This window comes from Verrucomicrobia bacterium S94 (assembly GCA_004299845.1).
GTDB lineage: Bacteria > Verrucomicrobiota > Kiritimatiellia > Kiritimatiellales > Pontiellaceae > Pontiella.
On the sequence record CP036201.1, the window covers coordinates 4033984 to 4091654 of the forward strand.

General features: G+C 52.1%; 53 protein-coding genes (1 of these 53 running past the window's edge). 32 read left to right on the forward strand and 21 right to left on the reverse strand.

The features are described from left to right. Nucleotides 1–83: 83 nt before the first annotated feature. The 15 genes from EGM51_17745 (at nt 84) to EGM51_17815 (ending at nt 16106) form a co-directional block, all read left to right on the forward strand. A complete protein-coding gene (locus EGM51_17745) occupies nt 84–362 on the forward strand; it encodes a hypothetical protein (protein QBG49147.1) in 279 nt (92 codons plus the stop codon). Between the two features lie 147 nt (nt 363–509). Beyond that, a complete protein-coding gene (locus EGM51_17750; protein QBG49148.1) occupies nt 510–2375 on the forward strand; it encodes a hypothetical protein in 1866 nt (621 codons plus the stop codon). A gap of 109 nt (nt 2376–2484) precedes the next feature. Then, complete coding sequence (locus EGM51_17755) at nt 2485–3072, forward strand: hypothetical protein (protein ID QBG49149.1); 588 nt, start codon at nt 2485–2487, stop codon at nt 3070–3072. Continuing rightward, complete coding sequence (locus EGM51_17760) at nt 3069–3788, forward strand: hypothetical protein (GenBank protein ID QBG49150.1); 720 nt, start codon at nt 3069–3071, stop codon at nt 3786–3788. The genes EGM51_17755 and EGM51_17760 overlap by 4 nt, the downstream gene beginning before the upstream one ends. Beyond that, nucleotides 3748–5712: a hypothetical protein gene (locus EGM51_17765; protein ID QBG49151.1), complete on the forward strand. Its 1965-nt coding sequence runs from the start codon at nt 3748–3750 to the stop codon at nt 5710–5712. The genes EGM51_17760 and EGM51_17765 overlap by 41 nt, the downstream gene beginning before the upstream one ends. Nucleotide 5713: 1 nt before the next feature. Beyond that, a complete protein-coding gene (locus EGM51_17770; protein ID QBG49152.1) occupies nt 5714–6787 on the forward strand; it encodes a hypothetical protein in 1074 nt (357 codons plus the stop codon). Next, on the forward strand, nt 6777–7169 hold the full coding sequence (locus EGM51_17775) for a VOC family protein (protein ID QBG49153.1): 393 nt from the start codon (nt 6777–6779) through the stop codon (nt 7167–7169). The genes EGM51_17770 and EGM51_17775 overlap by 11 nt, the downstream gene beginning before the upstream one ends. A gap of 244 nt (nt 7170–7413) precedes the next feature. After that, nucleotides 7414–8547, forward strand: a complete 1134-nt coding sequence (locus EGM51_17780) for an AraC family transcriptional regulator (GenBank protein ID QBG49154.1) — start codon at nt 7414–7416, stop codon at nt 8545–8547. A gap of 158 nt (nt 8548–8705) precedes the next feature. Continuing rightward, nucleotides 8706–9833: a hypothetical protein gene (locus tag EGM51_17785; GenBank protein QBG49155.1), complete on the forward strand. Its 1128-nt coding sequence runs from the start codon at nt 8706–8708 to the stop codon at nt 9831–9833. A gap of 89 nt (nt 9834–9922) precedes the next feature. Beyond that, nucleotides 9923–11272, forward strand: a complete 1350-nt coding sequence (locus EGM51_17790) for a hypothetical protein (GenBank protein QBG49344.1) — start codon at nt 9923–9925, stop codon at nt 11270–11272. Nucleotides 11273–11289: 17 nt separating this feature from the next. Further along, nucleotides 11290–12117 (forward strand): sugar phosphate isomerase/epimerase, encoded by an 828-nt coding sequence (locus EGM51_17795; GenBank protein ID QBG49156.1) that lies wholly within the window; start codon nt 11290–11292, stop codon nt 12115–12117. A 159-nt stretch (nt 12118–12276) separates the two neighbouring features. Beyond that, on the forward strand, nt 12277–13689 hold the full coding sequence (locus EGM51_17800) for a hypothetical protein (GenBank protein QBG49157.1): 1413 nt from the start codon (nt 12277–12279) through the stop codon (nt 13687–13689). A 25-nt stretch (nt 13690–13714) separates the two neighbouring features. Then, nucleotides 13715–14917: a hypothetical protein gene (locus tag EGM51_17805; GenBank protein QBG49158.1), complete on the forward strand. Its 1203-nt coding sequence runs from the start codon at nt 13715–13717 to the stop codon at nt 14915–14917. Next, on the forward strand, nt 14914–15333 hold the full coding sequence (locus EGM51_17810; protein ID QBG49159.1) for a hypothetical protein: 420 nt from the start codon (nt 14914–14916) through the stop codon (nt 15331–15333). The genes EGM51_17805 and EGM51_17810 overlap by 4 nt, the downstream gene beginning before the upstream one ends. Then, complete coding sequence (locus EGM51_17815) at nt 15267–16106, forward strand: hypothetical protein (GenBank protein ID QBG49160.1); 840 nt, start codon at nt 15267–15269, stop codon at nt 16104–16106. Before EGM51_17810 ends, EGM51_17815 begins: the two co-directional genes overlap by 67 nt. A 328-nt stretch (nt 16107–16434) precedes the next feature. Here EGM51_17815 and EGM51_17820 read toward each other — a convergent pair whose 3' ends face one another. Beyond that, a complete protein-coding gene (locus EGM51_17820; protein QBG49161.1) occupies nt 16435–17880 on the reverse strand; it encodes a HAMP domain-containing histidine kinase in 1446 nt (481 codons plus the stop codon). Further along, nucleotides 17881–18534: a response regulator transcription factor gene (locus EGM51_17825; GenBank protein ID QBG49162.1), complete on the reverse strand. Its 654-nt coding sequence runs from the start codon at nt 18532–18534 to the stop codon at nt 17881–17883. 307 nt (nt 18535–18841) lie between these two features. Here EGM51_17825 and EGM51_17830 point away from each other — a divergent pair, with 307 nt between their 5' ends. The 4 genes from EGM51_17830 (at nt 18842) to EGM51_17845 (ending at nt 22228) form a co-directional block, all read left to right on the forward strand. After that, nucleotides 18842–19405 carry a hypothetical protein gene (locus tag EGM51_17830; protein ID QBG49163.1) on the forward strand — a complete coding sequence of 188 codons (564 nt, stop codon included), beginning with the start codon at nt 18842–18844 and terminating at the stop codon, nt 19403–19405. Nucleotides 19406–19628: 223 nt separating this feature from the next. After that, on the forward strand, nt 19629–19844 hold the full coding sequence (locus EGM51_17835; protein ID QBG49164.1) for a 4Fe-4S dicluster domain-containing protein: 216 nt from the start codon (nt 19629–19631) through the stop codon (nt 19842–19844). Nucleotides 19845–19848: 4 nt separating this feature from the next. After that, nucleotides 19849–20493: a hypothetical protein gene (locus EGM51_17840; protein ID QBG49165.1), complete on the forward strand. Its 645-nt coding sequence runs from the start codon at nt 19849–19851 to the stop codon at nt 20491–20493. Continuing rightward, the gene (locus EGM51_17845) at nt 20480–22228 is read left to right on the forward strand and encodes an FAD-binding protein (protein QBG49166.1); all 1749 of its coding nucleotides are present in this window, start codon (nt 20480–20482) and stop codon (nt 22226–22228) included. Before EGM51_17840 ends, EGM51_17845 begins: the two co-directional genes overlap by 14 nt. Nucleotides 22229–22291: 63 nt before the next feature. Here EGM51_17845 and EGM51_17850 read toward each other — a convergent pair whose 3' ends face one another. Then, on the reverse strand, nt 22292–23368 hold the full coding sequence (locus EGM51_17850) for an alpha/beta hydrolase (protein QBG49167.1): 1077 nt from the start codon (nt 23366–23368) through the stop codon (nt 22292–22294). On the opposite strand from EGM51_17850, the gene EGM51_17855 reads away from it, so the two are divergent. Beyond that, nucleotides 23367–23750: a hypothetical protein gene (locus EGM51_17855; protein QBG49168.1), complete on the forward strand. Its 384-nt coding sequence runs from the start codon at nt 23367–23369 to the stop codon at nt 23748–23750. The two genes, EGM51_17850 and EGM51_17855, sit on opposite strands and share 2 nt — an antisense overlap. Nucleotides 23751–23930: 180 nt before the next feature. Then, nucleotides 23931–24710: an HAD family hydrolase gene (locus EGM51_17860; protein QBG49169.1), complete on the forward strand. Its 780-nt coding sequence runs from the start codon at nt 23931–23933 to the stop codon at nt 24708–24710. Between the two features lie 18 nt (nt 24711–24728). Here the strand turns inward: EGM51_17860 and EGM51_17865 are convergent, their stop codons facing one another. The 11 genes from EGM51_17865 to EGM51_17915 form a co-directional block, all read right to left on the reverse strand. Continuing rightward, nucleotides 24729–25124: a hypothetical protein gene (locus EGM51_17865; GenBank protein QBG49170.1), complete on the reverse strand. Its 396-nt coding sequence runs from the start codon at nt 25122–25124 to the stop codon at nt 24729–24731. Next, on the reverse strand, nt 25121–26011 hold the full coding sequence (locus tag EGM51_17870) for a hypothetical protein (protein QBG49171.1): 891 nt from the start codon (nt 26009–26011) through the stop codon (nt 25121–25123). The genes EGM51_17865 and EGM51_17870 overlap by 4 nt, the downstream gene beginning before the upstream one ends. A gap of 25 nt (nt 26012–26036) precedes the next feature. Continuing rightward, nucleotides 26037–26768 (reverse strand): hypothetical protein, encoded by a 732-nt coding sequence (locus EGM51_17875; protein QBG49172.1) that lies wholly within the window; start codon nt 26766–26768, stop codon nt 26037–26039. Between the two features lie 281 nt (nt 26769–27049). Next, complete coding sequence (locus EGM51_17880) at nt 27050–27568, reverse strand: GNAT family N-acetyltransferase (protein ID QBG49173.1); 519 nt, start codon at nt 27566–27568, stop codon at nt 27050–27052. Between the two features lie 94 nt (nt 27569–27662). After that, entirely contained in the window at nt 27663–28292 is a 630-nt protein-coding gene (locus EGM51_17885) for a porin family protein (protein ID QBG49174.1), read from the reverse strand. Nucleotides 28293–28738: 446 nt separating this feature from the next. Then, nucleotides 28739–30712 (reverse strand): hypothetical protein, encoded by a 1974-nt coding sequence (locus EGM51_17890; protein ID QBG49175.1) that lies wholly within the window; start codon nt 30710–30712, stop codon nt 28739–28741. Between the two features lie 215 nt (nt 30713–30927). Beyond that, nucleotides 30928–31299, reverse strand: coding sequence for a type II secretion system protein (locus tag EGM51_17895; protein QBG49176.1), 372 nt, complete (start codon nt 31297–31299; stop codon nt 30928–30930). 999 nt (nt 31300–32298) lie between these two features. Then, nucleotides 32299–33678, reverse strand: a complete 1380-nt coding sequence (locus EGM51_17900) for a sigma-54-dependent Fis family transcriptional regulator (protein QBG49177.1) — start codon at nt 33676–33678, stop codon at nt 32299–32301. 172 nt (nt 33679–33850) lie between these two features. Further along, on the reverse strand, nt 33851–34942 hold the full coding sequence (locus tag EGM51_17905; protein QBG49178.1) for a type II secretion system F family protein: 1092 nt from the start codon (nt 34940–34942) through the stop codon (nt 33851–33853). A gap of 13 nt (nt 34943–34955) precedes the next feature. Beyond that, entirely contained in the window at nt 34956–36284 is a 1329-nt protein-coding gene (locus EGM51_17910; GenBank protein ID QBG49179.1) for a type II/IV secretion system protein, read from the reverse strand. Beyond that, the gene (locus tag EGM51_17915; protein ID QBG49180.1) at nt 36275–36700 is read right to left on the reverse strand and encodes a hypothetical protein; all 426 of its coding nucleotides are present in this window, start codon (nt 36698–36700) and stop codon (nt 36275–36277) included. Before EGM51_17915 ends, EGM51_17910 begins: the two co-directional genes overlap by 10 nt. A 5-nt stretch (nt 36701–36705) precedes the next feature. On the opposite strand from EGM51_17915, the gene EGM51_17920 reads away from it, so the two are divergent. Next, a complete protein-coding gene (locus tag EGM51_17920; protein QBG49181.1) occupies nt 36706–37725 on the forward strand; it encodes a hypothetical protein in 1020 nt (339 codons plus the stop codon). Here the strand turns inward: EGM51_17920 and EGM51_17925 are convergent. Then, nucleotides 37722–38240 (reverse strand): hypothetical protein, encoded by a 519-nt coding sequence (locus EGM51_17925; protein ID QBG49182.1) that lies wholly within the window; start codon nt 38238–38240, stop codon nt 37722–37724. The genes EGM51_17920 and EGM51_17925 overlap by 4 nt on opposite strands. Nucleotides 38241–38439: 199 nt before the next feature. Between EGM51_17925 and EGM51_17930 the strand changes: the two genes are divergently transcribed. The 5 genes from EGM51_17930 to EGM51_17950 are packed head-to-tail and all read left to right on the forward strand — an operon-like array spanning nt 38440 to nt 43989. Then, a complete protein-coding gene (locus EGM51_17930; protein QBG49183.1) occupies nt 38440–39450 on the forward strand; it encodes a hypothetical protein in 1011 nt (336 codons plus the stop codon). Nucleotide 39451: 1 nt separating this feature from the next. Then, nucleotides 39452–40078: a hypothetical protein gene (locus EGM51_17935; GenBank protein QBG49184.1), complete on the forward strand. Its 627-nt coding sequence runs from the start codon at nt 39452–39454 to the stop codon at nt 40076–40078. After that, a complete protein-coding gene (locus EGM51_17940) occupies nt 40075–41796 on the forward strand; it encodes a hypothetical protein (protein ID QBG49185.1) in 1722 nt (573 codons plus the stop codon). The genes EGM51_17935 and EGM51_17940 overlap by 4 nt, the downstream gene beginning before the upstream one ends. A 58-nt stretch (nt 41797–41854) precedes the next feature. Further along, nucleotides 41855–42238, forward strand: coding sequence for a hypothetical protein (locus EGM51_17945; protein ID QBG49186.1), 384 nt, complete (start codon nt 41855–41857; stop codon nt 42236–42238). A gap of 23 nt (nt 42239–42261) precedes the next feature. After that, nucleotides 42262–43989, forward strand: a complete 1728-nt coding sequence (locus tag EGM51_17950) for a hypothetical protein (protein QBG49187.1) — start codon at nt 42262–42264, stop codon at nt 43987–43989. A 667-nt stretch (nt 43990–44656) separates the two neighbouring features. Here EGM51_17950 and EGM51_17955 read toward each other — a convergent pair. Genes EGM51_17955 through EGM51_17965 form a run of 3 tightly spaced genes read right to left on the reverse strand, consistent with a single transcriptional unit; the run spans nt 44657 to nt 46637 of the window. Continuing rightward, nucleotides 44657–45229: a hypothetical protein gene (locus EGM51_17955; protein ID QBG49188.1), complete on the reverse strand. Its 573-nt coding sequence runs from the start codon at nt 45227–45229 to the stop codon at nt 44657–44659. Between the two features lie 59 nt (nt 45230–45288). Continuing rightward, nucleotides 45289–46023: an MFS transporter gene (locus tag EGM51_17960; protein QBG49189.1), complete on the reverse strand. Its 735-nt coding sequence runs from the start codon at nt 46021–46023 to the stop codon at nt 45289–45291. Then, complete coding sequence (locus EGM51_17965; protein ID QBG49190.1) at nt 45816–46637, reverse strand: MFS transporter; 822 nt, start codon at nt 46635–46637, stop codon at nt 45816–45818. Before EGM51_17965 ends, EGM51_17960 begins: the two co-directional genes overlap by 208 nt. 281 nt (nt 46638–46918) lie before the next feature. Between EGM51_17965 and EGM51_17970 the strand changes: the two genes are divergently transcribed. Continuing rightward, nucleotides 46919–47521, forward strand: coding sequence for a 30S ribosomal protein S4 (locus EGM51_17970; protein ID QBG49191.1), 603 nt, complete (start codon nt 46919–46921; stop codon nt 47519–47521). Nucleotides 47522–47841: 320 nt separating this feature from the next. On the opposite strand, the gene EGM51_17975 is transcribed toward EGM51_17970, so the two are convergent. Together EGM51_17975 and EGM51_17980 are read right to left on the reverse strand one after the other, a co-directional pair. After that, complete coding sequence (locus EGM51_17975; protein QBG49192.1) at nt 47842–48546, reverse strand: DUF1223 domain-containing protein; 705 nt, start codon at nt 48544–48546, stop codon at nt 47842–47844. Nucleotides 48547–48702: 156 nt separating this feature from the next. Further along, nucleotides 48703–49266: a polyisoprenoid-binding protein gene (locus tag EGM51_17980; protein QBG49193.1), complete on the reverse strand. Its 564-nt coding sequence runs from the start codon at nt 49264–49266 to the stop codon at nt 48703–48705. A gap of 178 nt (nt 49267–49444) precedes the next feature. Between EGM51_17980 and EGM51_17985 the strand changes: the two genes are divergently transcribed. The 4 genes from EGM51_17985 (at nt 49445) to EGM51_18000 (ending at nt 56586) form a co-directional block, all read left to right on the forward strand. Beyond that, nucleotides 49445–51847, forward strand: a complete 2403-nt coding sequence (locus EGM51_17985; GenBank protein ID QBG49194.1) for a phenylalanine--tRNA ligase subunit beta — start codon at nt 49445–49447, stop codon at nt 51845–51847. 454 nt (nt 51848–52301) lie between these two features. After that, nucleotides 52302–53903 carry a hypothetical protein gene (locus EGM51_17990; protein QBG49195.1) on the forward strand — a complete coding sequence of 534 codons (1602 nt, stop codon included), beginning with the start codon at nt 52302–52304 and terminating at the stop codon, nt 53901–53903. Nucleotides 53904–53981: 78 nt separating this feature from the next. Beyond that, complete coding sequence (locus EGM51_17995; GenBank protein QBG49196.1) at nt 53982–54317, forward strand: hypothetical protein; 336 nt, start codon at nt 53982–53984, stop codon at nt 54315–54317. An 82-nt stretch (nt 54318–54399) separates the two neighbouring features. Beyond that, complete coding sequence (locus tag EGM51_18000; GenBank protein QBG49197.1) at nt 54400–56586, forward strand: hypothetical protein; 2187 nt, start codon at nt 54400–54402, stop codon at nt 56584–56586. On the opposite strand, the gene EGM51_18005 is transcribed toward EGM51_18000, so the two are convergent. Continuing rightward, nucleotides 56583–57671: the 3' portion of a hypothetical protein gene (locus tag EGM51_18005; protein ID QBG49198.1), read on the reverse strand. Its footprint extends 918 nt past the window's final position; 1089 of the gene's 2007 nt are visible here — the last part of the coding sequence; its start codon lies beyond the right edge, outside the window; the stop codon is at nt 56583–56585. The genes EGM51_18000 and EGM51_18005 overlap by 4 nt on opposite strands.

A 57671-nucleotide genomic window follows, 5' to 3' on the forward strand; every position in this document is an offset into this window, starting at 1 on the left:
AATTGCACTGTCTGTTCCGGATGCGCGGGCCGAGCCGCTTTTTGAATATCGCGCCACGCACCGTCTGACTCCCGTGTTTAATTATGAAGATGATTTCAGACCTGATTTTTAAGCCCGATGTCTATTCTTTTTTATTGCCTCCGGCTAAGACAATGAATCTTAAACGTATGCAGATTCCGATAGACACACCTGAGTTAATAGAAGCTGCGAAGCAGTCGTTTCGTTTCCGAGGTGATCTGGCAACGGGCTGGAGTATGGTCTGGAAAACCGCGCTATGGGCTCGTTTAAAAAATGGAGATCATGCCTGTAAAATTAGGAGCAGTTTGCTGTTTCCGCTGGACAAGGCGGAAAAAGGGCGGTGAAAAGGTTTCCCATCTGCATGATTCCCGCTGATTCGGGGGGGGCTTTGAAATTTTGTTACAGAAACGATGATGAAGCAGGTTCCATGCTAAGCCTCTGTTATGGGACCGCTTCACACATGAATCACCGAAACCGGAATAGGAAATGGAATGAATAAGTTGCTGTTAATTATGTCGTCGCTCATTTCTGCCGTGTTGGCTGATGTTACTTTTCAAGAGGTTCCCATGCCGAATCCTTCTCCTGGATTTGTCTGGGAATCTCCGAAACCGTTTCCTGAAAACTGTCCGTTCGAGCAGTCGTCAATGGCGAACCGGATCTATTTTACCGGCAGACACAGCAGTTACTGGATGGGTGATACGGTCTATCCTTCATGGGCCTCCGATGGAAACCTTTATACTCCGTGGACGGATGGGGTAACCGATGGGGTGTCGTGTAATTCGTATGCGGCTAAAGGGGCCGGGGCCCGGACGGGTCATGCCGTGTTGAAAGGTGATGATCCATTGTCGCTGGAAATTAAAAATACATCGCCGCCCAAGCCGGCCAGCGCCCTTCCTTATTGCGGACGCTATCCGGCGGGCTCACTTGTGCATGATGGTATCTGGTATTACGGCACGTACTGTCTCGGACCCCGGGCCGGATATTACCATAATAAATTTACTTATAATTGGCCCAACCTCGGTCCCATGCCCGGTTTTCAAATCTCTTATGATCTCGGGAAAACATGGGTTGACTCCCCTCATACACCAACCCGGCCTCTTTTCCCTGAACCCGGGAAAGCCTATGGAGCTGTTAAAATGGGGGCGCCGCACTTTGTTGATTTCGGGAAAAACATGGAACATTCGCCCGATGGGAAAGCGTATCTGATTGCAATGGGGGCGGAGGATAATGATCCGATGCCGCGTCCTTGCATCACGAAGGGTGAGTTGGGGAAATCGTATAAATCAGCAGCGTGTTCTGATGAACCCCTTGTTTCGGATCACGACATTGATTGGATGGAAGAGCACTATGCACATGCGAATCTGAGCTGGATCTCCGCCGACCAGATTTATCTGGCCCGCGTGACACCATCCCCGGAAACGATCAACAATGAAGCCGCTTATGAATATTTTGGCGGACATGACCAACAGGGGAATCCTGTTTGGACGGATGATTTTGAGCAGATCAGACCGCTGATCGAATGGAATAACCATATGGGCTGTGTCACGGTCACGTATGTTCCTCATCTGAAAAAATATCTGATGTGTGTGACCGACGGCTGGCCGACCGTCGCCAAAATGGATTCCTACATTCTCGAAGCAGATGTGCTTACGGGGCCGTGGCGAATCGTCACGTATATGGAAGATTTTGGTGAGCAGGCTTACTTTCTGAATTTCCCGACTAAATTTATTAAAGAGGATGGCACGTTTTGGCTCTGCTATTCCGCCAATTTCAGTCCCGATTGGAATGGGGTGAAACTGGAGTTTAAACCGTATGGCGGACGTTACGGATTATGTCTGCACGAAATGCGGTTTCTCGCTGAGGACGAAAAAGATCCGGATGAACCCGATCCATATTCAATGGATCTTGTAACAGGGAATATTGCTCGCTTTGCGACCGTTCAGGTCAGTTCGCTTCAAAAGAAAAAGGGCCGGCGAGGTCCAACGAAAGAGGGTCTGGTCGATGGCATAGTCGACGGTTATCCGAATAATATTGAAACGGAATGGGTCAGTGAAAAGGAACAGGCAGGTGCTTGGGTCCGGCTTGAATGGGAAACTGAAAAGAGGATTGACCGTATCATTCTCGCTGACCGACCGAATGAACATGATCAGGTTCTTTCGGGTACGCTCAGTTTCAGTGACGGATCTTCAATTGATGTCAGCCGGCCGCTGCCGAACGATGCGAAGAATGGCGTACAGGTCTGTTTTCCCGCCAAAACGATCCAATGGGTTCAGTTTGAAATCACCCGTATCAAAGAGCGCAGCAGATACATTGGCCTTTCTGAGATGGCTGTTTTTGAGGCTCAACCGGAGGAATAAACCGTATTTCAGAAACGGGGTGTTCATATTTGAACAATTGTTCATATTCCGATGTTCTGGAATCGTACGGGACTCTGGGTGGAGTAATTATGACGGACTGGAGGTATTGATGACCAAACGAGTTGCATTCCTATTGGCCGGAACAGTCCTTGTGTCGACGGTTTTGGCCGGTTTAACGGAAATGGTGGTGCCGGTTGACTGGAACCGGTTTCCGGGGACAGCCCAGCCGAGCCCCGAATTCGAACTGAGTTCGAGGCTGGTTGCAAATGCTGCCCGCCATTCGCAGCATTGGGCGGAGGTGACGTATGAAACGCAGGCCGGACGTTATCTGATTAAGAATGAAAACAAGGAGCACACCATCCGCCCGGCCACGAGTGCGGCCTATGGACTGGCTGTGGCGCTTTGTACCGGTACTGTCAGCGGAGAGGAAGCGCTGGAAATTACGCTGAAACTGATCCGCGGTGCGGCATCGATCCATAAGGCCAACGGCGGAAAGTGGGGCGATCACTGGCAGTCATCGCTTTGGGCTGCGCAACTGGGGCGTGCGGCCTGGATGCTGTGGGATGAGCTGGATATGGAAACCCGGGAGCAGGTGGCCCGGCTGGTTGTGCACGAAGCCGGCCGGAACTTCAGGGTGCGTTACTGGAACGGAAAAGGGGGGATTCCAAGGCCGAGGAAAATTCGTGGGATTCAATGATCCTGCAGGTGGCTGTGGCGATGATGCCGAAACATCCGGATGCAGGGGAGTGGAAAAGAAAATGCAGTGCACTGCTGGTTGGTTCCTACTGCCGTCCGTCCGATATGAAGCGGACGGATGTCACGCTCGATGGAAAAACGCCGGCAGAATGGCTGGATGGATATAATATCCGCGAGGACGGTATCGTCATAAATCATAATCTGATCCACAATGATTATATGGCTTCCATTGCTCATTTACAGATGCAGGGGTTTATGGTCTTTCCGCTCGCCGGACAGCCGGTCCCGGAGTCGATTGATTTCAACTTTCCAATGATTTACCGCACGCTGGCGACAAAAGAATTTGTGTCGCCGCCGTTCAAAGAGCCCGGCGGAACGATGTTTATTCCGGGAAGTCCGGAGCAGTATTATCCGAAGGGCACGGACTGGTCGAAATACCGCTATGCCTGTTTTTACGGTATGGATGCGTTGTTTGATGTGCTCGGTTACGACGCAGGTCTCGGGGAAAAGGCTTCGGAATGGCGGAGGCTGCGCGGGGAGCGTATGCTGGAAATGCAGTTGCGGCATGCCGACGGGCGTCTGTATGCGCCGGGGGAATACGACACCTACAAAGGTGTAGAACAGATGGTGTTCTGGATGATGGCGGATGCACATCTGCTGCAATGGTTGAGCGATCATGGTGTCTGCTTTGACCGGAAAAACCGGCTGGAGGAATAGGATGAATGGTGCTGTTTTCGGGATGCTGATGGCGATGGCAACGGTGGTGACGGCGGATGAAACGCTGATTCGTCGGCAGTTTACGGCATATTATGTGCAGACCTCGGCAAGTGAGCCAGCCGCGAAAAAATATATGCAGGACCTGCGCGCGGACGGCACATGGGCGGATGTTGATTATACCAGTAAACGGCGCGGAAACTGGCCGACACGCCGTCATCTGACCCGGCTGGAGAATATGGCCGCGGTTTATGCTGATCCCGGTGCCGCGCTTTTCCGCTCATCGGAACTTCGCGATGCGATTGTTTCCGGACTGAATAATTGGGTGGAACAGGACTATCGCAATCCGAACTGGTGGCAGGGCCGAATCGGGGTGCCGAAATCTATGGCGACGACTCTGATGCTGCTGGGGGACGGCTTACCGGATGATGTGCTGAAAAGGGCGCGGCCGATTCTGTTGCGGAGTAAAATGGGGATGACCGGGCAGAATAAGGTATGGTGCGCGGGCAACAATGTGATGATCGGTCTGCTGTATGATGAGCCGGATCGGATTGCAAAAGCGGTGGCGGAAATCTGGTCGGAACTGCGCGTTTCGACGGAGGCGGGCATTCAGCCTGACTGGAGTTTTCACCAGCATGGACCCCAGCAGCAGTTCGGGAACTACGGGGCTTCGTTTGCCGGAGATATGATCAAATGGGCCTCCATTCTGCGGGGAACGGATTATGCTTTAAGCGGGGATAAACTGGAGATTCTGCGGAACTATATATTGGATGGCGTTTCCTGGATCATCTGGAACGGACGGATGGACCTGAGCGGCTGCGGGCGGCAGATCGATCAGGGGGCGCAAGGGGCAAAAGGCCGCGAAACGCTGCGCCAGCTGAAGGTCATGCCTTCAATCGATCCTGAATGTTCCGATAAATATAAAGCGGTTTTGAACCGGGCAGGATTTAATCCGTTCTGGCGCTCCGAAATGGCCGTGCAGCGCAGGCCGGACTGGTATGCTTCGGTCAAAATGAGTTCAACGCGGGTGATCGGAGCGGAAACCTGTAACTCGGAAAACATGCAGGGGTTGCATCTGGGCGACGGTATGCTGCTGGTTTATCGCGATGGCGGTGAGTATGAAGACATCGCTCCGGTTTGGGATTGGAAGCGTTTGCCGGGTACTACGTGCGATCAGGGTATGGATGATCTAATGCCTAAAGGAGCTTCTGGCAGCTATGGCGGTTCTGATTTTTCGGGGGTTCTTGGAACCGGTGAAACCGGTATGGCTGCAATGGTGTATAAACGAAAAAATCTTGTTGCCCGGAAGTCATATTTTTTCTTCAGAGATCAGGTGGTTTGTCTGGGGGCGGGAATTTCCGGAGAAACCGACGGAGATGTTTATACTGCGGTTGAGCAGTCTTGGCTGAACGCTCCGGTAGTGCGGGAGGGCCGTATGATACGGCATGGCGTTGCCGTCTATGAGGTGCTGGATGGAGATGCCGAGGTTGCGTATGGAACGGTGGATGGAAACTGGGAGCCCAGTTTTACCACGCGCGGGGACCGTCCGGTTTCGGGGGATGTTTTCAGTGTATGGATCAATCATGGAACATCACCGAAGCAGGCCGCTTATGTTTACAGGATTTTGCCAACCGGGGCGGTGGATCATGCTGAAGAGATTGCGGTGGTGGAAAATACAGAAAAGGTGCAGGCGGTTATGTGCGGCCGTTCGGCCTGTGCGGTATTTTATGCAGCCGGAAAAGTGCGGCTGGGTAACAGAACCGTAGAAGTGAACGGGCCCTGTCTGCTGATGTTCTCTGATGCCGGAATGAAGGTTGCTGATCCGACGCATTCGCTTCAGTCTCTGGAGATTAAGATGAATGGTAGGACGATTGAAGTGAAGCTGCCGCAGGGAAAACAGCGGGGAATGCCGGTGGAGGTGCAGTGATATGCGTATGTTTTGGATGGGGCTGTCTGTTGTGTTGTTATGGTCGGGCCGGGTTCCGGGAAAAACGGAGACTGAATATCCGATTGAGAAAAAGATGCCGGTTGAGGCGGTGATCACCTATCCGGATTCCAATCCGCTTCGTGAGGCGCTTTTGCCGGTTCCGGAAACCGCGGTGTTCCGGATGGAGGGCTGGTGTCTGTGGGACCCCTCGGTCATTAAGGTCGGCGATACCTACCATCTGTTCTGTTCCCGCTGGCCGAAAGCGGATGATCATTCTTTCAATTCAGGGTGGATGCGGAGTCATGTGATCCGGGCAACGTCGAAGAACCTGTTCGGTCCGTATGAGTTTCAGGAAGTGGTACTGCACCCGAAGGATCATCCGTGGGCAACGCGCGGGATTCATAACCCGAAAATTACGAAAGTAGGTGATCGCTTTCTGCTCTATCATCTGGGCATTCCGAAATGGTCCACGGGGTTCGCCTATGCCGATGCCATCGAAGGGCCCTGGGAGCCGTTGCCGCAACCGGTGCTGAAGGCCAACAATCCGGCTCTGCTCGTTCGTGAAGACGGTTCGGCCTACATGGTTTCGAAACATAAACCGAAACCGACGAAGGATGGAAAGTGGGATGCCTGCATGAAAGCGCATGTGGCCGATCAGGTGAATGGTCCGTATAAAACCTTCGGTGAAGGCCGTAACCGGCTGCCTTATGATTTTGAACTGGAGGACCCGACCATCTGGTGGGCGAACAATCAGTACAATGTCATCTGTACCGACTGGGAGGGCAAAGTGACCGGCATTCAGAAACCGGTTGTTTATTACACCTCCAAAGACGGTATTCATTATGAACTTTATTCTGATATTCCGGTCTGGACGCAGACCGAACCGATTCTACTGGAGGATGGAACGCAGCTCGAAGCCAGCCGGATTGAACGCCCGCAGGTATATATCAATGAAAAAGGCGAACTGGAGGCTCTGTTGGTTGCTGTGGGAATTGAAGAGCGGAGTCATGACTATATTGTGATCCGTCCGGTGGATCATTTTGTGCCAACGAATGGAGTGAAAAGTGAAAATTGAACATTTTGCCTATCAGGTGGAAGATGCCACTGCTGTTGCAAACTGGTATAGCGAACAGCTGGGATTTTCGGTGAGACGCGGGTCGGAAAAACCGTTCCCGGTGTATTTTCTGGCCGATGCTTCCGGTGATGTTATGATTGAAATCTACAGTAATCCGGCGGTTCAGACTCCGGATTATGCCTCAATGGATCCGTTGATTCTGCACATGGCGTTTGTCTGTGATGATATTCCTGAAACCATTCAGCGGCTGGAAGCGGCGGGGGCCACGCGGGTTTCCGGCCCTGACGAAACCCCGGCGGGTGATGTGCTGGCCATGCTGCGCGATCCGTGGGGACTGGCGATTCAGTTGTGCCATCGGGCTGTGTCCATGATTCAGGTTTAGAGAGAACCAAAAAAACAGCGATGTTTGAAACTCCGCAGGCGTTACTGGAGAATCTGCTGGCCCCAATGGTGTCGGTACAGATTTTTTCGGCTATACTGATTTATTTCACGATTGTCCGGAGGCGTATTGCAGCGGATTATAAATTATATGTCTGTTTTCTGGTGACCTTTATCCTGTTTCTGATCGGTCGGATTCTTCAGGGGTTTTCGGTTTTTTTTCATTTTATTCCGTTCTGTTTGTCCGGATGGGGCTGTTGTTTGGTGTTGGAATTCCATCGTTGCTGGTTGCCGCGGCGGTTCAGTCGGGGATGAACCGGTCGAAGGCGTTGTATGTCTGGCCCTATGCCGTCGGTGCTGTGATTTCCCTGGCTTATATTGCTTTTGCCGATGCGGGGATGCAGGAGTTGGTGGTTACAAAAGAAATGCTGGCGTGGCTTCCGTTCCGGATTACAGTCCGTGCTGCACATAAAGTTCAGATTGCCGGTGCGGTGATTATGCTGGTTCTGCCTTGCGGGGCGCTTCTTCTCAGAGAGCTTAAAAATCAGCGTAATCCTAATCTTCTGGCCTTCCTGGCGGGGGCTTTTCTTTTCGGTATCTTTTTTGTGGTGGGAACGGTGCGCCCGAAAAGCTACGGGATTTATTATGTCGGGTCGATTTTCAGCGGGTTGTGCTGGAGCTGGGCGGTTTTCCGGGATATCCGAGATATGAAGGGCCGAATGACGCTTCTGAAGGAAGAGCTGCAGTTTCAGATTCAGTCCGGGCGGGGAGAGCGGAATTCGGAAATTGAGCGTTTGCTGGGAAATCTTGAGGAACTTTCGCAGGGAAATCTGGGGGTCTATAAAATGCGCATTCGCGAAATCCTCAGTATGTTGACCGATGCCACGATAGAAGCTGGCGGGGATGCGGAGGTTTTGGTTCAGCGGAATGCCGAACGCAGTAGTGCGATTGAAACGAGTATGGATCCGGATGCAATCCGTGAAATGGTTCGTGCGGAGGCGGTGGAGCTTTCGACGCTGATTGCTGAAATTCCGGAGCAGAAGAGCACCAAGCTCGTCGAACAGGCTGTGGCGTATCTGAAAAACCGCTTCAGCGAAGATGTGAGCGTGGATAAAATGGCAGAGTCACTGGGCATCAGTCGTTCGCACCTTATGCGCGAGTTCAAAAAAGGGACCGGGAAAACGATCAACCAATATCTGACCGCATTGCGGATCGGGCAGGCCGGAAAGCTGTTGGCGACCGCTTCGGTGACCGATACCGCCTTTGCGGTGGGCTATAATAATTCCAACTATTTCAGCACCGTTTTCAAGAAGCAGACCGGGCTCAGTCCGCTTGAATTCCAGAAAACGCTCAAAAAAAGATCTGCCGGATCTGAGCTTTAAAAGCCGAAAACATTAGGTTTTTTGAACAGAGCACTTTTTTAGAGGTCCGTTCGGCACAAAACTGAAGGCGTAAAATCGGTACTCGGGTTATTTCTTCTTCTTTCCGCCCGCAATCTGGTTGCGGGGAATTTTGAACGGGGTAGAAAAGGAATGGATCGATGCAGAAAAGTGTATGTTTAATTGCAGGACTGTTGGTCGTAGGCCATGTTGTTTTCGCAGAGGCGAAAGAGGTGGATTCTTTCAGTAAACCGGTCATTAAAATCACTATGGAAAAGGTGGCTGACTGGCAATACACCCATGAATTTGACGGAAGAAATCTGGCGAAAAAAGGGGATCAGCGCTACCTCCATTGGATTTACGGTCCGTATGTAAATGGTCTGGTTGCTGCAGGGCGGGCGACGGACGACCGGGTTTTTACGCGGCTTGCGGAATCGATCGGGAAACGCGCCGGCTGGGGTGCTCTTCAGTGGGGCTGGGTAGCCAATCATCACGCCACGCTTCAGTCCTGGATTGAGCTCTATGAACAGGATCCGGACCCGGTTAAAATTGCCGAAACGGTGAAATCGCTGGATTTTTATATTGAAAAAAACGCCGGTGCAGACGACGACATGCGGTTCGTTAAAAAGAATGAATATAAATGGTCGTGGTGTGATGCGCTTTATATGTCGCCACCGGCCTTCGCACGGTTGGCGAAGGTGACCGGCGACGATAAATATCTCGAATTTCTGCACAAATGGTGGTGGATTGCGTCGGATTTTTATTACAGCCCGGAGCATCAGCTCTATTTCCGCGATCAAAGTTTTTTCACCAAAAAAGCACCAAACGGACAGCCGGTATTCTGGTGCCGTGGTAATGGCTGGGTGATTGGCGGACTCGTCCGTGTTCTCCAGTATCTGGAAGCGAACGATCCCATGCGGCCGAAGTATGAAGCACAGCTGAAGGCCATGCTGGGTAAGTTGAAAGAAATCCAGTGCAACGACGGCTTGTGGCATGGAAGTTTACTTGATCCGATGTCGCCGGATCAGCCGGACACCAGCGGCAGCGGTTTTATTCTGTATGGATTTGCCTATGCGGTGAATGAAGGGTTGATTTCAAAGGCCGAGTATATGCCGGTGATTGAAAAAGCCTGGCCGGCACTGCTTTCTCACGTCAGTCCGGAAGGGGAATTTATCGGGGTTCAGCCGGTAGGAGACAGCCCGAGAGGATTTGATCCGGACTATTCAATTCCGTATGGCACCGGCGCATTCCTGCTGGCAGCAGGTGAAGTGTATAAAATGGAGCGCTAAGGTGATGCTGAAGGTCTACAGATCGCCTGCCGAAGCTGACCATGTCCGATGGTTTCAACTGGAGAAAAATAATGTTTAAAAAGATGATGATGTCTATACTCGTGATCGGTTCGGTTTCCGCTGTAAGCACTCTGGCGGGAAAAAAAGCGGACCCCATTGCAAATTATGACCGTACAGCAGACCGGCATGCATTCACTGTTTTCATGGAAAACGGTGGATGGTGCTGGTTTCAGGATCCGCGTGCTGTTTTACAGGGCGATTATCTGGTGATTGGCGGGGTATCGGGGAACGGTTCCGGTGCAGCTTTAATCGGGTCGTATGACCTGAAAAGTAAAAAAGTGCTCGGTTCATTTGTTGCCAAAGACCGGTTCAATCGGGATGACCATAATTCACCGGCGTTTTATGCCCGTCCGGACGGATCGCTGCTGGCGGTGTATGCGCGGCATGGCTGGGAAAAGTTTCACTATTTCCGGATTTCAACATCGCCCGATTTTACGCAGTGGGGGCCGGAGCAACGGATTCAGCATGCAGATTTCCTGACGGACAAAAAAGATAAGGTTACCTACATGAACCTTTACAACATGAGTGCCGAGGGAAAGCTGTATAACTTTTATCGGGGTATGGAATATAATCCGACGTTTTGCACATCAACCGATCAGGGGCTGAGCTGGAGTGAGGACACACATTTTATCCAGAGTGAAGTTGATGGGCGTAACCGGCCGTATGCCCGTTATGCCGGTAACGGAAAGGATACGGTATACGTCAGTTTTACCGATGGCCATCCGCACGTCTTTGGCAACAATCTCTATTATGCCGAATTTCGTGGCGGGTCATTTTATCGCGCAGATGGCACGTTGATTAAATCATTAAAAACCGACGGCCCGTTACGCCCGAGCGAGGCCGAGCTGATTTATCACGGGAGTAATGTAAAAGTGAAACAGTCTACGAATGCCGCCTGGACCAGCTCGATGGTTTTTGATGCAGAAGGGTATCCGCATATCGGATATACAGTACATCTTTCGGCAAGCGATCTGCGCTATCGGATTGCATCGTGGGACGGCACCCAATGGCATGACCGGGAAGTGGCCTTTGGCGGGAAATGTCTCTACAGGAGCCAGACCAGCTATACCGGGTTGATTACACTCGATCCGAAAGATCCTTCGTATGTAGTGATCTCAACGGATGTGGATCCGAATAGCGGAGTCGATCGCGGTGGTAAGCACGAGATTTATCGTGCCGGAGTGGCGTTGGCTGATAACACGCAGACGATTGAGTGGGAAGCGGTCACGAAAAATTCGCCGGTCCGGAATATTCGGCCGATTATTCTGAACGACGGAACCCGCCGGGTCGTGCTTTGGAACCGGGGCGACTATCAGAGCTATACCGACTATGACCTCGATACGGTCGGCTATGAAGAAAAACTGTCGATTGAACGGTAAGCTAAGTGGAAGAGAAAATGAAACGGATGTTCATCGGGATATTGGCACTTTTTTGTATAACCACCCATGCGGGAAAGGGGTTGGCGGTATTTGACAATGGTTTGACCGATGTGAAGTCGGTGGATGCCCAGGCGGAGCTGCTCAACAGACTGGGTTATCGCGGGATCTGTTCGCGGCCGTCCAATTGTACTCCGGAGTTGCTGGAGGCTTTTGATCGATCGGGGTTGGAGATCGTCTATAGTTTTGTGACGCTTAAAGCTGATGTCAGGGATATTCCCGCTTCTGTTGTCCGGCATATCGAGTCGTTGAAGGGCCGGAATACGATCATCTGGTTGGCACTGACCGGCCGGAATGTTTCGGATGAACAGGCGGTGTCGGTGATTCGAAAGGTCTATGACCTCGCAAAGATGAACGGCCTTGATACCGTGCTTTATCCACATATCGGTTATCGTACGGATACCATTATTCGAACGGAACATTTACGGAAGCTGGCTGATCGTCCGGATCTCGGAATCAGTTTCAACCTCTGCCATTTTCTTGCGCAGAACGATCCCGAAAAGCTGGAGGAAACGATCCGGTTTATCGGGCCGAACCTGAATGTGGTGCTGCTCAGCGGAGCAAACCGGATTCCGGTTCCAAAGAACGATTGGGGCGAGCTCATTCTGCCGCTGGGGGCTGGAACGTTTGATATGCACCGGGTTTTCCGGGTGCTTGACGAAGTCGGATATGACGGTTCGTTTTGCCTGCAATGCTACAAAGTGCCTGGTCCCGCGGAAAAGCATCTGCGTCAGTCGATGGATGCATGGAATAAATACGCCGAGGCGTGCGAGGTTAAAGAGCCATGATGAAGAAGGCACCGAAGTCTGCGGGCGGGGCGATGGCAGTCGCCGAAGTTCTGAAGAAGCCTGATGGAAAATAAGAGAGCTCTTAGGGTGGTATCTGCGGTCGCCTTTAAATGTAAGTCAGAAAAATAAACGAAATCTGTCGTTTGAGGATAATGGGATATGAAAACAGGAATCATCGTTTTAGCACTCGTCGCCGCCGGTTTAGTACAGGCCGCCGAAAAACCAAACGTTGTCGTAATTTTGACGGACGATCAGGGGTGGGCGGATATTGGATATAATAATCCGGAACATGTTTACACGCCCAATCTCGATAAGCTGGCTGAAACCGGCGCGCGGTTTGAAAATCATTATGTGATGCCGCAGTGTACGCCGACGCGCGTGGCCTGTTTTACCGGACGTTATCCCGGCCGGTTTGGTCGGGCGCCGCTGAAAGCGACGAACGATCAGTGTTTCCCGGTCGGGACACCCACGCTGGCTACGATGATGAAGTCAGCCGGATATAAAACCTATCTGATGGGAAAGTGGCATATGGGGGCAAAGCCGGGCGATGGTCCGAATCAGCACGGCTTTGATTATAGTTATGGTTCTATTCCCGGAGCGGTGGGAATGTATGACCATCACTACCGGAAAGGCGCATTTTATAAAGCGTGGCACCGGAATGAAGAATTCATTGAAGGGGCTGAAAACGGAACGCATGCCACTGATCTGATTGCCGCCGATGCGGTTCGCATTATCCATCAGAAGCATGAACAGCCGTTTTTCATGATGCTCACGTTCCACGCACCGCATACTCCGTTGGATGAACGCGGACCGTTTGTTGATCGTCCGACGCAGCTCGATCCGGAGAATCCAAAGCGATGGCTGAATGAAGATGAAATTAAATGGTTCAACGATCCGAAAGGAAAAATTCAATCGGAACCCGATCCGGAAAAACGGTTGCTGCTGGCGGCGGTCTATCATGTGGATGATGCCATCGGCCGGGTGGTGAATGCGCTCGAAGAAAACGGCCTGCGTGAAAATACTCTGATTTTGTTTTCGTCTGATAACGGGCCGCAGGGTTCATGGGATGGGCATGCGTATCCGGACGATCTGAAGTTGACTCATTATAATCAGCCGGTTCCGATGCGCGGGAAAAAATGCGATGTTTACGAAGGCGGTATTCATGTGCCGGGACTGGCCAACTGGCCCGGACGGATTGAACCGAAAACCGTTACCGATCAAGTGCATATCATCGATTGGTTTCCTACTCTTGGAAATCTGATCGGGGTGGACGTTCCTGAAAACCTGGATGGCACGGATTTAGGTCCCGTACTCTTCGGTGATGACTCCCTGAAAAAGCGCGACCTTTACTGGATCTGGAATCCGGCCACGAACAAATGGGCGCTGCGCTTCGGCGATTGGAAGATTGTCCGCTATAGCAAAGACGAGCCGAAACAGCCAACGGACTGGCAATTGTTTAACCTGAAACAAGATCCGAAAGAAAAAAACGATATTGCAAAAATGCACCCGGAAGTACTTGAGCGGCTGCACGGTTTATTTCTTGAGCAGCGGGCTAAGGATAAGAAACAGTAAACGCACGTATATTCAGGAGAATTATATGAAATTATTTCGAGCTTTTATTTTGTGTCTGGTGGCGCATCAGGCCTTTGCAGATAAAGCTGTATCGTCTCGCTGGACCATGCATGCGGACACGCCTGCAAATAAGTGGGAAGACGCATTTGTTACGGGTAACGGCCGTCACGGTACCATGGTCATGGGCCGACCCGGGAAGGAGATTATTACGTGCGTACACGAAGAACTGTTTATTTCGGCCTGGGATCGGGACATTGTCGCAGTTGCAGATATCGCCTATTTACTGCCGGAAATACGTGCTTTAATTCGGGAGGGGAAACCTGCCGATGCGGCAACACTTGCGGTTAAGGCTGCAGGAAAAGAGTTGGCTCCGAAAGGGGTCACCAATAATGGCTGGCCGGTGGTTCCGCACCCGGCTTTTGATTTAGAACTGGAGTTTAAGCAGGAGGGAGAGACGCAAAACTATCGCCGGGAATTGAATCTGGAGACCGGCGAGGCGTTTTCCCGCTGGGGCGATGCCGGTCATCAGGTGGAACAACGCGTTTTTTCTTCGAGAGCTCACAATGTAAATGTGGTGGAGCTGCGGGCGCCGGGCAGTCATAAACTGGATCTTTCGATGCGCCTGATCGAGCGGCCCGGGCGTATTCGGAAAGATGCTCCGGTTTACCGAAACGTAGAGATGAACGGGGCCTTCAGTTCGATTTCAGCGGAAAGTGCGCCCGGGTGGCTGTTTTACCATGCGAATTATGCACTCGACAGCGGGGGTTACGATGGTGTTGCCCGAGTGACCCTTGATGGGGGTAGAATGGTGGACGAGGGCAATGGGCTGCGTATACAGGGCGCAGATCGTGTGCTGATCGTGATTCAGATTGATCCATCGGATGATGGACGTGTGTCTCAGCGGAAAAGGATGCAGGCGGAGCTGCGTGCCCTGCCGAAGGATTATGCCGGTCTCTTCGCGCCTCATGCGAATCTGCATAGGGAAATGTTCGGGCGGGTTACGCTGGATCTGGGGTGCGGAACAAGATGGCAGACGGACTCTATTGAAAAGGTGCTGGCAGACACGCATCAAAACGGGGTGAATGCTCATTTTCTGGAGATGGTCCATGCAATGGGCCGTTATCTCCTTATATCGACCAGCGGAAAATATCCGGCTCCTTTACAGGGGATCTGGGGGGCGGCTGGCGGCCACGATGGGGCGGAAGTTTTACGACCAATTCCAATGTGAATCTTGCGATCTCTTCGTTTGGAATGGGAAATTTTCCGGAGATTGCGGAGGCCTATTATCAGTTTATAGTACGGCAGCTGCCGGGGTGGCGCATTAATGCAAAGTATCATACCGGATGCCGTGGGATTCTGGCTTCGTTGAATACGGATCCCGAAACCGGATATGAGACGCATTTTACGGTTAGCCATCCGGCGCTCTACTGGGTTGGCGGAACGGGCTGGAATATCCGGCCGCTCTACGATTATGCGTTGCTGAGCGGGGATGCGACCTTCATGAAAGAGAAGGTGCTGCCGCTCTATCAGGAACTCGGCCTCTTTTACGAAGACTATCTGCTGAAGGGGAAGATGGGGTGTACGATATCATTCCCAGTCAATCACCGGAAAATAATCCCGGCGGAAAACGCGGTGCTCGATTAACGGAAAACAGCACGTTCAGCGTGGCTGTGGCCCGTGAAACGTTTGCCATTTTACTGGAGCTGGGCGAGCAGTTTGATCTGCCCGCTGAAGAGATGGCGAAGTGGAAAGAGATTCATGATCACCTTCCGGCATATCGGATCAATAAGGACGGGGCTTTGGCCGAGTGGATTCCCGAGCAATACCAGGACAATTATGCGCACCGTCATAACTCTCATCTCTATCCTGTATATCCGGGAATGGAGCTGGTGGGGCCGAATGTGAATCCCGAGCTGGATCAGGCGGTCCGTGTTGCCTTGGATAAACGGTTTAAGTATGACACCTCTTCAGCACATGGGTTAATGCATGCTGCACTGATGGCCTCCCGCCTGCATGATGTGGAAAAAGTACGTGTAAATCTGCATCGGTTTGCAACAAGGAATTATCTTTCCAACGGATTTGTTACCTCTCATGACCCGAATCATAAGGTCTACAATCTCGATGCCGCATTGAGTCTCCCGCGCTTATTGATGGAGATGCTGGTCTTTTCGCGTCCTGGATATGTTGACTTCATGCCGGGGTGGCCCGCTGATTATCCGGATGGTTCCGTGCAGGGGATCCTTGTTCGGGGCGGGCATAAAATTGATATCTCCTGGTCCGGCGGAAAACTGGAATCGGCCGTTTTGTATGCGGGTTTTGATGGAAAATGCACGGTGCGCTATGGCGACATTTCCCGGGATCTAAAATTAGAAGCCGGTCAGGCATACCGAATCGGTCCCGCGCTGCAGTCGCTTTAAGTTACGGATGAATGTTGACCGGCATTCCGCCGTGGCGGAAAAAAGTCCATGAAAAAGAAACCGCTTCCACCATAAAAATCAGCGAGTGTCCTGTGCGGGAAGATCATGCACTCATCGGAAATTTCGCCGGAGAAAACGTCGTGCCCGAAAGTATTTTGCAATATGTCGGGAGGAAATCCACCCGGCGCAGTCCGCTGAGGGGATTGCGGTTTGACTGTGTTGTAGCCTGGGACGGTGCACAGATCCGGATTCGTATGAACCGGAGGGCGCGTGCGGGGGAGTGGATTTCTGCATCGATGAATTGTGGCAGAGAATATATCTCCGCATTTCAACAGTTTGCGCGTTCTTCCGCAAGGGGCAGAAGAATGGTAAAGACGGCCCCGTTGCTGTTATGTCCCTGAATGGTTCCGCGGTGGGCTTCCACAAGGCTTTTAACAATCGACAGGCCGAGGCCGGCGCCGCCCTGTTCGCGGGACCGCGATTTATCGGCGCGGTAAAAGCGTTCAAAAACATGGGGGAGAGAATCAGGCGGTATACCGTCTCCCTCGTCAGAAACCGTTATGACGGCGTGGTCGCCACTTTGCGTTAACATCACGTGTATGGGACAGCCTGTGGGATTGTGCTGAATGGCATTGCGTATCAGATTCATGAGTATCTGCTGGATACGGGTTTCATCCACATCGGCGTTCAGCGCGCTTTCCGGGGTCTGCAGGTCGATGGGGTGAAGATCGGAGAGCCGAGCGGCATCTTCAACGGCCTGGGCAATAACGGGATTGAGGGGCTGCACGGTTTTATTCAGGGGGGCTTCTTTTCCATCAATGCGGGTCAGATCAAGCAGGCTGTCGGCCATGGATTTCATCCGTATCCCGGCCCGCTGGCAGGCTTTCAGAATCGATTGATATTCATCAGGAGTGCGCACTTTTTTCAGCCCGGCCTGGGTTTGGGCGAGTACGACCGCAATCGGGGTGCGCAGTTCGTGCGAGGCATCGGCGGAAAACCGTTTCTGGTTTTCAATGGCGTCGTCGAGATGATCGAAGGAGCGGTTCAGGGTGCCGGCCAGACTCTCCAGTTCTTCCGGCGCATCGGCCAGTTTAATTCGACGGCTGTGCGCTCCTGCTGAAATTTCTTCTGCGGTCCGGCTGATTTCCAGGATCGGTTTCAATGCCCGGCTGATGATGTAACGGCCACCGCTGTATCCGAGCAGAAAAATGCTGCAGCCGATGAGGATCAGGTATCCGCGCAGATACCGGAGCTGATGTCGGACTTCTGCCAGAGGTCGGCCGATCACTACGAGGGCACCGGAGGGATGGCGGGTAATCAGTTCGCGTGCGTTCTGATGGGTGATGTAGATCCGGTCGCTGTTCTGCTGAGCATAGAAAGCGTATTGAACATTCGGAATACTGCCGATCTGGTGGGTTGGATGGCCTTCAGGATCCCATACAGCCAGATAAAGGTTTTTATCCTGCAGCTGATCCGGATCGGGCGCAGCTTTATCCTCCGGGGAGACCGCTTCTCTTGTCGGCCGGTCAAACTGTGTTTCACGATCCGGCGGCGGGCGGTCGATAGGGCTTTGAAAATCTGGTCTCCGCTTGTCTGGCGGGGCGACGGCAGGAAGGATTTCAATCAGGGATTCCTGCAGTTCCGTGTCGATCCGGCCGATTGCCGATTTGCGCTGCAGATGATAGTGCAGAGACAATAACGTGATCAGCACTGCGGCGAGCAGCAGCATATTCCACATGATCAGCATCCAGCGGATGGAACGGTGGGCTTTCATTCAGGCTCCTATGGTATAGCCGATGCCGCGGCGGGTTTTGATATATTCACCGCCCAGTTTGCGGCGTGCGTTACAGATATGAACATCCAGCACATTCGAGAGGGAGTCATCATCTTCATTGAAGAGATGTTCATACAGTTCTGTGCGGCTGACGACGGCGTCGCGATGCATCATGAGATATTGAATCAGGGCGTATTCCAATGCGGTAAGTTTGACGGGAGTGCCTTCGACTGAAACGGTTTTTTTGGCAGTATCGATTTTCAGCCCTTGAAACGTGAGGGTGGTCGTGGCTTTTCCGGCGGCGCGGCGGATCAGCGCCCGAAGCCGGGCGGCGAGTTCATCCATATCGAACGGTTTGACCATAAAATCGTCGGAGCCCAGATCCAATCCTCTGATCCGGTCATCCACAGCACCGCGTGCGGTCAGAATAAGGACCGGTGTATCTTTAACTTTGCGCAGTTTTTCCATCACTTCCCAGCCGTCCATGCGGGGCATCATGATGTCGAGAATGATGGCGTCATAGTTCCACTCCACCGCCATATAAAATCCCTCTTCGCCATCTTCCGCCTGGTCGACGGCATAGCCTTCGTCTTTCAGCGACATTGCCAGCGCTTCTCTGAGATCCGTTTCATCTTCCACAATCAGCAACTTCATAGCTGTCTCCTAACACACACTGTAATGTGGGCTTTATAGGCTGGCGAACCTTAAGATCAGATTAAGTTTCGGGAATGGCACGTTTTATACCATTTACTAAAACATTCCGGTCTTAACGACAGCGTTATTCCGCGCAGCGACGCAGCGTGCGCGGAGCCATTTATGACTGAATTTCTCTGCGTCCTCAGCGCCTTTGCGAGGGATCAAATTTATACCGGATAGTTTTAACGTTTGGTAAAAGGGGGGCTTTTTCGATTCGCCGGCCTGCAGGAGATGCGCTTCACGTATTCTTAAGGCAGCGGGTGCTATGTTCACATTCAACGATCGCAAAGGCCGTAGAGAACATTTCACCAACAAGAATGGAGAAACTATGAAAACACAACTCATCATCGCCGCCGTATTCGCCGCCGTATTCGCCGCCGGAGCCGCTCTGGCGCAACAGCAGGGCGGGCAGGAACGCCGCGAACCTCCGACCGCTGAGCAGCTGATTGCCCGGCTGGATAAAGATAACGACGGAAAGATATCGAAGACGGAATTCGATGGCCCTGCCGCGCATTTCACGCAGTTCGATGCCAACGGGGACGGATACCTGACCACAGACGAACTGCCGTCCGGATCTCCGAATCAGCAGCAGCGTCAGAATGGCGGTCAAGGTATGCAGCAGGGGAATCAGAGCGGACCACGCAGCAGCAGTTCCGGTGCGGATTTTGTGACGCGGCTCGATAAAGACGGCGACGGCAAGGTCTCGAGCACTGAATTCGACGGTCCGTCCGATCATTTTACGCAGCTGGACAAGGATGGCGATGGTTTCATCAGTTCGTCCGAAGCTCCATCAGGGCCCCCGCAGGGACAGCGCGGCGATCGCCGGTAATAATCTGTCCGGCTGTCCGGGAATATCCGCCTCCTCCCAATCCCAGGATACCCCGGGCAGTCGGCTGTTTCCTTCCTCCCGACAATGGATCCGGTCATTGGAATTTTCCAGTGGCCGGATTTTTTTTGGGGGGGGAAAGAAAAAACGGACTTAACCTTTCCTTAAGGGTTCTTCCGCTACTCTCGGTTTCAACGATTGGAAAATCAACCCGCGGAGGCTGCTCATGGCAATCGACAGAATAGATGGATGTATCGGGTGCGGAACCTGTGTTACGGCGTGTCCGACCGATGTTTTAAGGCTGAATGAAAAAACCGGAAAGGCGGAGATTAAATATCTGCAGGAGTGTCAGGTGTGTTACCTGTGCGCTCAGTACTGTCCGGTGGATGCGATAACGATAACCGATGGAAGAGTGATTCCTTCCGTAACGGCATGGGGGTGAATTCATGAAAAAGACGGTGTTTCTAACGCTTTATTCTGCACTGTTCGCCGGGGTTCCGATGCTGCTGGCCCTGGGTCAGGATGTGCCGGTGGGGCATACGTATCAGCAGTGGGTGCTCTTTCTGAGTCTGGCCGGTTTCGGGCTTCTGCTGGGGCTCTTCTGGCTTTCCCGGCTCTACGCCCGCGATGCCGCGCCGATGAAATTTTCCAGCACGATGCGCTGGCATAAATATATCGGTTATGCGGCCGGTCTGTTCATGCTCGTGCATCCGGTGCTGATGATCGCCCGGCGTTTCATGGTAGAGGAATCCAATCCGCTGGATAATTTTGTGCTGCTGATTACGTCGCCGCTGATGCTTACGGGGATTATTGCCTGGGTGCTGCTGGTGCTGATTGTTGCTCTGGCCTTTGTCCGTAAACATTTCAAATATCAGACATTCCGCCTCATTCACGGAATTCTTTCCTTTGCTTTTGCTGTTTTTTCAACCTGGCACGTCATCCGGATCGGACGGCACAGCAATCTGGTGATGTCGGTTTTCTGGATACTTGCGGCCGGAACCGCATGCATCAGCCTGTTACTGGCTTATTTCCCGGTCCGGAAAACATCACCCGATAAAATCTATGAAGGAGAAACGCATGAACCCGCTTAATACCAAGTTTAAACGCCGTGGATTTCTCGGTGCGGTCGGAGGCGGCTGCGCGGTGATCAGCGCCGCCGCCTATGCCGGCCGGGAGATGCCGGTCGGTAACGAGGGCCGCCCGTCAATGTCGCATGGTGGCGGTCCGTCTGTGAAAAAGAAAAATGCAGCCGAAGGCCGGCTGACGCAGGTGACTGCTGATGTGCTGGTGGTCGGCGGCGGTATGGCCGGGGTGTTTGCCGCGGTGAAGGCGCACGACAGCGGGGCACGGGTGCTGCTGGTAGACAAAGGTTCGGTCGGGCGGTCCGGCCAGACCCCGTTTGCCCGCGGTATTTTCCGGTTTGATGAACAGGATGGAATGAGCCGGGAGGAATATCTCCGGAAGACTGCCGAGGCCGCGGAATACATGAATAATCCCGCATATACCGGGTTGCTGCTGGATCAGTCGGCGGCCGTGGTCGATGAACTGAAATCCTGGGGCTTTTTTGAAGAGGCCACCTATACCAAAGCCATGAATAAACCGCTCCGGGAACGGAAAATCCGGGTTATCGAGCGTGTCATGCTCACACATCTTCTGGAGAAAGACGGCCGGGTGGCCGGAGCGATGGGACTTTACATCGATAAAAATGAGTCCATTGCCATCCATGCCAAAAGTGTCATTCTCTGCACCGGAGCCAGCGGCTTCAAACCGACGGGCTGGCAGATCGGAGCCCAGACGGCCGATGGAGATGCCATGGCCTACCGGATCGGGGCGGAGATCAGCGGCAAGGAGTGGGTGGACGGTCATGGCGGAACCAATTACGGCTTGGAAGGAAAGCCCATGACCACCGGTTCGAATACCGAAGAGATCCGCGGCATGCTCGGTGTTGAACAGAATATTGAGGTCGAAAAAAACGGTCCGTCTGCCGGCGGGATGATGGGACCGCCCGGCGGTGGCCCGCCGCCCGGCGGCCGGGATTCCGGAGAGCGGCGCGGCCCGCCCCCGGACGGGGATAAAATGGCCGGTGGTCCGGGAGGCCCTCCCGGTGGCGGTCATGGCGGTCCTCCTCCCGGAGGAAAAGGGGGCAAAGGTCCCATCGTGATCGGCGGGGTTTCGGCGGGTATGTCGAATCATAAAGCGGAAGGGCTGTTCCCGCAGGATGACCGGTGTTCATCCAATATTCCGGGACTCTATGCCGCCGGAGATTCCCTCTGCTCCATGCAGAACGGCGGTATATACACACAGGTCGGCTCTTCACTTGCCGGTTCCGGTGCGCAGGGAGCACTGGCTGGAAAAACCGCGGCCCGTTATGCCGCTTCGGTGCAGGAGGTCAGAGTGACCGATGAGGATCTGAACCTGATTCGCAGCGATATATATGCACCCTATCTGCGTGAACGCGGATTTTCCCCGCGCTGGGTGACCCGGACCATGCAGGGGGTGATGATTCCGAATTTTATTCTTTATGTAAAAAGCGAAGAACGGCTGCAGGCCGCGCTGACCTATATTGAATATATTCGCGATCACCAGGTGCCGCTGCTGAAAGCGGATGATCTGCATGAATTGCGCCTTTGCCATGAAACCGCGAATATGGTGCTCAATGCCGAGATGAAACTGCGTGCTTCGCTGATGCGCAAAGAGAGCCGCGGCAGCCATTACCGGGAAGATTATCCGGAGCGTAACGATGACGAATGGCTCTGCTGGATTAAGATCCGTCAGGATAAAGACGGCAATATGGAGACCGTGAAGCATCCGGTTCCTGCAGTCTGATCCATTGCATATCCGTCCGGAATTGCGGATCCGGCTTCTGTGAATGTTCAGAGGCCGGATTTTTTATTGCGCAGTTTTGTTTCCGCCGTTTTGAACCTGCTTCAGGACAAACTGCACCATCGCTTCAAAGGGGGCGGAGCGGGAGTCGTAGTCGGCACTGGTGGTCCGGATATAATCAATGTTCAGTTTATCCATGGCTTCGGCCAGATGGATGCCGAAGTTTGGATGATGGATGTTTCCGGGCTGTCGGGTCTTTTCCGAGTGGTAGATGAAGACCGGCGGGTCATCCGCAGTCAGATGATTGATGGGCGAGGCCTCTTTGATCCGTGCATCAAGTTTTTTGTCGATCGGGTCCGTTTCCCAGTTCCAGTCGGCGGGCAGTCCGTAGAATAACTTCAGGGCGGAATCATCGAAGGCGATGCCGGGAATAATTTTCTGTATAACACGTGGGTCGTAGGTGGACTGCATACTGAAGGCCAGGGCGCAGGTGAGGCGGGTGGACTGCTGCTCCACCGGATCTCTGCTTTCCGGATTTTTCAGATCGTCGTGAAACGCGAGCCACTGGGCAATGCCGGATCCGGCCGACCCGCCGCCGGCCGCGAGTTTTTCGGGATCAATATTCCATTCTGCGGCTTTGGAGCGGAGGAACTGGATTGCCCGGGCGCTGTCGTGCATCTGGGCCGGGAAAGGGGCGATGCCGGAAAGACGGTAGTTGATCGAGGCCGCGGATACGCCGTTGGAAAGAAAGCCTTCGAGCAGAATCGGATTGATCGTCGATTTATCGCCGCTTCGGAATCCGCCGCCGTGGATGAAAACGAAAAGCGGCGTGGGCGTATCGGAATCCGCCTGCCAGAAATCGAGCGTCATGGAAGCATGTGCTCCATAGGAAACATCGGCAAAGGTCGGGGGGTGTTTCTTCGGCTGTTTCCGCTGACTATTTTTCGGCTGTTTTGGGATCTGACCGCGAGCGGCCCGCAGTTCGGTCAGGGTTAAAATCCCGTCGTTGTCGGCATCGAGTTCCGGTCGTCTTTCCAGCAGTTTCTTCAGCCGGTCATCATTTGTCGATGTTGGTGCGCTGGGCCGGGCGAACCCCGCGGAAACCGTTAGGAAGGCTAAAAACAGAGCGGTTGTTTTTTTCATGATTTTTACATCCTTTTATTCATCAACGTTATTTCGTCCGTTTTTAGTGCCGCTTAATCTCAACTTAATGCAACCGGTGGTATGTTCGCGGAAAATGTATGGAGAACCTGGTATGATGAAATATTTCAGTTTATTTCTTTTGATGGCATTCGCTGCCGGCTGTCAGCAGCGGCCGGGTGGAAGAAAAGGCGGGGGACCGCTGGATGCTTCCGGTGCCGATTTTGTTAAGCGGCTGGATAAGGATGGTGACGGAAAGGTTTCCGCACAGGAATTTGATGGCCCGGAAGATCATTTTTCGCAGTGCGATAAAAATAACGATGGCTATCTTACGGAAGATGAAGCGCCCGGCGGGCCGCCGGCGCGCGGTGGTGAACGACGCTAGGATTTGTTCCCCGGACAGGATCCGGAACGTTACCGTATTCTTTTCCAACAACGCCCCCTCCCATAGCTGTTCCGGCCACTGGAATTTTTTCAGTGGCCGGAACTTTTCATGTTGGTGATTGCTCTTCCAATAGTGGAAAAAGGGGGTATCGTAGTACGCACTTTTCAATCAGGAGAGCATATGGAAATTTTGAGGAATAAGACGGCGTTCATCTGCGATATGGACGGGGTGATTTATCATGGGAAGAACCTGCTTCCCGGTGTTACGGAATTTGTGAACTGGCTGAAGGCAGAGCATAAAAAGTTTCTGTTTCTGACCAATAACAGTGCACTGACGCTGCGCGAACTGAGCGAAAAACTGGGGCGTATGGGACTGGATGTGGATGAGTCGCATTTTTATTCCAGTGCCCGGGCAACGGCGGCTTTTCTGGCCAGTCAGAAGCCGAAAGGCACGGCCTATGTGATCGGTGATGCCGGGATCATCAATGCGCTTTACGATGAAGGTTATTCCATTAATGACACCAATCCGGATTATGTGGTGGTGAGCGAAGGCGATAATTATGATTATGCCCGCATCTGTAAAGCCACCCGGCTGGTGAACGAAGGGGCCAAACTGATCGGCACCAATCCGGATCTCACCGGTCCGGTAGAGGGCGGAGTGCTGATTCCTTCGACCGGGGCCCTGCTGGCACCGATTGAACTGGCCACGGGAAGCAAGGCTTATTATGTGGGAAAACCGAATCCGCTGATGATGCGCAATGCGCTGAAAAAACTGGAATGCCGGCGCGAAGAGACGGTGATTGTCGGGGATCGCATGGATACCGATATCATTGCCGGTATCGAAGCGGAGATTGCCACCTGTCTGGTGTTGAGCGGTGTCAGTTCGCGCGAAAGTGTAACTCAGTTTGCATACTGTCCGGATTATATTCTCAACGGTGTCGGTGATATTGTGCCGTCGTAATGCCGCGCCTGTTTCGTTTCACTCTTCCCAGTGCGGCTGCACACAGGCAGGCTCATCGGTGGGTGAACACAGGGCATTCAGCGCATCTTTTATAACCGGGGTATTCTGATAGGTCTGCAGCAGGGGGGCGCATTCGGCAGTGAGTGCGTCGTCTTTGAATTTCAATCGGGATTCCCGGCCCATGGAGGCGAGATAGGAACGGGAAAGCCGGTCGAGGTCGTCGAGCCCCTGTACATACAGTCTGTTTTGTTCATCCTGATCCAGCTTCTCAAAAAGCGGGTCCAGTTTTGCACGTTGCAGCACATTAAGCGGAAAGGTGTTCTTCAGTTCGCGGATCCAGAAGTAAGCGCGGTACGGATGCGAATCTTTAAATGTATCAATCCAGTTGATCATGGAATAAATAAACCGGTTCATCTCCTTGCGGCTGTGATGGGGATCCCTTTCAAGGTAGCGGGCCTCCAGCAGCGCCATGGCATCGTGCAGCATCCAGGGCGGAGCGCTTTTGTGGCCCTCGCCGTGAAACCAATGAACAGCTTTCCCGCCGATCTGTTTGCGTGCCCAGGCACTGGTATAGCGGTTGAAATCGCTTCCGCCGGTAATGATGACAGTATCGCATGAAGGCGGCTCCAGCCTTGGGGAATGTAGGTGCTCATAGGAATCAGGCCGCAGGCCTTCCACGTATTCTGATTATAATAACTCACCGATGCTCCCGCTGAAAATCCAGCGAAATAGAGCCGTCGCCGATCCACCGGCGCGGTATTCAGCAGCGTCTGAACCATGCTGTCGCAGATTTTTCGGTTCACATCGACTGAATTATAATAATCCGGTTCAACAGCCACGGCCACGATCCAGCCCGTCACCTCAGCACCGTTGATAAGTTCGCGGATGTTCAGCAGTTTTCCACCCGTCGGACCGGTGTACAGCATCAGCGGAGCGGAACGGATATCGGCCAGTGATTTCGGAACATACAGATAAAAGCTCGAGCCGTCGATCGCCTCCAGCGGTCCCAGAATTTCTCCCCGTCTGTAGGCTGCGCTCTCCACTTTTCCGGTATTCGTGCCGAGTGCCTTCCGGCTTTCCTCCTTAAATAAGTAGTCCTGATCTTCAGTCGATAATCTGGCGATAGGGACGATGTACTTCTGCAGCTCTTTGCTGAGCAGTACAACCGTATCATTATTCCGGACTGAGGCGTATTGTGCATACAGTGTTTGTGATCCATCCCGGGACCGCCATTCGCGCATCTCCCCGGCCAGGCCGTGGAGTGAGAGCAGCAGAATGGTCGGCAGAAATAGCGGTTTCATAATTCAGCACTCCTGTGCCCTGAGTTCAATTATCGATGAAAACCTCTTTGACGATTTGAACACCATTAAGTTTCGGGCCGTGAAACTGAAGCCGAATGCCGGTTACATTCTGTTTGCCGGTTTTGCGCGGGACTTCGTTGGTATAGGTATATCCGACTCCGCTCGTTATCCGCACCGGTTCCGGGGAGTATACCATTTTATAGGTTTCGGCGGCCTTGACCGGCTGTGTTTTGAAATCCCTGCGACCGCCGGCGTGGATCCGTCCGATAAAAATTTTACCGGGCACGTTGATGGTGTCCTGCCCGCCGGTATCATAATTATCCAGCACCCGGAGCACCTCGTATTTCATCGCCACCTTTTCATAATCGAGCGGCGTTTTATTCTGAATGGATATGTCATACCAGACATGGTCGTTCCGGTCGGTCCGTTTGGCCGATACATAGAGCCGGTCGTTGGACAAAAACCATTTCGCCGCGATCCATTCCTTCAGATAAGCGCGATCTTCATCCGAAAAGTGTTTGGGGCTGATCCAGCTTGTCCGGCCCGCTTCGTTTTCAACCCGGAACTGCTTCCGCTGCTCATTCCAGTCCAGCACCTTCAGGGAAATCGTTTTCTGATCCGAAAGCGTGAACTCCCGGGACGTATGCAGCTGCGAAAAATCCTCCGCGACTGATCGAATTGCCGGCAGTCCCGTCAATGCCATCAGCATACAGGGAAAAAGAATCCGTCTTTTGTAATGAACAGCCTTCATCATCATTGCAACCACACGCCAACACAGGTTTATCGTTTTTCAGAACGAATCATAATACATTGCAGTTTAGCTGTATAGGCCTGATCTGATCCTCTAAAACCGAACCGTTTCAGTGGATCAGGTTACATTCTGTCTATTCTCGGCTATCAGGTGTTGGATAAGAAATCCGCCGCATTCTTTACTCAACACAGTAATAAAACGATGTCTGATCTGTAAGGGGAAATTCGGAGTGACCTAGGGGAAGGCGGTACGCCTTCGGTACAGACTTTGATGCGGCGGCCGGCGGATCATGCGCACGGAGGTGGAAGCTTCAGTTCCATGATGTAGTCATCCATATAGAATCCGGAGCCGATATCTTTTTTGACTTCATCGGTTGCGATGAATCCCTTGCGTCGATACCAGGCGATGCTTTCACTGTTGCCTCGGTTGACCGTCAGCCAAACCGCCTGTGCGCCGGTTTCTGATGCCCGCTTTTGGGTCTGCTCCAGCAGGGCGGTGCCCAGACCGGTGCCGCGTGTTGCGTTTTTAACATAGATTTTGCTCAGCATCAGTTTGCCCTCCGGCTTATTCGGAATAAGGGCAAGGTAGCCGCACGGTTCATCGTCGGTCCGTGCAAGATAATATTCCGTCCCCGCTGCAATCTGCGCTGAAATCGTCTCAATACTCTGGAATTTCCCGAGCATATAATCCACCTGCGCCTGACCAATCAGGGGCACAAAATACTCATTCCAGATCTCCTTCGCCAGTGCCGCCGTTTCGGCGATAGAAGACCGGTCGGTTACCGGATCAATAGTTGTTTTTTTCATGATGGTGCATTCTACAGGAGCCGGCCAAGGGAATAAGCGTTGTTTTAAAAACAGGACGTTACTCCCTGCCGGATTCCGCTTATCAGCGTATTCTCTACATGGTGAACGTCAGGCTGATGTCACCGGTGATGTCTTCTCCGTCGATGGTGTACGAAAAACCGGCTCCACCAAGCAGCTGTTCGGTGAACCAATAGCCCAGCGTAGCCGATAATGTTACATCATCATCGTTGTCTATAGTCGTATAATCTACGCTGCCTCTGAAGAGCACCGCTTCGGTGGCTTCGATTTCAACACCACCGCCCACATCGAAACTCGCATCCGTTTCATGCTCCTCAAAACCGGCAACTTCAATTTCCGTTCGTACGGCTCCGGCTCCGACATTGAGGAAGGGATTGATCTTTTCGCCGGGGAGAAAATGATAAACCAGATATGCTCCGCCTGAAAAAACCGAAACATCCGCATCCAGGCCCAGAAAATCTCCATCAGCCCAAAGATATCCACCGGTAAGATTAAGATCAACATGCTCATGCAGCACGATATTTCCGGAGCCCTGGACGCCCTTTCCGGTTCCAAAGACGTCATCCAGAAAATCGTTCCCGAATTGAATGATGCCGAACGAACCACCGATGTAGTTCTTACCCAGTAATGTTTCGGCATCCGCAACCTGAACAGCTACAGCAAGAGCGAGTACTGCGCAGGGGATTATACGGGTTATCTTCATCATCTCTCCTTGTTCCTTTATATCTTTTCCTGGTTTTATGCGCTACACAGCGAAAGGTCATATTCTGAAATTATTAAACGTTAAAGGGGGGTGATTAAAGGAATAAATGCGGACCAAACTATAGAGGAGATATACGGGATGCGTTCTGCCGGCCGATCAACCCGGTTGTTTTTTTATACGTAACGGACCTTTTTTCCACATTGTAGGCCCGATGCCCCATCGGGCGCATGTACGCAGAGCTATTCCGCCGGACGACGGGGAGGGAAGTCCGGCCCGGTCAAAGGCTTCGCGTTTTTTTGCCAAAGTAGTCGGAAAATTAATCTCCCGCAGAGCCGCGGAGTCCGCAGTAAAGCACCGGAATTTGAGCGGAGCTGTGGTGCTGACTTGAAGGGATAGGGGCGCGGGGAATACGTAAATCCGAGGAGCGACCCTTTTGATGGATAGTATTTCTATTGATAAAACCAGAATCCATAGGATATGTGATCACCGCTTAAGTAAATCTCGGCAGTTTCTTTTTTGAGGTAGTTTGCTGGAATATGAAAGGCTATTTCGCTAAAGCCTTTTTCTTGAAGCTGAACTGGGGGGCATAGGATTTTTTTACCATTCACGAACAAATGTAACATCAGCTCTGTATTTAGTTCTGTTTTTCTATTTTGAAGGGCACTGGCTCCAAATAGCACAGTGCCCGAGGCGGACCGTCCTGTTCGTAGAATCATGGTAATAGGTTTATCTGGATTTACATTCTGAATAGTAAACGATTCTGCACCGTAGATGGTACGTCCGTTTTCTGAATATACTTGACCATTTAGGTCATCTGTTTTTGCAACAAGAGGGAATGACGTATTTTTAAGTCTTGATATTAATCGGTAGTGATGAGCACTTTCGTGAGGTCCGTAGCCTACATCTAGCTGATCAATAAGTTGGAGGTTGTTCATGGAGTTCAGTGCAATTCGAGGTTTTAATCCATTTTCAATGGTTTCCCATTTAGCTTTATAGATGCCTAAAGCCTGATCGGTAGTCAGTGCGGTATCTGTATCTTGCAAGACCAATTCGCCTATAAAGGGTAAAATCCATGAGTTGCTAGAAAGAAATGCTTTTGAAGTTATCCAGTATTCAAAGCGTAATTCCGGTTTGTGTTTAAGTAGGTCGATAAGTTTTAATGTATCTTTTATGTTCGCATCAAAAAAATCTGGAGAAGTGATGCCGTAGGGATTGAATATTTTATGTTTCGGAACAAAGTAATTGAGTCCTGCTCCTCTGGTAAAACAGAAGTTTGCTGTAGAGGGAAACTCATTATTGATTGTTCTGATGAAATCCAGTTCCTGCTGAATGTATACAGCATTTCGATAGGTATCACTTGCTACGTAAGCAAGAGATAGTGGTTGGTATAAAATGAGTATACAGGCTGAGAGCAATTTTAAATAGGGGGTATGCAGTCGTTCTGATATTTCATTCCAGCCAATGGAAATATAAATGATCCAGAACGGCATGATCCATCCTAGGTATCGGTCATTAGAAATTCCTTGAAACTGACTGGAGGCAATGAGGAGAAGGGAGCCAAGGACGGAGAGTCCAAGCCAGCATTCATAGACGACCATTTTTTTTTCTCGAGCATAAAGCAGTATCCCGCTTAAGCCCAATACACCTGATATAACAGGAAGAAGGTAAAATTGCCGAAAGCTTTCCTGAAGACCGCCAAAAAAACCTTTCAGGAGCGATAGAAAATCAGTCAATGTAAGAATTAATGCTCCATCTACAGGATATCTATTAAAATATCCTTTGTTTGCAACGGACATGAATTGAAAATATCCGGTAGTTTTAAAATTAATAAACAAGGTCGTACCGAATATGAGGAAGCCAATCATGCCAAATAGAAAATACCGTTTGGCATTTAAAGAAAATCCTTTTTGTTTTAAATGAAAATTTCTGAAAAGAATTTCGCCTACTCCAATCATTATGAATGCGATGGAGAAGATCATGCCCTCCGGACGTGTGGCGGCACATGCCATAATAAGTATCGCCGAAATGACCTGTTGCCGATAAAGCAGTGATGCAAAGAGTCCCAGTGTAAGCAACATCAACAATCCGATATCTGTTTGCCGAAGGACAGCCGATGCTATATGTCCACTCAATACAGTCAGTCCCATGGTGAGCGGAAGAACCTCCGGTGCCATTTTTTTGATAATCAACCAGATGCAAGTGATGATGCTTAAATAAAAAACGGCATTCAGAATAAAAGTTGCTGTGTGAAAAAAAGTACCAGTTGCTCCCAATCGATAAATCAAGGAAAGTAAAAATATATAAAGGTGTGTTGTGCTCCCAGAGGAGGGCGAATCACCTGGAGAATAAATGTATGGGTTTCCCGTTGCCATATTTCGGGCATATTGCAAATAGATAGCTTGATCAGGTTCAGCTAAGGCCAAGGTTCCATCGCCTGCGGTAACTAGTAATATGTAAGTGCCTGCGATAATTAGTAGAGATAGGCTTAGGGATAAGATCAGAATTTGTTTTGGGAATAAACGCATTGAGAAAAACTAAAATATGATATTATTCGAGAATAGATTAAAATTAGACTTGTGAATATAAAAAAACCTCGGCATGAGGCCGAGGTTTCATCAATACATATTAATCACGCAGATTAATAGTTTCCGTAAGAGGTATACATTCCGGAGGCAACATTGGTGACACCTGAATCATAGAAACTTAAAGAGGTGGATGACGGGATTGTACCGGTTTGATTACCTACTTTAAGTGCGGCGGATCCGCCTTTGATATACTCGACAAGGTCAGAGGCTGATACTGTTGCATTGGTGGGCTGAGCTGTTTCCATAGCCCATTGTTCAGCTGCTCCTATTACGATTCGAGCATTGTTTTCCATGCTTTTCTTTACAGAATTAGCGCGTGCTTTCTGGAAGGACGGGATGCCGATAGCGGCGAGCAGGCCGATGATGGCGACTACGATCATGATTTCGACGAGGGTGAAACCCTGTTTTTTCAGTGTTTTTTTCATGTTTATTTTCTCCATTTTCATGATTCAACATTTTTAATTTCAGGTGTCTGAGTTGAGCTCTCCTCATTTTCCGTGTCAGACGAAATCTATATAGCGATTCGCGTGCCAATTTTGTTTCGCTCCAAGGAGCGGGGTGGGCTGTCCGGCGGATTGAATAGGTTAAAAAGCCTTTAAATAAAGGGTGATCTGTTAAAGCGGAAAGAAACGGAATAATTTTCTATGCATATATTGATGGCTGATGCGATTCTGAAAAATGAGCAGATATCCGGACGGAATCCGGTTTGCAGACGCTGGAAAGAGGTGGACTGAAAGGGCGCGGAATTTTAAGTGGTCTTCACCGGAGCAATCGGAGATAAGGTTGGCACGAAGGTAATACCAAACGTTAAAACTATCCGGTATAAATTTGATCTCTCGCAGAGGCGCTGAGGACGCAGAGAAATTCAGTCATAACCCGCTCCGCGTTCTTGTAGGTTTCTCCCGACATCATGTGAGCTTTTTCCCCTTTCGAGAATGGGAACCATTACTCGTCGGAGAAAGGGGAGGAAAAAAGCGCCTCAGTTAAGTAAGCTGAGGAGCACCAGGGAACCGCCGGGCTTTTGACGGAAAGCTCGGCGGGGTTTCGGAAGAGATCATTCTGCGTCCAGAACCTGCCGGAGGCAGCGTTCATCGCAGAGCAGGGATCCTCCGAAGCTGCTCTCTGCGCGGGATCCAATTTATACCGGATCGTTTTAACGTTTGGTATAAGACCCGTTGAATGCGGTTCAGTTGCGGGAGGTGCTGCGGAGCCGGTTTGTATCGCAGGCCGCCGGCCTGCCCGTAGAGCGGATGATCAGCGTTGAATTCCGTGTTGTTCGGGGGAGCATACGGGCTGTCTGCGGTACGGTTGCCGTGTTGCTTCGGCTGCAGAGAAAAAGAAACGGGGAAAGGAAGTGTAGGGACATAAAAAAACGCGTTTTCCGGTATGAAAAACGCGTGGTGTGTGCGGTGAAAGAGGAACGATCAGGCGTCCTGTTCCTCTTCCGGCAGTTTGCGGTAGAGGGTGGCGAGGCTGATGTCGAGTTCCTTGGCGGCGGCGACTTTATCGCCGCCCATGGTATCGATCACTGTTTTCAGGTATTCTTTTTCTTTGGCGCGCAGGAAGGCTTTGAGGGATTTTCCTTTTTCAAATTCGCCGGTTGCGGCCGGTTTCCGGGCGGCGGGGTTTTCCTCGTAGGAAACAATGAGCTTGGAGGGCAGGGTTTCCTTGGTAATTTTGTTGTCGTGCAGGAAGGTGAGGCAGTGCTGGATCACGTTCTGCAGTTCGCGGACGTTTCCGGGCCAGCTGTAGCTCTGGAGGATTCCGAGTACGGTACTGTCCATGGTGGGGAACGGTTCTCCGGGTTCCAGTTCCTGGCTGATGAAGTGCTGCGCCAGCGGAAGTATATCCTCCGGGCGGGTTTTCAGCGGGGGAATATCAATGGAAATGACACTGAGGCGGTAAAAAAGGTCTTCGCGGAAGGTGCCTTCTTTGACCATGCTTTCCAGGTTGCGGTTCGATGCGGCCAGAATGCGGACATCGACGTCGAATTCTTCGGTTCCGCCCACTTTGCGGATTTTTTTGTTCTGGATGGCGCGGAGCAGTTTGGACTGCAGGCTGTGGGGGATGGAGTTGATTTCGTCGAGGAACAGGGTGCCTCCGCGGGCGGCTTCGAACAGGCCTTCTTTTTCGGCGTTGGCACCGGTGAATGCGCCTTTGGTGTGGCCGAAGAGTTCCGATTCAATCAGGGTTTCGGGCAGTGCGGCACAGTTGACCGGAAGAAACGGACCTTCTGAGCGTGCGCTGAAACTGTGGACGGCTTCGGCGACCAGCTCTTTGCCGGTTCCGCTTTCTCCGGAGATCATAATGGTGGTTTTGGTGGGGGCCACGCGTTTGATCATTTCGCACACGTTGATCATCTGTTCACTTTCGGCGACAATGTTGCCGAAGTATTTTTTGGCTTCGATCTGCCCTTCGCCGCCGATCTGCTCGGAAAGCGATTTCTGGTATTCCAGTGCGCGTTTTACGGTTTCGAGCAGTTCATCGATTTTGAAGGGTTTGGGAATGTAATCGAAGGCGCCTTCCTTCATGGCTTCAACCGCTGTGGCGACCGTGGCGTAGGCGGTGAGCATAATCGCTCCGACATGAGGCCGGAGCTGACGGGTGCGCTTAAGCAGCTGCATGCCGTCGACCGGTTCCATTTTTATGTCGGAAATCAGCAGATCGAAATGTTCTGATTTCAGCAGTTTTTCGGCAACCCCGCCGTGTTCGGCAAGCTGTACTTCATATCCTTTGGAAAGAAGAATTTTGTTCAGCAAGCTGAGAATTGTCGGATCGTCATCCGCAATAAGAATTTTGGCCATACGTACAACCCCTCTCTATGAGTATTCAGTTGTTCTATATAACTCTTATTTTCATTGGATGGGCAAGCCTAATGATGAATAGAAGATGTGCTTTTCCGATGAAAAAAGAACCGCCGGGCAGTGGCCTGTGCACTGCCCGGCGGGTTAGGAGATCTTTCTGCGGGAGGCCGGTTTACATTACGACTTCACTCATCTTGAAGATCGGCAGGAACATGGCCACCACTATGGTGCCGATGATGCCGCCGATGAAAACCATGAGCAGCGGTTCAATCATCGAGGTAAGACCGGCAACCATGGTCTCCACTTCGCTGTCATAAAACTCAGAGACTTTATCCATCATTTCGTCCACCTGGCCGGTTTCCTCCCCGGCGGCCAGCATATGAACCAGCATGCGCGGGTAGTATTTATTGGGTTCCAGGGCTGCGGAGAGCGGCTTCCCTTCTTCGACGGTCTTTTTCGCGGCGAGCAGGGAATCGCCAATGACGCGGTTACCGGTGGCCAGCCCGACGATTTCCAGCGACTCCATAATCTGCACACCGCTGTGCAGGAGCTGTGAAAAGGTGGAGGCGAAGCGGCTGATGGCCACTTTGGTAGCCAGCTCTCCAAGGATGGGGAAGCGCAGTTTCATTTCGTCGACTTTATACTGGCCCCGATCGGTTTTATAGTAACTCTTGAAGCCGTAGATGAGTCCGCACAGAACGGCCAGCGCAATATACCAGTAAGTGGTGAGCAGATTGCTGAAATCCAGCAGTTTCTGTGTGAGCCAGGGAAGGTCTCCGCCGAAATCGGAGAACATTTCCGCAAACACGGGAACCACGAACATGATCAGCGCAACGGAGAGGCCGATGGCCACCACGATGACGACGCTCGGGTACATCATGGCGGATTTGACCTTGGCCCGCAGTTTGTTGCTGGATTCAAGGAAGTTGGCGACCCGGTCGCAGACATCCGGAAGAATACCGGCGACTTCGCCGGCCCGCATCATACTGATGTACAGTTCATCGAAAATGCTGGGATAGAAGGTGAGTGCTTCGGAATACATAGAACCGCCTTCCACCCGGGCGCGGATGCCCTGAATGACCGGTTTGAAATTTTTATTAGCGGTCTGCTGCTCCATGGCGGAGAGGGTCTGCACCAGCGGCATGCCGGAGGAAAGCATGGCCGCGACCTGCCGGGTGTAGATGGAGAGTTCCTTGAGTCGAATTTTACGCGCCCCCCGCACAACCGGGAGACTGCCTTTGGCTTTGTTCGGATTTTTAGGCATGATGTATTTTTCCTTAGTGTTCGCTTGTTACGCGCATAATTTCTTCAATTGAGGTGAGCCCTTCACGGACGCGGTCCAGACCGGCCTGGCGCAGGGTGCGCATGCCGTTTTCGATGGCGATCCGTTTAATAGCGTCAGCCTCTGAGTTGGTAAGAATGGTGTTGCGGAGCACATCGTCGATAAGCAGAATCTCCATGACGCCGCCGCGGCCTTTGTAGCCGATGCTGTTGCATTTCGGGCAGCCGACGCTTTCGTAGAACTGGACATCCTGCATGGTGGAGGGATCGATGCGGTTGCGCTTAAGGACTTCGGTGGGGATATCTATCGGCTTTTTGCAGGTCGGACAGAGTTTGCGGTACAGACGCTGCGCCTGCGTCAGCAGGAGCGAAGAGGACAGCATAAACGGTTCGATTCCCATATCCACCAGACGCGCGATGGCGCCGGCGGCATCGTTGGTGTGCAGCGTGCTCAATACCATATGACCGGTTAATGCCGCTTCAACGGCGATGGTGGCGGTTTCCCGGTCGCGAATCTCACCCACCATCACTACGTCCGGGTCCTGACGTAGAATAGAGCGCAGTGCCGAGGCAAAGGTTAATCCCACGGCGGGGTTGATCTGCACCTGGTTAATCCCTTCAAGCTGGTATTCCACCGGGTTTTCTGTGGTGATGATATTGGTGCCGGTGTCGTTGAGTTCCTGCAGGGCGGAGTAAAGGGTGGTGGTTTTACCGGAACCCGTCGGACCGGTAACAAGGATCATTCCGTACGGCTGTGCCAGTGCATATTCAAAGTTTTCGAGTGACAGCTGATCGAGGTTCAGCGCTTCAAGGCTCGGAACAAGAGCGCTTTTGTCGAGAATACGCATTACAATCTTTTCGCCGTGAACGGTGGGAAGGATGCTCATACGGACGTCGACTTCTTTGCCCAGTGCTTTGATTTTGAAGCGGCCGTCCTGCGGAATCCGGCGTTCGGCGATATCGAGCTGCGACATAATTTTCAGACGGGAAATGATCGCATTCTGCAGGTTTTTCGGCGGACTGGAGGATTCATAGAGAACGCCGTCTACACGGTTGCGCAGGCGAAGCGATTTTTCCATGGGTTCAATGTGGATGTCCGAAGCGCCTTTGCGGAGTGCTTCGATGAGAATCGAATTCACAATACGGATGACCGGTGCTTCTTCGGCATCGGCAGCCGCATCGTCGAGGTTGCCGCTGTCGAGACCTTCGAGGTCAACCTTAACGGCACCTTCATCGACCATGTCCTTGAGAATGTCATCCAGCCCCTGTTCCGGTTTTTTATCGATATTTTCCAGAAGCTTTTCAATTTCATGGTTCAGTGCCACCACCGGGTGAGTTCGCACTGTGTTGAAGCGGTGATGGTGTCGCGTCCGACCAGATCAAAGGGATCGGCCATGGCTACGGTGAGGGAATTGCCCGTTCTCGCGAGCGGAACGGCGCGGAGTTCCTGCCAGTTTTTTTTATCCATCAGATCCAGCAGCTCGTGGTCCAGGGTAAACCGGCTCAGACTGATCGGGCGCAGATCCATATATTCTGCAGTGGCCAGGACCAGATCAGTTTCTGAAACAACGCCCTGTTTAACCAGCAGCTGCTCGAGCGGTACATTGCAGGTGTGAGCCTCCTGCTCTGCGGCGGCCAGGATATCTGAAGGGATCGGCCGTAACGCTTTGAGGCAATCTATTATATTTTTTGAATTCATATTCTGTCCCGTAATTTTTCCCTGACCGCGACTATATAGCATTAGTCATGCCGACCCGGAAAAAAGCGGTTTTTCAATCGCTGACGGTTTTCAGGACGGCATATGAAAACGGAAGGGTGGGGCGGCGCTTTTTCGGCGATGCGGTGCGCAGAACGGGGCGAAATGAACAATCTGGCCTGTATCCTGCTTTTCTGACGGTGGATTTTTTACGGGAGAAGAAGACGATGTCTGAAACATACGAAAACCTGGCGGACAGTATTGCGATGCTTGAGCAGATTCTTGAGGTGATGCCTCAGGATGTCGATGCGTTGAAAACGCTGTATAATGCCAGTCTCCAGAGCGGGCAGGTTGATAAGGCTTTTGATTATCTGGGGCGTCTGGTGGATGTGGCGGCCGGCAATGGCGATTCCGAGCTGTTCTCCTATCTGCAGAGTGAACTTCCCCGTTTTGAAGAGTCGCATGCTTCGGAGGCCGCTGCCCAGCAGTCGCGTTTAAAAACGCTGATGGGTGTTCATAAAATCAATGAGGGGATCTCCAGGGACCGGAGGGCGATGGCCGCTGAGCGTGAACGTTCCCGTGGTGCTGCCGCTGAAAAGGATGTGACTGAGGAGCTGACGCTGGCCTGGCGGCTTTATGAAGAGAATCAGCTTTCGCAGGATGAGTATTCAGCCGTTCTGCATGATCTGACTGAGAATTCCCAGCAGGATCTGGAGGTTCCGGCCTCGGTTCTGCATGTGTTGAGTGATCGCGGATTTCTCAATATTTCCAGAATTCTGGCCTATATGTCCGAGCGTTCCGGGACGCCGTTTATAAAATTGACCAATTTTGATTTTCAGGAGGATGTTGTTGATCTGCTTCCGATGTCGTATGCCGTTCGGGACGGAGCCATTGCCTTCGGAACGATAGGGGATTATCTGCAGGTGGCCGTGCTGAATCCATTCAACGGCAAGCTGCTTGATCGGATTGAAAAGGAGAGTGGACGGAGGTGTCACTCCTTTCTGGTGGAAGCCGCAGACTATGATCATGCACTGGAGAAGCTGCGCTCGTTTGAAAAAGCGGCAGTTTAGTTATGCACGTCTACGATGAGGGTGTTGGTTTCGCCTGAAAACTCAACCAGAACATCGTTTTGACGAATTTCAATTATTCGTACTTTTCCGTTAATAAACTGGCCGGTCTGATACTGGTGGCCGTTTATGATGGCGAATGCTCCTGAGCCGTCCGGCCGCATGCCGTGGCCGGTCAGTTTGAGTTTGGGCCAACGTCTGTTCCCATCGGATTTTCCGAAGAATGAAAAACTGTTTTCGCGCTCTGCTTCTGTTGTTTCTTCGGGGGCGTTGGTGTGGGTTGTGAGTGTTTTGAGAAAAGTTAACGCCTTCCCCGGTTTCAACGGTTTTTCGGCGGCTGCGGTTGCTGTTGATTCGTTTTTCTTTCGGGTGGCATAGTCAATCATCATCACGGCTGTAAGGATAAGTGCGGACGTCATGAGTATCATGGTGATGATCATCACCGTCGGCTTCACAGGATGTTTCTTTTCAGCAGCCCGTTTGTCGGGTATGGGGAGTCCGCTGCTCAATTTGCTCACAATCTGACCTCTGTTGGTTGCCGTTGCTATAAAAATGTAAGGCTTTATATCATTGGTAAATCAGGAAGTTATTAGCAAGAGGTAAATTGCGGGATGATCATGGTATGGATACTGCTTTCTGTTCTGAGCGTCTGGTTGGGGAGGCCGTGAGCAGAGGTTGTTCAGGCCGCCGGATGACAAGTGGAAGGAACCCGTAAACATGTTGAAAAAAATATTCAGCAAAGACCGTGAAAAATCGCGGTTTTCCGATTTGATCGGAGTTGATTTTTCTTCGACCGCCACGAAGGTGGTCAGGCTGAAGCAGGGGCAGGAAGGACTCGCGCTGGTCGGTATGGACCTGCTGCCTGCCGTTGAAATTGCAGGGCTGGAGTCTTCGCGACTTCAGCTTCCTCGAAACCTTACAACGAACTACAGCTGTCTGTCTTATACAGGAAACCGCGCGGTGGTTCGGATCTTCAGTGCGCATATCGACGAACAGCAGGATCAGCCTGACGAACAGAAGATCCGTGCGCAACTGAATGTGGCCGACGATTTTCGCGTTTCTGCCCGAATGATTAAGCGCGGGCATGGCCGTCAGGATTCGACGTTTCTGGCGGCGGCTATTCCGGACGCCGATGCCAAGCAGATGCTGGGTATGTTTCCGTCCGGTCCTCCGGCACCGGCTTCGCTGGAAATCTCCGGTCTGTCTTTTATCAATGCTTTTCTTCACGCGAAAGGGGAACAGTGCCGGGAGACCACCGTGTGTCTTCTGGAAACGGGAGAGACCATCAGCTATTTTGCATTTTTAACGAATGGGGCTGTTACTCTGGTGGGAAAGCTTCCTTTCGGAGCAAAACAGCTTCGGGCGCAGGTTGCTGAGGATCTGGGGCTGGAAGAAGAGCTGGCCGCATCCATTCTCGATGATGCCGCCATCAATATTTCATCTTCAGTTGCTGCTGCCATCGGGCCGCAGATGAAACAGCTGTCTATTTCAAAGGATTTCATTGAACGGCATCAGGGTAGCCGGATTGCCAGAGTCTACCTTTCCGGCGGGCTGAGTATGCTGGGCAGCTGGGGGGCGGAAGTCGGGAGGCTTCTTCATACGAATGTCGAAGTATGGGATCCTCTGGAAAATATCACGTTTGATTCCTCACAGATTGACCCTTCCATGCTGGAGCAGTCGACACGGTTTGCCGCGGCCATCGGAGCCGCTATTGGAGGGATAGAATAAAATGAACTATCCACGTGTAAATCTGATTAAAAAGAGCGAGCAGCGTTATCAGGGCGTTGTCAGCCGTAATTTTATTCTGTTAGTCGGTATCGGAACGCCGTTGGTGATCATCGCCCTCATTGCAGGGACTCTGTTTGCACAGCATTCAAGTATACAGTCGCAGCTGGCATCCAGCAGAGCGGTCTGGCAAACATTCGAGCCGCGTGTTGAGGCCTTCCGAAAAGAAAAAACCGGTTTGGAAACTACCGGTAAAATTATGGGGCTTTTTGAAGGGTGGGAGGAATCCCAGGTTTCTATTGTTAATCTTATGGATGCTGTGCAGGGCTGTGTGCCCGCCAATATTCAGTTTTCCCGGATGTCGATTCTTTCAGATGTGAAAGGTTCGGTATTCAAGGATGCGGATGAGCTCAAGCTGCATTACAGCCTTACTATAGATGGAGTGGCGGTTGGAGATCAGGCTGAGGGCCAGGTCCTCCTGCTGCAGCGTCAGCTGCAGGCCAGTCAGCCGGTATTATCGGTCTTTGATTCGCTGAAACTGGCTTCCATGCGGAATAAGCTCAATTCTGATAACACTGCCATGAACGAATTCCGTCTCATTGCAACGGCCGGGGAGGGAGTTTCTAAATGAATATCGATTTCTCTAACCTGACCAAGGAGCAGAAGCAGTATCTTTTTCTGGGTGTGCTCGGAGTCGCCGCAGTGGGGTATGGTCTGTTTTTCGGCATATCCAAAGTGGGTGGTTCACTCTCCGACGCAAAATCAGAACTTGAAGCGCTGAACACGAAGATTGACAGAGCGGAGCGGGAACTGGGGCACCGCCCCAAAGCGCTTCGTGATTTTGATCAGACCATTACGGTATTGGAAAGCCATTTGGAAAATCTGCCGCCGGAAGAAAACTATTATTCCTGGGCAACAGAAATTATTTATTCCAGAGGGCGGAGTGCCGGGCTGCTGATTGAATCGGTTGATGAGGTCGGTATGGACTCCTCAGCCGTCGAAAAGATGAAAGATCCGGTTTATTTTGAGACCTATTCCCTGCGTATCGTCGCGCAAGGGAGCTATACCGCAACTAAAGCTTTCATCAGTGACATTGAAAAGAATCATCCACTGGTGCGCTTCACCGGTATTGATATCAGTCGGGGCAGAGATCCGGAAAAGCATGCTGTTCAGCTGTCTGTCCAATGGCCTCACAGGCTGCAGCGTATAGCTGCTCTCTGGAAAGATCGACGTCGGGAGTCGACTCCGGCGGTGAATGTTGCTCAGGCACCCAGGCCTGAGCCGACTCCGGACTCTCCGGCTAAAACTGTTGAGCAAACGGAAGCGAAAGCAGAACGTGCGGTGGCTGCCAATCCTGAGCCGGATTATACTCCGCCTGCACCGGCTGTTGCTCAGGCGGCACCGAAGCCTGCACCTGCACCGGTGCCTGAAAAGGTTGAACCGGAAGTGGTGAAACCGGCACCGAAGGAAGTTGCTGCACCGGCTGTTGCTCAGGCGGCACCGAAGCCTGCACCTGTACCGGCGCCTGAAAAGGTTGAACCGGAAGTGGTGAAACCGGCACCGAAGGAAGTTGCTGCACCGGCTGTTGTTCGGGCGGCACCGAAGCCTGCACCTGCACCGGCGCCTGAAAAGGTTGAACCGGAAGTGGTGAAACCGGCACCGAAGGAAGTTGCTGCACCGGCTGTTGCTCGGGCGGCACCGAAGCCTGCACCTGTACCGGCGCCTGAAAAGGTTGAACCGGAAGTGGTGAAACCGGCACCGAAGGAAGTTGCTGCACCGGCTGTTGCTCAGGCGGCACCGAAGCCTGCACCTGCACCGGCGCCTGAAAAGGTTGAACCGGAAGTGGTGAAACCGGCACCGAAGGAAGTTGCTGCACCGGTCTCATTACCTGAAGCGGAAAAGGATGAAAAGGATATGGCTGATCTCCTGGCTTCAATAGACCGGACGGAATCCAGTGAGGCAGGGGAGCAGTCAAAAGAGAAAGCTGCAGTTGATGATCAGATGGGTTCTTTGCTGGCCTCGTTGGCTTCGCATGGTGCCGCGGATTCTGAAGAGGTTCCGGTTGCGGTTGATCCTGTTTCCGTTTCCAGCGCTCAGGATTTACAGAATTATGTCAACGAGCTTGCAGTTCAGCCGGAAACGGTCGAGGGCGAAGAAGATGCTCAGCAGGAGAATGTCGTTACTGAGCTGCCGGAGGCTGATGATGCCGATTTGCCCGTTGTTTATGTGTCCAGTGGCAAAAGTGCGAAGATTCTGGAAGATCTTTTAATGAAGGATAAGCCCAAAGCCAGTAAAACGCTGGGCTCATTCCTTGATGGCATTGTGGGGGATATCAATGAAAGTCGTTAATGAATTCAGGCCATGGAAGCTTTTCGGCCGCAGATTTATTCCAATAACCGGAATAATAATGATGGGGGTTTCCATCGGAGTTACACAAACCAAAGCAATCAGTGGCACGAATGATGCTCCTGTCTCGCTGTCTGCATCTGAGCGGGATCCGTTCTGGCCGGTTGGTTATGTGCCGGAACGATTGGTCAAGGCAACAGAAAAACAGAAGGCACCGGTGAAAAAGGTGCCGACAGGGAAAAAGGATTGGAGCGGGGCAATGAAGAAAGTTGCCATAAACGGAGTGAGCAGCAGGAACGATCAGTACTTTGCCATTGTTAATGGCGAGCTCAAACGTACTGGGGATACGTTCAGTGTTGAGCATGACGGAACCACCTATACCTGGGCTGTTGCAAGTATCAGGCCGCCGGGTTCGGTTCGACTACGCAGAGTATCAGCACTGTAATTTAAAACAGGAAGGTGAAGAACATGAAAAACTATAAAGCAATGGGTATGGGGAGTGTGTTGGCGGCTGCCGTGATGGCCGGTTCCTTTTCCTACGCACAGCAACAGGAAAAAGTGGCCGACGAAGATCTGCTGAATATGCTTGAAACAGTAAATACAGCGGAAATGCAGAAGGTCGCCGAAGTAGATATTGTCGAAGAGGGTCCCGATGTCGATCTCATGGAGGTTCAGGCGGGTGAAACGAATGAGGTCATGGATGCCATGAGCGTCGGCGAAATTATGGATGCAGACGCGTCGAGCGAAGGTGAACTGATTTCGGTACGTCTTAATAAAGTGGGTCTTGAAGAAGCCATTAATCTTTTTGCCCAGCTGTCGGGAGCAAATATTATTGTTCCTGAGCTTACCGAGGCTGCACAGATTTCCGTTAACCTGAAAGATGTAGAATGGCGTCCGGCACTGCAGTCGATTCTCGATACCTATAATTATGAACTCTATCAGCGGGTATCGGGTTCCAATGTCTACAGCGTGCGTCGTCGGCCTGCAGGCTCGCCGGAACCTCAGGTGGTTGAAACGTTTCAGCTGGAATATGCAACCGTTCCGAATGCCGCCAAACTGATTCGTGAACTGTTGCCGAAGGAAGCAAAGATCTCTGAATTTGCCTCGCGCAACATGATGGTGATCAAATCCACGGAATCCAGCCTGAGCGAAGTCCGCGCGGTACTTGAAGCCATCGATAAAGTGCGCCAGCAGGTGTACATCGAATCCAAATTCATGGAGCTGACTGACGATGCGCAGAAGGATCTGGGGATTAACTGGACCTCTCTGGAATCCTATGGGGCCGGCATTGACGTGGGGTCGGCGGCCTATGGCTATGAGAATGCAAACGGAACCTCATCGGAAAATCTGTGGAATGATATTACCGGTGGTTCGGCCAGTTTTGCCGGGGACGGCGAATACACGATTCTGACCAGTGTTCTGGATGCTGATCAGTTTGCGATGACGCTCAGTGCCTTGGAACAGAATAAAGGAGTGAATATTGTATCCAACCCGAAAATTATCGTGGCCAATGAAGAGCTGGCGAATATTTCCATTGTCCGGAAAGAACCGAACCTGAAACAGGAACGGGAGCAGCAGCTTAATGATCAGCCGGCTACGACGATTTATACGCTGGATGAAGATATGCCGTTTTTTGAATACGGAATTAAGCTGGATGTAACTCCTTCGGTTAATACAAGCAGCAATATCACGGTACAGATCCAGCCGTCACTTACCCGTAAATATGCGGATAAAGAGGCGGGCGATAACACCTATCCGATCATTGATGAAAAGACGATTGATACGGTCTTTAATCTTGCCAGTGGACAGACGGCCGCCATTGGCGGTCTGACGGAAATAACCGAAAGCGAAGAGGAGCACAAGGTGCCGGTGCTGGGAAGCATTCCGGTGCTGGGACGCCTTTTCTCCTGGAAGCAGACCGTTACCGGCCAGGATGAAACAGTTATCTTTGTTACGGTCGGTCTGGCTAATACCGAACAGCTTCAGGATGGCATTGATATGCCGGGCGACGCTGAACTGGCTCGTCGTCAGCTTATTCTGGATGAAAAGAGCCGTAAGCTGCGGGATCATGAGCGCGAATACTTTGAAATCCAGGAGCAGGAAAAGCTGAATGATATGATGAAGGTTATGGATGCTCAGGAAGCGAAGCGTATTGAACGTCGTATGAAGAAACTGCAAAAGAATGCGGCAAAGTAAGGCGTAAAGCCGGACTGATATGCTATTGCCGGTGGAGGTGAAACAACCGGAAATGCAGTAGACAGTTTGCGGAGATCGCGGAAAAATCTCCCTAACATCCAGTCATCGGGAAAAGGATTCCTCCCGCCTTTCCCGATGGCTGGAAACTTATAAGAGCCCCCTGTTTTGTCCGGGGCTTTTCAGATTGTTGAACCCCGCCGGAAAGGCGGGGTTAATCTTTTTTCGGACTTTGGGAAATGGATTCGATGAATTGTCCGGATCTGAACATATTATACCATTTACTAAAACATTCCGGTCTTAACGACAGCGTTATTCCGCGCAGAGGCGCAGCGTGCGCGGAGCCGTTTATGACTGAATTTCTCTGCGTCCTCGGCGCCTCTGCGCGGAATCAAATTTATACCGGATAGTTTTAACGTTTGGTATTAGGTTGAGAGTTGCGCTACTCCTGCTTATCAGACTCGGACCGGGAGGCGGGAGTCTGTTTTGTTTCTGCAATAGAGCTGTTCAATCTCATAAAGGTTGATGTGGCGATTTGTTCCGCGATGGGTTTGTCAGCTCGCGCTTCAATAGGTTGCGTTCGTAATAAAGCTCCGGCGTGATCGCCGGAGCTTTATAGCAGTGTGAGACATTCCGGATATTGGAACACCTTTGGCGTATTGATTTTAACTTATAGACCGTAGGCGGAGAGATCAATACCCAGAGCGGCCGGGTCGAGGCCGTACCCTTTGAGTTTTTCGAGGTAGACACCGGCCTTTTCTTTCAGTCCGCTGAACTGATTGGAATATTCCGACAGCTGGGTTTTGAGTTCTTTACTTTTAGTTGAGAATTTCTCATACCATTTAAGGTCTTTCACCTGCTGGGAATATGCTGTAACTTTGCTCTGGGTATCGGCGAATACGGAAGAATACTGTCCGAGATACGCGGTGAGTTTGGCAGGATCCATGGTCGCCACTTTGGCCTGAATATCTTTGAGCGGTTTCTGCAGATCGGCGAGCACCTCTTCTTTGGAGACGCTCAGTTTGGCGGCCTGTTCTTTGATTTTTTCAACGGCTTTGGTCGACAGGGTTTCGGCCTGTTTCGTCACTTCATCGGCTTTGGCAGATGCGGCAGCAGCGGCTTCATTCGCCTTTTTTTCAATGCCGGAAGTATCCACGGAATAGCTGCCGTCTTCTCCTTTTTTCAGAAAGCCGCTGCTGCAGATAAATGCGGCGGCCATTAAAACGATCCCTAAGTTTTTCATGATACTCCCTTTCATGGTTGATAATAATTGGAAAAAGCATAGCGGGTTCGCGGGATACGTCACCCTTTCTTTTGCGGATTTTTTGCCTGGATCGCAATGCTGAGCAGGGCCAGCGTTGCCGCAAAACAGGCCAGATTGGCCGGAGCATAATGGCTGCTAAGCCGGAGAACGCCGCCATAAACGGCAGGGCCCAGAGCGCTGGCGATTACCATAAAGGTCATGCAGAGTCCGCTGATGGCGCCGAGGTGCTCGCGGCCGAAGTAGCGCGGCCAGGTGACACTCATCAGGATACCGAACAGGCCGTTGGCGATGCCTCCGCCGAGAATGAGGCAGGCGATGGGCCAGCCGGGGGTGAGCAGAAAAAAGCCGAACAGGTTAATGCCCATGGCGGCGAGCATGATCATAAGCAGCCAGCGCAGTTCAATGCGGTCGCTCAGCCAGCCGCCGAACAGGGTGACGGCAATGGAAATGCACGCGATCGGCGGAAAGATGGCAAAGCCCTTTGATCCGTCCATTCCGGCCAGAGAAAAGATGGATTCAACGTGGAATGTATTGGCGGTGATGACCAGTGCCTGCAGCGACAGGGTCAGGGTGAAGGCCCAGAAGGACAGGGTGCGCCGGGCTTCGGGGAGTGTGAACTGGCGGCGGGGGATTCGCTCTGTTCTCCGGACGTTTGTTTTTGACCATCGGGAATCAGGCCGAGCGGTTCGGGGGAATCCCGGAAGAAAGTGAGCAGCAGCGGTGAAAAGAAAAGCATCAGCAGCAGTCCGAGCAGCAGCCAGGTGGCGGCCCAGCCGCGTTCGTTAATCATACCGCTGAAGATGGTGGGGGCATACGAGAAGCTGAAGGCTACTGCCGCGCCGCTGATGCCGCTGGCGAGTCCGCGGTGATGATCGAACCATTTCATAACCATATTTCGGGATGACATCGTCAGGACACCCTGGCCGCTGAGCCGCAGCGCAAAGAACAGCAGTGAAAGCAGAGCCACCAGACCGGTCTGGCCGGGCAGGAGCGGTTCCGCAATCCGGGCCAGCCGTGCGGTCTGACTAAGGGCGAGCAGGACGAGGCCGAGGATCATGCAGGAACCGAAGCCCATCCAGCGCGCGCCGATACGGTCGAACAGTTTTCCGGACGGAGTGATGAGAAATGAGCTGGCAAAGGTTCCGATGCCGTAGGCGATGGTCAGTTGAAAACGACCGATTCCCAGATCATGAATTAAAGGTTCGATGAAGGCCGACACGCCGGTGGTCTGTCCGGGAACACTGAGGATGATGCCGATGATACCCCAGAAAAGAATGGCCCAGCCATAGAAAAACGGGCAGCGCGCGGGGTTGAAGGGAATTTGGTCAAACGTTTTTTTCATGGGGGGGAAGGATAGGCGCCTGCCGGAGGAAAGGAAACCTTCCATTGGCTGGAAAAATTGCGGGACGGAACGTGTGTGTGGTTGATGAGTCAGCGTGACTGAAACGGTCTGCAATTTTGGGCTGAACGGGGTTGACCCGGCATTGCGATCCTGTATAAATGCCGCCTGTTTTCCCGTAAAACGGAATCCTGACCGAAGGATCTTCGCCGAAAGAACAAATACCGCACGGTGCGGGGCGAGCGCCCGGATTCTAAAACTCCGAAGGGCGGCCGGAAAAACCGGCTTAATTTGCAGGGATGCATCGGGAGACGAAAGGAAGATTAAGCATGAAATATACAGGACCGAAAATCAAGAAAGCGCGCCGTCTCGGTATTGCGTTGTCACCGAAATCTGAACGGTATCTCGAACGCCGCCCGAATCCTCCGGGACAGCACGGCCCGAACCGTCGTCGTGGTAAACAGTCCGACTACGGACGCCAGCTGACGGAAAAACAGCGCCTGCGTTATCAGTACAATCTGAGCGAAAAGCAGTTGCGTTCGTACTACGAAAAAGCCGCCCGCAAACCGGGCAACACCGGTGAAGTGATGCTGCAGATGCTTGAATGCCGTCTGGATGCGGTGGTTCTGCGTGCCGGTATGGCTCGTTCCATCTATCAGGCTCGTCAGATGGTTTCCCATGCGCATTTCCGGGTGAACGGTAAAAAAGTGAATATTCCGTCCTACAACCTGCGTATCGGCGACAAAGTCACCGTTCGTGAGAAGTCCAAAGATCTGGATGCTTTTGTTCTGGCGCAGCAGGTTGCCAAGACGCCCGAATATGTTACGGCCAACGATAAAGAGCTCACTGCAGAATTGAATCGTCTGCCTGCTATGGAAGAAGTTCCAGTGACCTGCGAAATCTCGCTGGTCGTGGAATTCTATGCCCGATAGTCAATCTCTTTCTGGGATTGGAAAAAGCCGCTCCTTCATCGGGGCGGTTTTTTTTGTTTACAGTGTCTGGTCGGTTTCCGGGAGTATGCGTTGGGAATGCCCCGATCAGGTATTGGCAGGAGAGGAGCCGCAGTTTTATCGGGTGCGCAGTGTGAGAGGCGAATTATACCATTTACTACAACATTCCGGTCTTAACGACAGTGTTATTCCCGCGCGGAGCCGTTTATGACTGAATTTCTCTGCGTCCTCGGCGCCTCTGCGCGGGATCAGATTTATACCGGATAGTTTTAACGTTTGGTAGTAGGCGAATCGCACTGTTCTTATTCCGCCAGCCAGCCGCCGGTGGCCTGGATGGGGTCAAGGGTCCCGTCGCCGGAAACCCAGACGGCGAGGGCGGAGGCTGTGTTGTTGAGCCTCAGTTCGGCGGTCCAGAGATCATTGGTCCGGGACATGGCGGTCTGATTGAGACCGAGTGCCACAAAAAAGTGTTCGAGGGTACGGCCTCGGTTTTCACCGGATCGGACCTTTGTAGTCTGTCTGTCGCTGAGCGGTGCCGCCCAGGCTGTGAGCCCGCTGTGTTTCTGTGTCGGTTCAAAAGTAATCGAGAGTATTCTTCCGGTTAATTCGGCTTTAAGCATTCCGGGGTTTGGTTTTCCGGCTTTCGGGACCGGATGGCGTGTGGCCTTGCCGTTGGTCACAAAGCAGGGGGTGTAAACCGTTCGGTCGTTCCACTGTTTGGAATAGTTGCGCTGGCGGTCGGTGAACTCCGGTCTGGAAAAGCGGTCGTTCCAGCCGAGGTAATTCCAGTAGTCGACGTGAAAGGCCACCGGAACAAAGTCGGTCCAGAGTCCTTTATGGTCGGCAAAACGGTTCAGTTTCTCTTCAGCAGGCGGGCAGCTGCAGCAGCCTTCCGAGGTATACAGTTCGATCAGGCTTACCCGGTGTTTCGGGCTCTGGAAAATGTGTTCCGCAGTGGTAGTGGTGATGACGCTTAATAGGGGAATGATCAAAAACAACGGTTTCATGCGTACTCCGGGGTTCCTGTCTTTGAACGGTCTTTCGCCGGAATGTTCAAAATGAATATGACTGTGAACCAAATGGATAAGGATGTCTTGAAAACAATAAAACCGCCTTTTTCAAAGCGGTTTTATTGTTTTTCAGAGACGGTCGGTCAGAGGACGTTACCGGGTGGCTTCCATGGAAAGGCTGATTTTCACATCGTCGCCGATAACCGCCGCCGGTGAATTGGTGATGCCGAGATCACGGCGGTTGAGGACGGTTTCGGACTCGATGCCCATGCGCTTGTTTCCGTGCGGATCATCCACCGGTCCGTTAACGGTTACCGGCAGCACAACGGTGTGGTCTTGGCCGAGGATGTTGAGGATGCCGGTCACTTCATAGTTTGAGGCGTCCTGTTTTTTTACGGTTGTACTTTTGAAGGTGATGGTCGGGTATTTTTCCACGTTGAAAAAATCCTCTGCCCGCAGATGATTGTCCCGTTTTTCGTTGTTGGTATCGATACTGGCCGCCTGAATCGTTCCTTCAATCGCCTTGAGCGTATTGGATTCCAGATCAAAATCCACGGTGCCTTCGAACGTATTGAAGGTGCCCTTAGTATTGCTTACCATCATATGTTTGACCGAAAATCCGATTTCAGCGTGGCCTGTATCCAGGGAAAATATTTCTGCATGCGTACTCAGCGCGAGAGTTGCTGCTGCGGCCGTCAGAATCAGATATGTTTTCATGGTTTTCTCCTTAAGGTTAAGTTCTTAGAATCTATTACACTGGTTTATACGACCATCATTTCTGCATTCCGTTAGATTTTAGTGTGCATAGTTTTGAGAGACGGTGGCACGAATGACTTGAGCCGGTACGGAGCAAAGGCTATAAATTCCGCTCATTTTTTCCAATCGGAGCAGTTTTATGAAAGTACCGGTCAGTTGGCTGAAAGAATATGTGGATTTTGAAGATACCGTTGAAGGTTTGTCGGACAGGCTTACCTTTGCAGGGCTGGAAGTGGAGGCCATTGAAACCATCGGCTCCGATTTCGAAGGCGTGGTGGTCGGTGAAATTCTGAATATCGAGCCGCATCCGGATGCCGATAAGCTGCGGCTCTGTACGGTCGATTACGGGGCCGATGAAAATATGCAGGTGGTCTGCGGGGCTCCGAATGTGGAAGTCGGTGGTAAATATCCCTTTGCACCGGTCGGTACCACGCTGCCCGGCGGTTTCACCCTGAAAAAGGCGAAAATCCGCGGCGTGATTTCCATGGGGATGCTCTGCGCCAGGGATGAGCTCGGTCTGGGTGAAGATCATTCCGGTCTACTGGTGCTGGATTCCGACCTCAAGCCGGGGACGCCGTTTGTAGAGGTTTGGGGAGAACCGGAAACGGTGATTGAGCTTGAAGTGACTCCGAACCGGCCGGATTGGCTGTCTATGATCGGTGTGGCGCGTGAAATGGCCGCTCTTTACGGCACGGAATTGAAACAGCCGGACTTCGAAATTTCCGAAACCGAAAATGATGTCAACGAAGAGATTAGCGTTCGTATTGAAGATGAAGCCAAATGTCCGCGTTATACCGCACGTATTCTGAAAGGTGCGAAAATCGGCCCGTCGCCGACCTGGATGCAGGAACGCCTCGAAGCCGCCGGCATCCGCCCGATCAGTAACGTGGTCGACATCACCAATTATGTAATGCTTGAAACCGGGCATCCGCTGCACGCATTTGATGCGGCCACGGTAGCCGGGAAACAGATTGTTGTACGCACGGCCCATGCCGGCGAAACGATGAAAACGCTGGATGGTCAGGAGCGCGAACTGACCGAAAATATGCTGGTAATCGCTGATGCCGAAAAAGCTTCGGCTGTCGCCGGGGTAATGGGGGGCGAAGATTCTGAAATTACCGAGGCAACGACGACCATTCTGCTTGAGGCGGCGGCATTTGATACCGCATCGGTTCGTCATACTGCCAAGCAGCTGGGGCTGATTACCGATGCCTCCTACCGTTTTCAGCGTGGCGTGAATACGGATTCCGTTGAGTTGGCCAGCCGTCGGGCGGCGGCGCTGATGTGTGAACTGGCCGGAGCGAAACTCTGTTCCGGTGTTGTGGATGTTTATCCGCGGTCGAAGGAAATGATAAAAATTCCGTTCAGTTTCAAGCGCATCGAAAACATGATCGGGGCCGATATTCCTATTGATAAGATGCGCGGCATTTTCCAGACTCTGGAAATCGGATTAGAAGAGGATAACGGCGAAACCGCAGTGGCTGTGGTGCCGGGCTTCCGGTTGGATCTGGAGCGTGAAGTGGATCTGGTGGAGGAAATTGCCCGGATTCACGGCGTCGATAATATTCCGGCGAAAACGCCTTTGGCTAAAGTGGTTCCGGAAGCGGACGATTCGCGCGTCCGTGCCGTTGCCGGACTTCGGAATAACCTGCAGGGGCTGGGCGTCAGCGAAATCATGAACTACACGCTGGTGAGTACGCCGCTGCTGGACCTGTTCGATCCGGATAATAAAGGCGAGCGCGAGGAGCTGCCGCATCCGATTTCGATGGATCAGTCGGTCATGCGCACTTCGCTGATTCCGCAACTGGTGGAAAGTCTGGGCCGCAACCTTTCTCGTCAGGTGAACGAAGCGTGTTTTTATGAACTGGGCCGCACCTTTAAACGTGTTGAGGGCGTTCCGGTTCAGACCGAAACGGTTTCGCTGGGCATGATGGGCCCCGTCGGCCGCAGTCTGCTGAACAAACAGGCGGCCGTTAAGGACGAAGAGATGTACGTCTGGATGAAAGGACTTATCGAACAGCTTTTGGCGGCTCAGCATCTAGAAGTGTCATTCGGTGTTCAGGATTTTCCGGAATTTGAAACCGGTAAATCAGTCGCGGTGATGATCAACGGCGAAGTTGCCGGTAAAATGGGGTTGGTAAATAAAAAAGCGCGTGATGAATGGCGTCTTTCCGGGCCGGTTGCGGCCGCTGAAATTGAGCTGGAAGCCCTGCTGAAAAATGCATTTAAAATCCGTAAAACGGAGGAACTTGCACCGTTCCCGTCCATGAGCCGCGATATTGCGCTGGTGCTCGATGAAGCGGTTACACACGAAGAGATTGTAAAACTGATCGGCAAGGCAAACCCGAAGGATCTGGAATCGTTTGTTCTGTTTGATATCTATAAAGGCAAAGGGATTGAAAAAGGTAAAAAGAGCCTGGCCTATAACTTTGTCTATCGCTCCGCGAAACAGACGCTGACCGATAAAAAAGTGAACAAAGTTCATCAGAAACTGACCGATTTCCTCTGTAAACAGCTTGGGGCAAGTTTGAGGGATTCTTAGAGGGGTGTTTATTTCTTTTCTTGTCGTGTTTCTATTTTGATAAAGGTAATAATAGGAACATGGCATTTAAATTCTCAACTTGGATTCTATTGTTTTTTTTTATGAGTGCATCCTTGGCGGGTGCTCAGGTTCCCTCCCGTTTTGCCCGGGATTCTGTTCGAAAAGAGCAGTTCAGGAACAAGCTGGAGCGAAAAACGGAAAGCCGGCGCAAGGAGATTCAACGCTGGGCTGCGCAAAAGGGGCTTCCTGTCCGATATAAGCAAGGGCATCAGGTGATTCAGCTTAGAGCCATTTTCAATGGAGAACCTCTATATCTGACGACATTGAATAAAAAAGCGGCCATTTCCTCGGCAACGGATCTGGTTCAGCAGGTATCTCCGGGTTACGGATTGGACGGCGATGGCATCATCATCGGCATCTGGGACGGGGGATGGGTTCGTGCAAGTCATATTGAATTTGGTTCCCGTGTTATCACGAAGGACACGGATTCGGAGTCCACGGAGATAAACTATCATGCCACGCATGTGGGAGGAACGCTCGGGCATCTGGTCAGGATACGGATGCGAAAGGAATGGCTCCGGCCGCAACCATTTACAGTTATGGTTGGGAGTCGGATTTGTATGAAATGTCCAGTATTGCGGCAAATGCGCCGGGGCAGTCTACAAAAATTTATGTTTCCAATCATTCCTATGGACTGTTGGAACCGGAAGGCTATTTCGGAGCGTACATGACTGATGTGGATGATCTCGATGGGCTTGTTTACGGTAATGAATATTATCTGCCCTTTGTTGCGGCAGGAAATGATCAGGATTTGTCTGTTACGGGATATGACACCATTGCCTATTACGGGGTGGCCAAAAATGTAATGACCGTAGGGGCGGTAGAAGATGCCGTTTCCGGAGAGGCTCGGGAGATCGCGAATGCGGCCATGACAGACTTCAGTAGTTGGGGACCGGTGGATGACGGCCGCATTAAGCCGGATATTGTTGCAAATGGCTATGAACTGAAATCAACCTCTTCTGCATCTGACACAGGCTATTTGCAATGGGGGTGGTCCGGAACAAGTATGGCTACGCCCAATGCCAGCGGTTCGGCGGCCCTTCTGGTGGAGCTCTATAAAGAATTGTTTTCAGGGGGGGCTATGCGGGCCAGTACCCTCAAAGGGCTGATTATTCATACCGCCGATGATCTGGGAAATCCCGGTCCGGATTATAAGTTTGGCTGGGGGCTGATGAATACAAAAGCTGCTGCGGATCTGATTCATGATGTTGCTTTGGGAAATGTACTTCGGATGCAGGAAGGTACTTTATCTGAAGCGAATCCATCCGATACCTATTCCATTTATTCCACAGGAGCTGAAGCCTTGAAGGTCACCCTGTGCTGGACGGATCCGGCGGCTAATGAAAATTATGATACTCTTCCCGATCTGGTTCATGATCTGGATCTCAGGGTCAAAGGGGCCAATGGAACAACTTACCCGTATAAATTAAACCGGGATATCCCGGAAAACAATGCCTCGCAGGGCGAGAACAATGTGGATAATGTTGAGCAGGTCTATATTGAGTTTCCGGATGCGGGTTCTTATGCGGTCACGGTGGATTTTGATGGTTTACTTCCCGGTGAATCACAGAATTATTCGTTGCTGATCAGTGGCATCCCGAGCGATTCGGATACCGACAGTATTCCGGATTTCTGGGAAATGCAGTATTTCGGCAGTACGACCGGCGCGCTGGCTTCGCAGGATTCCGATGGTGACGGAGCGGATAATCTGACGGAATATATTTCGGGTTTTGATCCGACGGATCCGGCGTCGGTTTTTGCGATTACAACGCAGGAGGCGGGCCCTAACGGAGGTGCGCCGTTTGTAATTACCTGGGATGCTGTGGAGGGGCGCATCTACAATGTGAAACGGTCCCATGATCTGCTGTATGATCCGTTTGCGGAAAATGAAACCCTTTCCGGGGATCTGCCGTATCCGGCTGACAGTTTTACGGATCTGGTGGAACGTGTGACTTCGCCGGTATTTTATCAGGTGGAAGTTCGGTTGGCCGATTAGCGTTTTTCTTTACTTTCGGCATAAAAAACGCTACTTTATTGAGTGCGTTTCCAGGGATTGGAATATGCACCACCAGTCATGAAAGTTGCGTATATAATTCTGTTGGGTGCCGTTGCGGCTTCGGCCGCCGGGTTCCGGATGTTGAAGCCCTCTCCGTGGGGAGCGTTTCCTCCGCTCGATATTATAATCTGCGAAAAGCCGATGGCGGGTTTTCAATCGCTGAAAACACCGGTAATTGAAAAGAAGCGGATTTATACGCCGACAGAGGTCCATTTTTCCGGCCGGCCCAAAGCTGTAATGCATCCGCTTCTGTCGATGCCGTCCTTGGAAGAGCGTTCGGACGATATGCTGTTTGAGGCGGATGCACTGAGTTTCCTGCCGTTTGATGAGGCGGTGTTGAGTCCATTCGAATAAAATCCGCACTATTTTTGCGGATTTGCGAATTGAGCGGTCTGCCTCAACCCTTTGTCTATTCGGCTGTAATCTCGAATACGGTATGAAAATCGGCAGCTCCAGACAATCGAACGGTTTCCGGATATTGGAAATCGAAGCCGTTCTCGGCCTTTTGCTAGCCGTTTCCTCAGCGGCGCAGACACACCGCACATTTTCGGAACAGCCGGTCCGGCGGATGGTGCGTGCGGATGAAATGAGGCAACAGGCGGTGCAGAGCCGGGCGGTTGCCAAAGTCTGGGCGGAGCGTCGGGGGCTTGAACTGCGGCATGATGACGGTACCGGGGTTTCTGAAATCATGGCAGTGCGGAACGGACGGCCCTTGATTTTTACCACGCAGAATGAAAATGCGGCGGTTTCCACCACTGCCGATCGGGTGCGTAACGAACTGAGAGTGAGCGGAGCGGGGGTTCGAGTCGGCGTTTGGGACGGAGGACTCGTGCTGACCAATCATCAGGAACTGGCCGGACGGGTAGTCGCCGGTGATGCCGTGGCGGCGCATTACCATGCTTCGCATGTCGGCGGGACCATTGCGGCGACGGGCGTGAAAGCGCAGGCGGAAGGGATGGCTCCGGCAGTGGAACTTCTTTCCTACGACTGGGACTCAAATACTGCGGAAATGATTTTAAATGCGGCGGCGGAACCGGGTGAAACCAATCGGATTTATATTTCCAATCATTCCTATGGCATTTCGTCGGGCTGGTTGTCGTATTACTGGACCAATCCCTATACACACCAGTCGGGCTGGCATTGGTGGGGCGATATTGAGGGCATAGAGGGCGATCCCTATTTCGGCCAATACGGATACTGGGTCCGCTACTGGGATGAAATCGTGTACGATGCGCCGTATCACCTCATTTTCAAAGCGGCCGGAAATGAGCGGAATGATAATCCGCAGGACGGGGACCGGGTTTATTATACGCTTGATGACGGCGAAACCTGGACCAATGTAATTTATGATACTTCGATTCATGTGCCGGGCGATGGAGACGTTAAGGGCGGCTATGACACGATTCCATACTATGGAAATGCCAAGAATATTATGACGGTCGGTGCCGTGTACGATGCTGTCGCTGACGGGGAGCGGAATCTGAACCAGGCTGCTCCTGCAGTATTCTCCAGCTGGGGGCCGGCGGACGACGGGCGCATTAAACCGGATATTGTGGCAAACGGGATGGAGCTGTTTTCATGCAATTCAACTTCAACAAATGCGTATGCCGTCCGTAGCGGAACCAGTATGGCCTGCCCGAATGCATCGGGGTCGGCGGCGCTGCTGGTTGATTATTACGATGACCTTTTTCCGGGGCAGGCGATGCGGGCGAGTACACTCAAGGCACTGATTATTCACACGGCCGATGATCTGGGGCGCCCTGGACCGGATTATCAGTTCGGGTGGGGGCTTATGAATGCCCGGCGTGCAGCGGAGCAGATAGACGATCTTTTTGCCGGAAACCGGATTGCCATTAAAGAGGAACGGCTCAGTTCCGGGGAGACTGGTGCATTCTGTGTTTTTTCTGACGGTTCCGCACCGCTCAAAGTGACGCTCTGCTGGACGGATCCGCCGGGCGGGTATTCCGATGCGCTGGATGACCGGACGTCGATGCTGGTGAATGATCTGGATCTGAAAATCATTGCGCCGGACGGAACCGTTCATTATCCGTTCCGCCTCAGTTATGCGGATCCCGAAGCTCTGCCGGAAACCGACGGGAAGAATCACGTTGATAATGTGGAACAGGTGATCGTCGGATTCCCTGCAACGGGAACCTATACCATCGAGGTTTCGCACGACGGTGAGCTGCAGGATGGGGAACAATATTATTCGCTCATCACGAGCGGGGCGGTTTCGGATGCAGATCAGGACGGCCTGCCCGATGTCTGGGAAAACCGTTTTTTCGAGACGTTTACCGGGGGCGATATCTCGGATGATTCCGATGGTGACGGATTGAATAATCTGGAGGAATATATCGCGGGAACGGATCCGACCGATCCGGCTTCGACCTTTTCAATTGTTTCGGTTTATTCGCTGCCGGCCATGAATGAAAATCCGGTAGTGATCGAGTGGGATGCACTGCCGGGGCGGGTTTACCGGGTATACTGGACGTATCATCTACGGTATGTTCCGTTTGAGCTGATCTCCGGGGAAATCCGCTGGCCGGTCAACAGCTATACCGATACCGTTGAGCGAATCGGCGATGCGGCGCTCTACCGGATTGATGTCCGGCTGGATGATTAATGTCCAGAGATCGGAATTTCAACCTGTTCCACGGGGCATTCTTCGATCGATTCCAGAAAGAGCCGGCCGTACCACTGTTTCCAGACTCTGGAATCGAGGATGGTGACGGTGCCGTAGTCGTTGCCGCTGCGGATAAGGCGTCCGACGCCCTGGCGGAATTTCAGTACGGCTTCGGGAAGAGAATATTCTTTAAACGGATTTCCGCCGCGCGATTCAATCGCTTCAAACCGGGCCTCGATCAGCGGATGGTCGGGAACAGCAAAGGGCAGACGCGTAATAATGACATTGCTGAGTGCCTCGCCCTGTACATCCACGCCCATCCAGAAGCGGTCGAGGCCGAACAGCACAGCGGCTTCATGATTCCTGAATTTTTCAAGCATGCGTTTCGGGGGCATGCCGGTGCCCTGAACAAGAAATTCATAGCCGTTTTCTTCAAAACAGAAGCGCAGTTCATCGGCCACTTTCCGCATAAAGCGGGCATTTGTAAAAAGGACAAAGGCGCGGCCGCGGCTTTCGTCTACAAAATATTTAATGGCTTCGGCCGCTTTGTCTTCAAAATCGGGTGCGGCCGGAGGCGGCATATTGACGGGAATCTGAATCTGCATCTGGCGGGAATAGTCGAACGGCGATCCCACCCGGAGTTCTTCACATTCCTGGGCGCCAATACGCTGCCGGAAATATGCGAGACTGTTCCCGACAGCCAGCGTGGCACTCGTCATGACGACGCAAGGAATTTCCTCGAACAGCATTTCGCGCAGGATGGGGCCGACATCGACCGGAGCGGAATAGAGTACCGGTAAACGGCGGCGTCCCTGGATTTCGGTCCAGTAGACGTGCCCCTGCAGGGATTGTTTCAGAAACGATTCAACGGTGTCGCGCAGTTCAAGACCCCGGTTGCGGAGCGATTTAATCTCGGCCTGAAGATCCTCGTTGTCGGTCGTCTGGGTGACGGTTTTGAGGTGCATGCAGAGATTGGAGATTTTCAGCGGCAGGTCGGTTTCAATCGGCGGCGGTTCAAACACGCGCTGTTGCGGTTTTTGCGGGCCGAGCTTAAAATGATTTTTTACGGCTTCAAAAAACTGTTC

Coding starts and splice junctions, on each gene's coding strand:
- EGM51_17825 (QBG49162.1), bottom strand. CDS start 18,534: ATGAAGTTGCTGATTGTGGAAGATGAAACGGATCTCAGAGAAGCGCTG.
- EGM51_17855 (QBG49168.1), top strand. CDS start 23,367: ATGATTTTTACATCCTTTTATTCATCAACGTTATTTCGTCCGTTTTTA.
- EGM51_17840 (QBG49165.1), top strand. CDS start 19,849: ATGAAAAAGACGGTGTTTCTAACGCTTTATTCTGCACTGTTCGCCGGG.
- EGM51_17980 (QBG49193.1), bottom strand. CDS start 49,266: ATGAAAACATATCTGATTCTGACGGCCGCAGCAGCAACTCTCGCGCTG.
- EGM51_17955 (QBG49188.1), bottom strand. CDS start 45,229: ATGAAAAACTTAGGGATCGTTTTAATGGCCGCCGCATTTATCTGCAGC.
- EGM51_17765 (QBG49151.1), top strand. CDS start 3,748: ATGGTGTCTGCTTTGACCGGAAAAACCGGCTGGAGGAATAGGATGAAT.
- EGM51_17985 (QBG49194.1), top strand. CDS start 49,445: ATGAAAGTACCGGTCAGTTGGCTGAAAGAATATGTGGATTTTGAAGAT.
- EGM51_17865 (QBG49170.1), bottom strand. CDS start 25,124: ATGAACCGGTTTATTTATTCCATGATCAACTGGATTGATACATTTAAA.
- EGM51_17915 (QBG49180.1), bottom strand. CDS start 36,700: ATGCTATATAGTCGCGGTCAGGGAAAAATTACGGGACAGAATATGAAT.
- EGM51_17795 (QBG49156.1), top strand. CDS start 11,290: ATGAAACGGATGTTCATCGGGATATTGGCACTTTTTTGTATAACCACC.
- EGM51_17975 (QBG49192.1), bottom strand. CDS start 48,546: ATGAAACCGTTGTTTTTGATCATTCCCCTATTAAGCGTCATCACCACT.
- EGM51_17785 (QBG49155.1), top strand. CDS start 8,706: ATGCAGAAAAGTGTATGTTTAATTGCAGGACTGTTGGTCGTAGGCCAT.
- EGM51_17770 (QBG49152.1), top strand. CDS start 5,714: ATGCGTATGTTTTGGATGGGGCTGTCTGTTGTGTTGTTATGGTCGGGC.
- EGM51_17875 (QBG49172.1), bottom strand. CDS start 26,768: ATGATGATGAAGGCTGTTCATTACAAAAGACGGATTCTTTTTCCCTGT.
- EGM51_17940 (QBG49185.1), top strand. CDS start 40,075: ATGAATATCGATTTCTCTAACCTGACCAAGGAGCAGAAGCAGTATCTT.
- EGM51_17935 (QBG49184.1), top strand. CDS start 39,452: ATGAACTATCCACGTGTAAATCTGATTAAAAAGAGCGAGCAGCGTTAT.
- EGM51_17895 (QBG49176.1), bottom strand. CDS start 31,299: ATGAAAAAAACACTGAAAAAACAGGGTTTCACCCTCGTCGAAATCATG.
- EGM51_17835 (QBG49164.1), top strand. CDS start 19,629: ATGGCAATCGACAGAATAGATGGATGTATCGGGTGCGGAACCTGTGTT.
- EGM51_17870 (QBG49171.1), bottom strand. CDS start 26,011: ATGAAACCGCTATTTCTGCCGACCATTCTGCTGCTCTCACTCCACGGC.
- EGM51_17900 (QBG49177.1), bottom strand. CDS start 33,678: ATGGCCAAAATTCTTATTGCGGATGACGATCCGACAATTCTCAGCTTG.
- EGM51_17945 (QBG49186.1), top strand. CDS start 41,855: ATGATGGGGGTTTCCATCGGAGTTACACAAACCAAAGCAATCAGTGGC.
- EGM51_17830 (QBG49163.1), top strand. CDS start 18,842: ATGTTCACATTCAACGATCGCAAAGGCCGTAGAGAACATTTCACCAAC.
- EGM51_17880 (QBG49173.1), bottom strand. CDS start 27,568: ATGAAAAAAACAACTATTGATCCGGTAACCGACCGGTCTTCTATCGCC.
- EGM51_17805 (QBG49158.1), top strand. CDS start 13,715: ATGAAATTATTTCGAGCTTTTATTTTGTGTCTGGTGGCGCATCAGGCC.
- EGM51_17745 (QBG49147.1), top strand. CDS start 84: ATGAAGATGATTTCAGACCTGATTTTTAAGCCCGATGTCTATTCTTTT.
- EGM51_18000 (QBG49197.1), top strand. CDS start 54,400: ATGAAAATCGGCAGCTCCAGACAATCGAACGGTTTCCGGATATTGGAA.
- EGM51_17930 (QBG49183.1), top strand. CDS start 38,440: ATGTTGAAAAAAATATTCAGCAAAGACCGTGAAAAATCGCGGTTTTCC.
- EGM51_17780 (QBG49154.1), top strand. CDS start 7,414: ATGGGGCTGTTGTTTGGTGTTGGAATTCCATCGTTGCTGGTTGCCGCG.
- EGM51_17950 (QBG49187.1), top strand. CDS start 42,262: ATGAAAAACTATAAAGCAATGGGTATGGGGAGTGTGTTGGCGGCTGCC.
- EGM51_17820 (QBG49161.1), bottom strand. CDS start 17,880: ATGAAAGCCCACCGTTCCATCCGCTGGATGCTGATCATGTGGAATATG.
- EGM51_17845 (QBG49166.1), top strand. CDS start 20,480: ATGAACCCGCTTAATACCAAGTTTAAACGCCGTGGATTTCTCGGTGCG.
- EGM51_17790 (QBG49344.1), top strand. CDS start 9,923: ATGTCTATACTCGTGATCGGTTCGGTTTCCGCTGTAAGCACTCTGGCG.
- EGM51_17850 (QBG49167.1), bottom strand. CDS start 23,368: ATGAAAAAAACAACCGCTCTGTTTTTAGCCTTCCTAACGGTTTCCGCG.
- EGM51_17920 (QBG49181.1), top strand. CDS start 36,706: ATGCCGACCCGGAAAAAAGCGGTTTTTCAATCGCTGACGGTTTTCAGG.
- EGM51_17995 (QBG49196.1), top strand. CDS start 53,982: ATGAAAGTTGCGTATATAATTCTGTTGGGTGCCGTTGCGGCTTCGGCC.
- EGM51_17760 (QBG49150.1), top strand. CDS start 3,069: ATGATCCTGCAGGTGGCTGTGGCGATGATGCCGAAACATCCGGATGCA.
- EGM51_17860 (QBG49169.1), top strand. CDS start 23,931: ATGGAAATTTTGAGGAATAAGACGGCGTTCATCTGCGATATGGACGGG.
- EGM51_17970 (QBG49191.1), top strand. CDS start 46,919: ATGAAATATACAGGACCGAAAATCAAGAAAGCGCGCCGTCTCGGTATT.
- EGM51_17965 (QBG49190.1), bottom strand. CDS start 46,637: ATGGAAGGTTTCCTTTCCTCCGGCAGGCGCCTATCCTTCCCCCCCATG.
- EGM51_17885 (QBG49174.1), bottom strand. CDS start 28,292: ATGATGAAGATAACCCGTATAATCCCCTGCGCAGTACTCGCTCTTGCT.
- EGM51_17750 (QBG49148.1), top strand. CDS start 510: ATGAATAAGTTGCTGTTAATTATGTCGTCGCTCATTTCTGCCGTGTTG.
- EGM51_17755 (QBG49149.1), top strand. CDS start 2,485: ATGACCAAACGAGTTGCATTCCTATTGGCCGGAACAGTCCTTGTGTCG.
- EGM51_17800 (QBG49157.1), top strand. CDS start 12,277: ATGAAAACAGGAATCATCGTTTTAGCACTCGTCGCCGCCGGTTTAGTA.
- EGM51_17905 (QBG49178.1), bottom strand. CDS start 34,942: ATGCCTAAAAATCCGAACAAAGCCAAAGGCAGTCTCCCGGTTGTGCGG.